Origin of the sequence: uncultured Shewanella sp. (genome assembly GCF_947491715.1) — a bacterium.
GTDB lineage: Bacteria > Pseudomonadota > Gammaproteobacteria > Enterobacterales > Shewanellaceae > Shewanella.
Genome location: NZ_CANLKR010000008.1, coordinates 57672 through 115342 on the forward strand (window position 1 = coordinate 57672; position 57671 = coordinate 115342).

General features: G+C 39.3%; 47 protein-coding genes and 1 pseudogene (1 of these 48 only partly in view). 21 read left to right on the forward strand and 27 right to left on the reverse strand.

The features are described from left to right. The first annotated feature begins 413 nt into the window (after positions 1–413). From Q0779_RS08315 to Q0779_RS08325, 3 genes are all read left to right on the forward strand, one after another. The gene (locus Q0779_RS08315) at positions 414–1232 is read left to right on the forward strand and encodes a bifunctional 2-polyprenyl-6-hydroxyphenol methylase/3-demethylubiquinol 3-O-methyltransferase UbiG (RefSeq protein WP_298771529.1); all 819 of its coding nucleotides are present in this window, start codon (positions 414–416) and stop codon (positions 1230–1232) included. 194 nt (positions 1233–1426) lie between these two features. Beyond that, positions 1427–1906 carry an excinuclease ABC subunit A gene (locus tag Q0779_RS08320; protein WP_298771531.1) on the forward strand — a complete coding sequence of 160 codons (480 nt, stop codon included), beginning with the start codon at positions 1427–1429 and terminating at the stop codon, positions 1904–1906. A gap of 230 nt (positions 1907–2136) precedes the next feature. Further along, positions 2137–3294, forward strand: a complete 1158-nt coding sequence (locus Q0779_RS08325) for an MFS transporter (RefSeq protein ID WP_298771533.1) — start codon at positions 2137–2139, stop codon at positions 3292–3294. A gap of 25 nt (positions 3295–3319) precedes the next feature. On the opposite strand, the gene Q0779_RS08330 is transcribed toward Q0779_RS08325, so the two are convergent. From Q0779_RS08330 to Q0779_RS08350, 5 genes are all read right to left on the reverse strand, one after another. After that, the gene (locus Q0779_RS08330; RefSeq protein WP_298771536.1) at positions 3320–4084 is read right to left on the reverse strand and encodes an ElyC/SanA/YdcF family protein; all 765 of its coding nucleotides are present in this window, start codon (positions 4082–4084) and stop codon (positions 3320–3322) included. A gap of 13 nt (positions 4085–4097) precedes the next feature. After that, positions 4098–6011 (reverse strand): RNase E specificity factor CsrD, encoded by a 1914-nt coding sequence (gene csrD, locus Q0779_RS08335; RefSeq protein ID WP_298771538.1) that lies wholly within the window; start codon positions 6009–6011, stop codon positions 4098–4100. Between the two features lie 80 nt (positions 6012–6091). Then, the gene (locus Q0779_RS08340) at positions 6092–7339 is read right to left on the reverse strand and encodes a malic enzyme-like NAD(P)-binding protein (protein WP_298771540.1); all 1248 of its coding nucleotides are present in this window, start codon (positions 7337–7339) and stop codon (positions 6092–6094) included. Between the two features lie 653 nt (positions 7340–7992). Then, positions 7993–8205 (reverse strand): 50S ribosomal protein L31, encoded by a 213-nt coding sequence (gene rpmE / locus Q0779_RS08345; protein ID WP_298771542.1) that lies wholly within the window; start codon positions 8203–8205, stop codon positions 7993–7995. Between the two features lie 424 nt (positions 8206–8629). Further along, complete coding sequence (locus Q0779_RS08350; RefSeq protein ID WP_298771544.1) at positions 8630–10033, reverse strand: hypothetical protein; 1404 nt, start codon at positions 10031–10033, stop codon at positions 8630–8632. A gap of 437 nt (positions 10034–10470) precedes the next feature. On the opposite strand from Q0779_RS08350, the gene priA reads away from it, so the two are divergent. The 3 genes from priA (at position 10471) to Q0779_RS08365 (ending at position 15129) form a co-directional block, all read left to right on the forward strand. Beyond that, positions 10471–12666, forward strand: coding sequence for a primosomal protein N' (gene priA, locus Q0779_RS08355; protein WP_298771546.1), 2196 nt, complete (start codon positions 10471–10473; stop codon positions 12664–12666). 125 nt (positions 12667–12791) lie between these two features. Further along, on the forward strand, positions 12792–14537 hold the full coding sequence (gene argS / locus Q0779_RS08360) for an arginine--tRNA ligase (RefSeq protein WP_298771548.1): 1746 nt from the start codon (positions 12792–12794) through the stop codon (positions 14535–14537). Positions 14538–14544: 7 nt separating this feature from the next. Further along, entirely contained in the window at positions 14545–15129 is a 585-nt protein-coding gene (locus Q0779_RS08365) for an SPOR domain-containing protein (RefSeq protein ID WP_298771550.1), read from the forward strand. Positions 15130–15154: 25 nt separating this feature from the next. On the opposite strand, the gene Q0779_RS08370 is transcribed toward Q0779_RS08365, so the two are convergent. Both Q0779_RS08370 and hldE read right to left on the reverse strand, forming a co-directional pair. Continuing rightward, entirely contained in the window at positions 15155–16009 is an 855-nt protein-coding gene (locus tag Q0779_RS08370; protein WP_298771552.1) for a hypothetical protein, read from the reverse strand. Next, the gene (gene hldE / locus Q0779_RS08375; protein ID WP_298771554.1) at positions 16006–17436 is read right to left on the reverse strand and encodes a bifunctional D-glycero-beta-D-manno-heptose-7-phosphate kinase/D-glycero-beta-D-manno-heptose 1-phosphate adenylyltransferase HldE; all 1431 of its coding nucleotides are present in this window, start codon (positions 17434–17436) and stop codon (positions 16006–16008) included. Before hldE ends, Q0779_RS08370 begins: the two co-directional genes overlap by 4 nt. A gap of 98 nt (positions 17437–17534) precedes the next feature. Here hldE and Q0779_RS08380 point away from each other — a divergent pair, with 98 nt between their 5' ends. Then, positions 17535–18461, forward strand: a complete 927-nt coding sequence (locus Q0779_RS08380) for an LpxL/LpxP family Kdo(2)-lipid IV(A) lauroyl/palmitoleoyl acyltransferase (protein ID WP_298771556.1) — start codon at positions 17535–17537, stop codon at positions 18459–18461. 100 nt (positions 18462–18561) lie between these two features. On the opposite strand, the gene Q0779_RS08385 is transcribed toward Q0779_RS08380, so the two are convergent. Continuing rightward, positions 18562–20286, reverse strand: a complete 1725-nt coding sequence (locus tag Q0779_RS08385) for a potassium/proton antiporter (protein ID WP_298771557.1) — start codon at positions 20284–20286, stop codon at positions 18562–18564. Between the two features lie 731 nt (positions 20287–21017). Here Q0779_RS08385 and zapE point away from each other — a divergent pair. Further along, positions 21018–22220 (forward strand): cell division protein ZapE, encoded by a 1203-nt coding sequence (gene zapE / locus Q0779_RS08390; RefSeq protein WP_298771559.1) that lies wholly within the window; start codon positions 21018–21020, stop codon positions 22218–22220. Here zapE and Q0779_RS08395 read toward each other — a convergent pair. The 3 genes from Q0779_RS08395 to Q0779_RS08405 form a co-directional block, all read right to left on the reverse strand. After that, entirely contained in the window at positions 22205–23578 is a 1374-nt protein-coding gene (locus Q0779_RS08395; protein WP_298771561.1) for a DUF1501 domain-containing protein, read from the reverse strand. The genes zapE and Q0779_RS08395 overlap by 16 nt on opposite strands. A gap of 12 nt (positions 23579–23590) precedes the next feature. Then, positions 23591–25228, reverse strand: coding sequence for a DUF1800 domain-containing protein (locus tag Q0779_RS08400; RefSeq protein ID WP_298771563.1), 1638 nt, complete (start codon positions 25226–25228; stop codon positions 23591–23593). Positions 25229–25428: 200 nt separating this feature from the next. Then, positions 25429–26325 carry an isocitrate lyase/PEP mutase family protein gene (locus Q0779_RS08405; protein ID WP_298771565.1) on the reverse strand — a complete coding sequence of 299 codons (897 nt, stop codon included), beginning with the start codon at positions 26323–26325 and terminating at the stop codon, positions 25429–25431. A gap of 148 nt (positions 26326–26473) precedes the next feature. Here Q0779_RS08405 and Q0779_RS08410 point away from each other — a divergent pair, with 148 nt between their 5' ends. The 3 genes from Q0779_RS08410 (at position 26474) to dbpA (ending at position 31270) form a co-directional block, all read left to right on the forward strand. Then, positions 26474–27652 (forward strand): hypothetical protein, encoded by a 1179-nt coding sequence (locus tag Q0779_RS08410; RefSeq protein WP_298771567.1) that lies wholly within the window; start codon positions 26474–26476, stop codon positions 27650–27652. After that, the gene (locus tag Q0779_RS08415) at positions 27649–29631 is read left to right on the forward strand and encodes a glycosyltransferase (protein WP_298771569.1); all 1983 of its coding nucleotides are present in this window, start codon (positions 27649–27651) and stop codon (positions 29629–29631) included. Before Q0779_RS08410 ends, Q0779_RS08415 begins: the two co-directional genes overlap by 4 nt. 229 nt (positions 29632–29860) lie before the next feature. Next, positions 29861–31270, forward strand: a complete 1410-nt coding sequence (gene dbpA / locus Q0779_RS08420; protein ID WP_298771571.1) for an ATP-dependent RNA helicase DbpA — start codon at positions 29861–29863, stop codon at positions 31268–31270. Positions 31271–31338: 68 nt separating this feature from the next. On the opposite strand, the gene Q0779_RS08425 is transcribed toward dbpA, so the two are convergent. Continuing rightward, positions 31339–32712: a DEAD/DEAH box helicase gene (locus Q0779_RS08425; RefSeq protein ID WP_298771573.1), complete on the reverse strand. Its 1374-nt coding sequence runs from the start codon at positions 32710–32712 to the stop codon at positions 31339–31341. Between the two features lie 497 nt (positions 32713–33209). Between Q0779_RS08425 and Q0779_RS08430 the strand changes: the two genes are divergently transcribed. The 3 genes from Q0779_RS08430 to Q0779_RS08440 all read left to right on the forward strand — a co-directional run bounded on the left by Q0779_RS08430 (position 33210) and on the right by Q0779_RS08440 (position 35706). Then, positions 33210–33413, forward strand: coding sequence for a DUF3565 domain-containing protein (locus Q0779_RS08430; protein WP_298771575.1), 204 nt, complete (start codon positions 33210–33212; stop codon positions 33411–33413). A 160-nt stretch (positions 33414–33573) separates the two neighbouring features. Then, complete coding sequence (locus Q0779_RS08435; protein ID WP_298771577.1) at positions 33574–33924, forward strand: DUF3622 domain-containing protein; 351 nt, start codon at positions 33574–33576, stop codon at positions 33922–33924. Between the two features lie 381 nt (positions 33925–34305). Then, positions 34306–35706, forward strand: coding sequence for a hypothetical protein (locus tag Q0779_RS08440; protein ID WP_298771579.1), 1401 nt, complete (start codon positions 34306–34308; stop codon positions 35704–35706). 200 nt (positions 35707–35906) lie between these two features. Here the strand turns inward: Q0779_RS08440 and Q0779_RS08445 are convergent, their stop codons facing one another. From Q0779_RS08445 to Q0779_RS08455, 3 genes are all read right to left on the reverse strand, one after another. After that, positions 35907–36482, reverse strand: coding sequence for an NAD(P)H-dependent oxidoreductase (locus Q0779_RS08445; RefSeq protein ID WP_298771581.1), 576 nt, complete (start codon positions 36480–36482; stop codon positions 35907–35909). Positions 36483–36535: 53 nt separating this feature from the next. Further along, positions 36536–36889: a MerR family transcriptional regulator gene (locus Q0779_RS08450; protein ID WP_298771583.1), complete on the reverse strand. Its 354-nt coding sequence runs from the start codon at positions 36887–36889 to the stop codon at positions 36536–36538. Positions 36890–36956: 67 nt separating this feature from the next. Beyond that, positions 36957–37844 (reverse strand): LysR family transcriptional regulator, encoded by an 888-nt coding sequence (locus Q0779_RS08455; protein WP_298771586.1) that lies wholly within the window; start codon positions 37842–37844, stop codon positions 36957–36959. Positions 37845–38016: 172 nt separating this feature from the next. Between Q0779_RS08455 and dkgB the strand changes: the two genes are divergently transcribed. Both dkgB and Q0779_RS08465 read left to right on the forward strand, forming a co-directional pair. Next, positions 38017–38823, forward strand: coding sequence for a 2,5-didehydrogluconate reductase DkgB (gene dkgB / locus Q0779_RS08460; protein ID WP_298771588.1), 807 nt, complete (start codon positions 38017–38019; stop codon positions 38821–38823). A 20-nt stretch (positions 38824–38843) separates the two neighbouring features. Continuing rightward, positions 38844–39452: an NAD(P)H-dependent oxidoreductase gene (locus Q0779_RS08465; protein WP_298771590.1), complete on the forward strand. Its 609-nt coding sequence runs from the start codon at positions 38844–38846 to the stop codon at positions 39450–39452. Between the two features lie 138 nt (positions 39453–39590). On the opposite strand, the gene Q0779_RS08470 is transcribed toward Q0779_RS08465, so the two are convergent. The 3 genes from Q0779_RS08470 to Q0779_RS08480 form a co-directional block, all read right to left on the reverse strand. Then, a complete protein-coding gene (locus Q0779_RS08470; RefSeq protein ID WP_298771592.1) occupies positions 39591–40241 on the reverse strand; it encodes a hypothetical protein in 651 nt (216 codons plus the stop codon). Positions 40242–40647: 406 nt separating this feature from the next. After that, positions 40648–41394 carry a ThiF family adenylyltransferase gene (locus Q0779_RS08475; protein ID WP_298771595.1) on the reverse strand — a complete coding sequence of 249 codons (747 nt, stop codon included), beginning with the start codon at positions 41392–41394 and terminating at the stop codon, positions 40648–40650. Positions 41395–41396: 2 nt separating this feature from the next. Next, entirely contained in the window at positions 41397–42287 is an 891-nt protein-coding gene (locus Q0779_RS08480) for a hypothetical protein (protein WP_298771597.1), read from the reverse strand. 619 nt (positions 42288–42906) lie between these two features. On the opposite strand from Q0779_RS08480, the gene Q0779_RS08485 reads away from it, so the two are divergent. Then, a complete protein-coding gene (locus tag Q0779_RS08485) occupies positions 42907–43815 on the forward strand; it encodes an alkaline phosphatase family protein (RefSeq protein WP_298771599.1) in 909 nt (302 codons plus the stop codon). Positions 43816–44111: 296 nt separating this feature from the next. Here the strand turns inward: Q0779_RS08485 and Q0779_RS08490 are convergent. Next, positions 44112–44370, reverse strand: a pseudogene (locus Q0779_RS08490) (Txe/YoeB family addiction module toxin). Continuing rightward, positions 44367–44621, reverse strand: coding sequence for a type II toxin-antitoxin system Phd/YefM family antitoxin (locus Q0779_RS08495; RefSeq protein WP_298771601.1), 255 nt, complete (start codon positions 44619–44621; stop codon positions 44367–44369). Before Q0779_RS08495 ends, Q0779_RS08490 begins: the two are co-directional and overlap by 4 nt. Before the next feature lie 925 nt (positions 44622–45546). On the opposite strand from Q0779_RS08495, the gene glf reads away from it, so the two are divergent. Next, the gene (glf, locus tag Q0779_RS08500; RefSeq protein ID WP_298771603.1) at positions 45547–46692 is read left to right on the forward strand and encodes a UDP-galactopyranose mutase; all 1146 of its coding nucleotides are present in this window, start codon (positions 45547–45549) and stop codon (positions 46690–46692) included. Positions 46693–46715: 23 nt separating this feature from the next. After that, a complete protein-coding gene (locus tag Q0779_RS08505; RefSeq protein WP_298771605.1) occupies positions 46716–47537 on the forward strand; it encodes a hypothetical protein in 822 nt (273 codons plus the stop codon). A gap of 1265 nt (positions 47538–48802) precedes the next feature. Here Q0779_RS08505 and Q0779_RS08510 read toward each other — a convergent pair. Then, positions 48803–49003 carry a YheV family putative zinc ribbon protein gene (locus Q0779_RS08510; protein WP_298771607.1) on the reverse strand — a complete coding sequence of 67 codons (201 nt, stop codon included), beginning with the start codon at positions 49001–49003 and terminating at the stop codon, positions 48803–48805. A 152-nt stretch (positions 49004–49155) separates the two neighbouring features. Between Q0779_RS08510 and Q0779_RS08515 the strand changes: the two genes are divergently transcribed. Together Q0779_RS08515 and Q0779_RS08520 are read left to right on the forward strand one after the other, a co-directional pair. Next, positions 49156–51066 (forward strand): ABC transporter ATP-binding protein, encoded by a 1911-nt coding sequence (locus tag Q0779_RS08515; RefSeq protein WP_298771609.1) that lies wholly within the window; start codon positions 49156–49158, stop codon positions 51064–51066. 333 nt (positions 51067–51399) lie between these two features. After that, on the forward strand, positions 51400–51903 hold the full coding sequence (locus Q0779_RS08520) for a DUF2390 domain-containing protein (protein ID WP_298771611.1): 504 nt from the start codon (positions 51400–51402) through the stop codon (positions 51901–51903). Positions 51904–51928: 25 nt separating this feature from the next. Here the strand turns inward: Q0779_RS08520 and Q0779_RS08525 are convergent, their stop codons facing one another. From Q0779_RS08525 to Q0779_RS08550, 6 genes are all read right to left on the reverse strand, one after another. Further along, a complete protein-coding gene (locus Q0779_RS08525; protein ID WP_298771613.1) occupies positions 51929–52504 on the reverse strand; it encodes a hypothetical protein in 576 nt (191 codons plus the stop codon). Positions 52505–52741: 237 nt separating this feature from the next. Next, a complete protein-coding gene (locus tag Q0779_RS08530; RefSeq protein WP_298771615.1) occupies positions 52742–55234 on the reverse strand; it encodes a prolyl oligopeptidase family serine peptidase in 2493 nt (830 codons plus the stop codon). A gap of 211 nt (positions 55235–55445) precedes the next feature. After that, on the reverse strand, positions 55446–56021 hold the full coding sequence (locus Q0779_RS08535; protein WP_298771617.1) for an aminodeoxychorismate/anthranilate synthase component II: 576 nt from the start codon (positions 56019–56021) through the stop codon (positions 55446–55448). A 127-nt stretch (positions 56022–56148) separates the two neighbouring features. Continuing rightward, positions 56149–56604, reverse strand: a complete 456-nt coding sequence (locus tag Q0779_RS08540) for a ClpXP protease specificity-enhancing factor (protein WP_298771621.1) — start codon at positions 56602–56604, stop codon at positions 56149–56151. Next, positions 56604–57233 carry a stringent starvation protein SspA gene (sspA, locus tag Q0779_RS08545; RefSeq protein WP_298771623.1) on the reverse strand — a complete coding sequence of 210 codons (630 nt, stop codon included), beginning with the start codon at positions 57231–57233 and terminating at the stop codon, positions 56604–56606. The genes Q0779_RS08540 and sspA overlap by 1 nt, the downstream gene beginning before the upstream one ends. Before the next feature lie 100 nt (positions 57234–57333). Next, positions 57334–57671 carry the final stretch of a cytochrome c1 gene (locus tag Q0779_RS08550; protein WP_298771625.1) on the reverse strand. It continues 358 nt past the right edge of the window, so the window shows 338 of its 696 coding nt (coding positions 359–696); its start codon lies off the right edge, out of view — the gene reads right to left on this strand; it ends in the stop codon at positions 57334–57336.

Consider the following 57671-nt stretch of genomic DNA (forward strand, 5'->3'; position numbering starts at 1 on the left):
ATATCGATTAACCTATTGACTTAACAATCCCATTGCTATTCCACTTAACGATTAAAAAACACTTTATTTTCAGTGGAAACACAGTTGATTTTTCAGCCAAATGGAAATACCATCTTAATCAATTATTTAATCAATATAAAAAGGAGGTTTTGTTATGTATACGTGCCAAAGAGATTTTGCTCGTCATTTTTTCGCCATCAAGCACTCTGAACAACGCACTATCGTGCTGCGATAATCAGAGCTAGAGCGAAACCTGACTAACCCATGCCCCATGTTCATAGTTCGAAAAAGGTTCGAAAAAAAACCATAAAGTATGCGTTAGCAAAATAATTAGAGTCACTTCACTCGGTTCACTGAATTGTCGTCAGCGTTTATTGATGAGGGTTTTTACACCCTAAATTCAGGAAAAAACTATGTATTCAAAATCAAATAAAAAGCCCCACACCGTCTCTTATTCTCAGCTTAACAAACACGCTTGGAATGAACGTACGCAGCGACATATCAAATCCAATTTTTATGATGTCACTGGTTTTCTTAACGGGAAATCTAGCTTAAATAACATAGAACTTAAAGCACTAGGTGATGTCAGTAATCAATCATTGTTGCATTTACAATGTCATTTTGGATTAGATACGCTTTCATGGGCAAGACTTGGCGCCCATGTTACTGGTGTTGATTTATCTCCAGTGGCCATTGAACACGCTAAGCAATTAGCGGTTCAGTCAGATCTAAAAGCGCACTTTATCACCCGTGATATTTATCAATACTTTGATGAAAAAAAGCTTGAAAAAAAACCTGAACTGTTTGACATCGTCTTTACCTCCTATGGCGTAGTGTGTTGGCTCAATGATCTTAATCGTTGGGCACAGGGTATTAGTGCACAGTTAAAACCAAACGGGATATTTTATCTTGCAGAGTTCCATCCGATTAATGATTTGTTATCCGGTGACGACTATTTTCATACCAAGCAAGCGCAAATCATCCAAGAACCCACATATACTGAAAATCATTGCAATGAAATCGACACCCTCGCCGTTTGGTCACACAGTTTAAGTGAAGTGATCACCGCTTTGCTTAATGCTGGGATTGTTATCGAATCCTTTAATGAGTATCCATTTTCTCCCTATGCCGTCTCTGAGGAATTAACACAAAACACTCAAGGACAATATGAATTAACACATCAAGGAAAAAAGGTGCCGTTGATTTATTCAATAAAAGGACGAAAGTGCTAACAACTGAAAAATAAAAACACAATAAACACATATAGCCAAAGGGGGTGTAACACTCCCTTTCGCTTTTTGGCAACGAAAATTAATTTTTGCCCTTCTTTTACTTACTGTTAAGACTACTCACAGCTAGATTCAGTTAAGATGAGTCTCTAAATATATCGCTAAAAAACGTTCATAACACTCAATGGGATCAATCAATGAAAAAATTATTCTTTATCTTTCTCTTGTACCCTCTCTTTTTACAGACTGCTGTTGCTAGAGATACCATAGAAAATTATTCAGTTAGTGATACCATGGCACTTGAACAATCTAAGAGTATTCTCGGTGACGATATCAGTTTCTATTTTGGTAACACAGAGCATCCGCCCATATTAAAAAGCTATGTTCAATTTAGAACCAATAACAAAACCAATGCATTCAATAAAACCGATAAAGAAGCCTGCCAATGGGTCTTTTTATCTGCCATGAAAGAGTTGCGTAATAAAGCCAGAAGTCTGGGTGCTAATGCCGTCATTAACATCAAATCTAACTACAGAGACAACTTAACAGTCAGTGATAACACCTTCCAATGCGGCGCTGGTGCGCTGATAGCAGGTGTCGCCTTAGTCGGTGATGTCGTCACACTCGATAAAACTGGCGCCGTAATTAATGATCCTAGTGATTATCAATATGAATAAATGACATTACTATGACCTAATGTTTAATGGTGAATTTATGCCCTGTTCACACGGAAGTGAAGAAACGATGATGAGGGTGAGCAATGTATCCTCTGCCTCATCGTATCATTGCTCACCCTTTGCTCCTGTATGAACAGAAACAATTTTTTATCCCTTCACCATAAATCAGACTCATTATTCTCAAATCAGATTACACTCAATACTATTCATGAATATCAGTTGATCTCATTATGCAGCGCATTTCTTTTAATTGGTTAGCTTATGCTTTGTGCTTTATTGGTTACATGACCTTAATGGTTTCTCCCCCATTGGTGTTAGCCATCTCTTCATCATTAAATTTAAGCCCCACAAAAATTCACTCAGGTATTGGACTCATTTTCTTACTCTTTTCTTTATCGGCCATATTCTTAAGCACCTTATCGGATATTTGGGGTGTCAAAAAAATCTTAACCATCGCACAAACAACCTCTATAAGTGGATTAATACTCACAGGCAGTGCAAACAGTGAAATGACGTTTTATTTAGGCTGTATTTTCATTGGCAGCGGAACGGGCAGTTATTCGGCGATAGCGCGTACCATTATCCTACGCCATAGCAGTGACAACATTGAAATGAAGAACACTTTTTCCCATTTCTCGATGTATATCATCATTGCCCCGGTGGTGGCGTCATACCTTGCAAGGTTCATGTTAAATTTTGACTGGCGTTTGGCCTATTACTTAATGGCCTGCATTGAAACAATGCTGTTTATTACTGCCTTATTGATCCTCTCTGGTGATAAAAAACCACAAACATTAATCCCTATCAACAAAATTGTTCAACATTTTCAATACTGTCTTTCTCAAAAACAATTTGTCTTAAACTGCCTCGCCATCGGCATTAGTTTTACCCTTTTTATGCAGGTCATTCTAACCAATATCCATGCTGCGTTATCAGACATTGCAAAAATCAGTAATTCCCATTACAACCTTTTCTTACTTGGCATCAGCGCTATCTATATCTGTGGGATTGTTACTTATCGGCATTACATCCATTTGAGCCATCAGCCTTATGTCAGAATAATAGTGCTATTGCTGTTGATCATGAGTATCGCAGGCTTAAGCTATTCACATCATAGGACTCTTTATATGATGCTCTCTATTTATGGTATGTGTTTTAGTTTAGGTTTCTTTATTCCTTTATCTACAGGAGCAGCTATGGTTCATATTCGACAAGCTCATGGTATAGCGTCTGCATTATTTACTTTTGCTTTCGCATCAACTTCCAGCCTATATGCCTTTATTGAAGCTCATACCCAACTTTCATCTCATCAATACATGGTCAATGCATCAATCACATCCAGTTTATTACTCTTAATTATCTCACTGTGTTTTTTCATCAAAAAATAACTCATCACGGTTATCACCAATGAGGTTATACGGATAATCTTATGGATTTTATTTTTTTCCACGCGATCCCTAACCACTCATGTATTGCCCATGTCGACAGTTGTAAGTTTTGGACTTCTGGATATAACTGAGTGACATTAAAGGGGCTCAAAATCTTTCGACTCATGTGCATTGTCGGCGCTGATACCACATTCATATTTTCTTGCTCATAAAACCCCATAGTGCGCCTCATATGATTCGCCGTCGTCACCACAGCCACTTTCTGCGAGCCCACAATCCTCTTTATGAGCAAGACTTCCTCCTCCGTATCTCTAGGTTGATCATTAATTTGTATATGACTTGCTGGTACTCCCAAAGATAAAGCTAATGCTCTGTGCATCTCGGCAGTAGAACGCCTAGCACTCACACCGGCATAACCTGTCAATAATAACTGCGCTTGTGGATTAAGATGCCATATACGCACTGCCTCAACCACCCGTAAACTTGATGTATAAGTAAGCTGGCTAGTGATAGGTAAAGTCTCATCCTCAATATGACCATTACCTAATACATGAATAAAATCGACTTTTTCATCATTATAGGCTGGATATTGATACTCTAATGGGCTCATCAAGGTAAAGGCGACAGGGGCTAAACTGAGTATGTACAACCCAGACAGTGAAAACAATAATAAACGCCCAGCGAGTGTCGTTTTCTGACGCAAAAATAAAATAAACGCGATGACACTCAGTAATAATGCCATGGGTAAAGGCATAAGCAAATTACCCAGTATCCATTTAATATAAAACATACTTATTATCTTCTTATACTTCTTCTTCAATGAGTTCACTAAAAAATGGGCCTTGTCCGATATTAATCCCTAAGATTAATAACGTTTGCCACTCTTCAAATGAAGTCACACCTTCTGCACCAAATACAATATCTTTACGAGGTAAGCCTCCCATTAAACTTCGAATGAAAAGTTGATTTTCTTCTCGAAGATGGATTTTTCGAATAATAGACTTATGTAATTTAACCAAATCGAAGTGACATTGTTTGATATACTGAGCACTCACCACTTGTTGGCCCACTCTATCAACGCACAACGCGGCTCCCATTTTACGGATCATGTTCAAGGTGTCGCGTATTTTATCGATATGATTTACAACAATAATTTCATTCACTTCGAAAATCAAATGCGAAGTTAAATGCCTGTATTCTAATAAAGTTCGCATCAACCAACGAATAAAAGCACGACTCATTAGGGTATCTAAACTCAAATTAATACTGTATTTGTGTTGCCCTCCTCTTTGACTGCGTAAAATATCAAAAAGCACCGTTTCAATCACTTGCCTTTCAATTTGAGGGGTTAAGCCACATTTAATCGCCATAGGTAAAAATAAAGTCGCACGGATCAGGTGATCTTGCGTATCTCTTAATCGACAAGTGATCTCTCTATGCTGCTCTAGCATTTCATTATCAAAAACCGTACGTGAAAATGCAAATATCCTCTTGTTTACTAATGCACTCTCTAAGAAACTCCGCCATTGTACCGAGCCTTTTGATAAATCACGATCTAATGCACCTTTATCATACATGAACCAACTGCTGGTACCTTGAAGTTGAGCTGCTCTTAGCGCCATATCTGCTTCTTCTAATAATATGTCTTTGTCTTCTCCAATGTTAAAATATGCTCCCCCCAAGTGTACAAAATCATTCGTTTCTCTAATCAAGCTGGACACTTGTCTCAGGCAAATTTTCAACAACTTAGCGGCAAGCCTATCCGCTTCAGCTTGAGAGATCTGTGACACTATGATGGCAAATTGATTAAAAGAACGACGAGCAAAAAAACTATTAACTTGTAGTGAAAGCACCTGATTAATGGGTAAAACAATCAAAGAAAGCATTTCGTCTACCTTTTCAAAACTACTGTCTTGCTGCAATAAATCTAAATCTTCTATCTCCAAGAAATACATCACCCCTGGCATGGTCATTTTCAAATCATCCGTTAATGCATCAAGCCGATTATCAAAAAAGACGCGATTACCTATGCCAGTTTCAGGATCTAAAAAAGTGTTAGAGCGAATAGACTGATCAAAACGGGCTCTTTGTTTTGATGCATCTTCTAGCTCTTGCAGTAAACGTGTCAATGCACGATTGATAACCCTAGGTTGTCCCGTCCCTTTCTCTAGTAGAGCCCTATCATACTCCCCTTTTAAAATACTTTGACTTCTCTGAGCTAAACCTTCAATACCCTCTAATTGCATCGAAAACCAATAAAAACCAAAACGAACAACAGCAGCAACAATCAACCCACCTATGACGATAATAAGCACTTCATACCAACCAACATGATTGACAGTAAAGGGCTCTGGCAAGGTCATTTTCATTACTATCCCTTGCTCTTTATTAATGACTTTTTCATAAGTCACAGTATTGGTATGCTCACTTTTGTCTTTATATTCAAAAGTTTTCTTCCCATTTTGGCTCAAAGAAAAGTGCTGTGCCTTAAACGCAATTAAAATTGGAGGTAACCAAGAATCAAACTTCCAGTCATTATCATGTTGATAATGACTCACAAGCATGCTTTCTATTTCACTTACTTTTTGCTGCTGAAACTCATAGGTCAGTTGAACAAAACTCAATACAGCCGTAAAAAACAAAATAAACGCCACTCCAGCGAGAGAAAACAACCAAAAGCTCGTCAATTTCTTGGTCAGCATTCGAGTGAGTTTCATGCTTATTATTTCCCTTTATTTCAATTATCGCCATCAAAAAAGGCGCCAATAGGCGCCCTTTTAGTATTACACATTTCCGCTTAAACCTTATAATCTTCAGGTAAGGCCTTTAATGCTGATACACCCGAATCAATCGCCGCTTGCGCGACCGCTTTAGCCACATGAGATAAAAGACGTGGATCCATAGGTTTTGGGATCACATAATCAGGCCCAAAGGACAACGCATCCACATCAGGATAAGCCGCTAACACAGATGCGGGGACAGCCTCTTTAGCCAAATCCGCAATGGCATGGACTGCAGCAATTTTCATTTCATCATTAATTTTTGATGCACGTACATCTAACGCACCACGGAAAATAAAAGGAAAACACAATACATTATTCACTTGGTTTGGATAATCACTTCTACCCGTTCCCATAATCAAATCTTGACGAATATCATGGGCCACTTCAGGCTTAATTTCAGGATCAGGATTGGAACAAGCAAAAATAACAGGTTTGTCAGCCATTAATGCTACATTTTCACCTGATAATACATTCGGTCCCGACAAACCGAGAAAAGCATCCGCACCCGCGATTGCATCTTCTAAGGTTCTTTTATCGGTATGATTAGCAAACAATGCCTTATATTCATTGATATCGGTGCGTTCACTATGAATAACACCTTTTCTATCTAACATATAAACATTCTCACGCTGAACACCGCATTTAATCAGCATCGTCATACAGGCTATCGCCGCAGCGCCCGCCCCCATACATACGATCACTGCATCTTCGATTTTTTTACCTTGAATTTCGAGCGCATTAATCATACCTGCAGCGGTAACAATCGCTGTACCGTGCTGATCATCATGAAACACAGGCACATTACAACGTTCAATTAATGCTTTTTCGATTTCAAAACACTCAGGTGCTTTAATATCTTCAAGGTTAATTCCACCAAACGTATCAGCAATCGCCTCGACAGTATTAATAAACTGTTCCGTGGTATCATGCTTCACTTCAATATCAGTCGCATCAATATTTGCAAAGTGTTTGAAAAGCAGTGCTTTACCTTCCATAACAGGCTTTGAAGCCAACGGACCTAAATTACCCAAGCCTAATATAGCAGTACCGTTTGAGATAACGGCAACAGTATTCCCTTTTCCCGTATAACGATAAGCTGTTTCTGGATCCTTCGCAATCTCACGCACAGGCTCTGCAACCCCAGGACTATACGCTAGAGAAAGGTCCATACTGGTTTCGGCGGGCTTAGTCAGACAAACTGCGGTTTTGCCTGGAACCGGAAATTCATGATAGTCGAGAGCTTGTTGACGAAAATCTGCCATTTATTTAATCCTGAGTGCAACGAATAGTATCTGTTATAGGTTAACAACCTAACACATAGCCACATTGTCCCCTTTTTATAAACAAAAAAGTGGAAATCAATGCAACATATAAATTAAGGCGCTAAAGATACGCGATTTTACCCGCTTTTCAAACTATAGATTTTCTTTTTCTAGCCCAATGATACATAAATGTTACTAAGGCTTCATTTCAATCAATTATCTAGACCACTTATCTTAAGATACAACATCCATTATGTAGGAATAATACATACAAACTCTATAAAAATAAGCAATTTAATATTTAAACTAGTATAAATGTTGTAAAACTTACCAATATAATTTAAAGCGGTAATAATAATCTTCTATTTAACGATAAATAAACAACAACTAAGATACTTAACATAAAATCAACCCAATAACAGGTTAGACCTCTGTCCACAAATTAATTGTATTATGACAAGAATAATAGAACCAGTATTAAGATCAATAAGACTAAAAGGTAAAGCCATCGCAAAAGAAAAGTGCTCTTTCACCAAGCTTACTATTAACAGGCTATATAGCGCTGAAATAATTCAATCAATGCATAATGAGAAGCCGAGATAGCAAAAAGGCGCCCTAAAGGCGCCTTTTTAAATTCAATGAAGAAGTAATATTTACTTCTTACCAAGTGCACCAAAGCGCTTGTTGAACTTATCGATACGTCCACCCGTATCCATAACTTTTTGTGTACCTGTGTAGAATGGGTGACAAGCACCACAAACGTCTAAATGTAAATCTTTACCTACAGTAGAGTTTACTTTGATGGTGTTACCACAAGTACAAGTTGCAGTGATTTCTGCATAATCAGGATGAATGCCTGCTTTCATTGGAATTACCTCAATTTAAGGCCATGTCGCTCTTCCAACCCGAAGTCGGACACCACATGCTGTGAATACAATATTTTAAGTCGCAAGATTTTACAGCAGATAGAGATGAGTTACAAGCCCATACCCGTGATACATCAAGATGCAAGATTCAGTTGGAATTAAAAGCCTTTTAGACAAGGCTTTGAATAGCAGGCCTAGTGATTCTAAGTCAATGGGAAGTCAACGCAGTATAAAAGACTTTTAAACCAACCCGTTGGGAGTGTGTAAAAGCACCTATTTCTATGTTGCATAACTTTAAAAGGCAATAAGCATTTCTGCAATCATGCGCCTTGAACTAGACTCTTTTACGCACTCTGAAAACATGCACCTTGATGCATCACGGGTATATAGACTCACGCAAATTACTTGCTCAAGTAAACAGAAATCACATCGCAAGAAAAAAGCGCTCTGCTAAGCTCTCATCCTGGTACTTTGCCAAAATCTCATGAGAAGGACAAGTTAAGCGAGCGCCCGCTTTCAACCCATGAATACTGCCCTTATTGAATGCGCTAGGGTTCGCTTCAAACAATGCTAAAGCCCCTCCAAATAAGCCAACTCCCCACTGCTTATGATAGCGGACATCAATCTTCCACAAAGTTTCATCCTTTGCCACTAAGATAGGGCATATTCCCTTTTCTTCTTCACCCTCTTCATGCACTGAACCCAAAGACGTGGACAGATCCGTTATTTCCTCACTCGATTCTTTAACATCGGTTTGAGCGATGGGCTCCCTATTATTAAGCGCTAACTTATTCTCCACATGAACATCATTGCTATCAATTGAATTCATATTATCATTCACACCAACTTGAATACCTTCTTGACTCTCCTCAAATTCCAATTCCTTCGTACTCAATTCTTTGACGCTATCTTCTTCACTATTGCTTACTAAGATAGTTTCATCTTTAAAAGCAGCTTGTTGTGATGCAATTTGGTTCGTATCAATATTATTGACACTAGATACAGAATTCGTTTGTGTAACAGATGATGATTGAAATGACTCCATCGCCAGGCTCTCTTCATTCTTAGTCATATTTGCCACGGATAATAATGACTCACTGCTTTTTTCGCTGACATTAGCACTTGTTATATTAGTTCCATTTAAGCTAGTCGTACCCACTACCCCCTCTATATCCGCTCCTGTCGCAGGTATACTCGCTGCATTAACCTCAGATAAGTTAACTGCATTATGTCCTTCTATGCTGCTCGCATTCAATGCATTAGCTTCAGATAAATTAACCGCGTTATTCCCTTCTACCCCCGCATTCGGTGTATTAGCCACTTCTACAGGTAGATTGTCATTAGCCATATCATCAACAGCAAAATTATCAGCAAGAGTGATTTCTGTATCAGCTTTCGTTAATGACGCTTTATCGTCTTTATCAGCTAACTGTTTTTCTATATTATTTTCAGAAACACTGTGTTGCGTCGTAGAAGTCGGAGGTGTTGACGTTAACGCTAGGGGGAACTGCTGTCTTTTTTGCCACTCACCATCGAGATATTCATGCACAACAAGCGATACATTTGAACTTAATACCGGCCTATCTCCAGTAACATTAAGCATAAAAGTATTTAAGGCTTCAACTGACAAACGCTCCTCATTGTCTCCATCATGAAGATAAAAACGGACATCATCAACATCGGCTGCAACGACATTCACACGAAAATCGGCCGATTCTCCAACCTCAAACAAGGTTTGATTAATACTCACATGGGAGACTTCAGCGAAGACTGAGCTGCTTACAAGTAACGTACTGATAGCGATCACTTTTCTTATTATATTTACCATTCGATCCTTCTTAGGTGCTGAAAATATCAATAATTTTTCGAGGGGCTATTGGGCTGTCGTGATGATTTCTGCAGCCGTTTGTGGGGTCTTTATACAAGGCAGAGCTTATGCTGTGTAGTTATTCTACATAAATAAGCAATAACGCTGTAAAAAGGCACCACAAACGCTGTCCATTGGATCCGTCTAAACGTGCTTTACTCTTTGTTGTAGAGAATTTGCTTAGAAGACTAGGCTACACTCACTAAGCCGCGATTAAAGCACGTTTAGTTCGGACATAATTTAACCACGAAAGCTCAACAGCCCCTAATCAAAACAGACAAAAACCGAAAACACTTAAATTTAACATTTGAAAGTCATTCCCGCAAATAAGAATAAAACTAGCGCTAAATTATCGAGATAGTTACACTTACTATTTATGCATTAATGATTACTTTACTATGGCTCTGTTTGTTGAAGTTGCACTTCCGGTTCCTCTGCGGAAAAATTTTACCTATCAAGTACCCGCTTCAATAACAACTTCGCTACAAAAGGGCTTAAGAGTAAAAGTGCCTTTTGGGCGCCAGCAAATGATTGGACTGATCATTGGCATAACAGAACACTGCGACCTGAAACCCCAACAAATAAAATCCATCATAACACTCATTGATACAGAACCATTATTACCCGATGCATTGTTCACACTCACTCAATGGGCGAGTCGATATTATTTTTGCAGCTTGGGACAAATGCTCTCCCAAGCCATCCCTGTCGCACTTCGCAAAGGTGCTCCTGTCACTGACAATATGCGCACATTCTGGCAATTAACTGAAGCAGGAAAAAATGCTGATCTCAGCACCTTAAAACGAGCTACAGCGCAAAAAAAAATCATGCTACATCTGCATGACTCAAAGCTTTATACTGATGAAGTCACACGTCATGCTTTTAGTCCCTCAGCATTAAAAGCGCTCAGCGAAAAACAGTGGATAATAAAAGAGACTCAAGTCATACAGGCCAATCTATCTTGGCGAGACACACTCGTCATGGGAGAGGAGCCCCATCAATTGAATGCAGAGCAAGCTATTGCCGTTGCCACCTTAACGCAACAAGAAACCTATCAATGCACCTTACTTGAAGGGGTGACAGGCTCAGGAAAAACAGAAGTCTACTTAAGCTTATTAGAGACAATATTATCTCATCAAAAACAAGCGCTCATTTTAGTACCAGAAATAGGCTTAACACCACAAACCATTAATCGGTTTAAACGTCGATTTAATGTCACTGTTGCCGTGATCCATTCAGGTCTGACCGACAACCAACGTTTACGTGCTTGGCAATTGGCAAAATCTGGCGAAGCGGCCATTATTATTGGCACTCGCTCAGCCTTATTTACCCCCATGCCCTACCCGGGCATAATCATTTTAGATGAAGAACATGATGCCAGCTTTAAGCAACAAGAAGGCGTGGGTTATCATGCTCGAGATCTTGCCGTCATGCGTGGACATTTAGAAAATATTCCTGTGCTATTAGGCACTGCCACGCCTTCACTTGAAACACTGCAAAACGCCCTGAACGGTCGCTATCAGCATTTAACCTTAGGGGTTCGAGCAGGCAATGCCGAGAAAGTACGACAAGGCATTATCGATATTCGTAATCAACCCTTACGAGCAGGCCTATCCGGCGCCCTTATCAATGAAATGCGCTTACATCTTGAAGCTGGTAATCAAGTCATTTTGTTTTTAAATCGCCGGGGTTTTGCACCAGCACTTTTATGTCACGAATGCGGGCATTTACATGAATGTGATCGCTGTGATGCCTTTTTTACGATCCATCAAAGTTTAGGTGAAATTCGCTGTCATCATTGCAGTAATCAATATGCTATTCCAAAACAATGCCACCAATGTGGGAGTACCCTTCTTGCAGCACAAGGCGTCGGCACAGAGCAGCTGGCCGATTTTTTAGAAAAAGAATTTCCTCACCATCCTGTTGTTCGTATTGATAGGGATACAACGCGAAAAAAAGGCGCATTAGAAAGTCACCTTAGTGCCATATTAAAGGGAGAATATAAAATTTTGGTTGGCACACAAATGCTGGCCAAAGGACATCACTTTCCTGATGTGACTCTTGTGGGTTTATTGGATGTCGATGGCGCACTCTTTAGTGCCGATTTTAGAGCGCCAGAGCGTTTTGGCCAACTGTATACTCAAGTATCTGGACGTGCGGGCCGCGCAGCGAAACCTGGTACAGTATTACTCCAAACCCATCAAAGTGAAAACATCATATTGAAAGAACTCATGCAAAAAGGCTATGGTGAATTTGCCCGTCATCAGCTCACCGAAAGACAACAAGCCTTACTGCCTCCAGCTTGGCATATGATTTTATTAAGAGCTGAATCGCACCAAGCACAAGATGCCGATAACTTCCTGAGTCAAATTGCACAGCTATTACCTCAAAACGATCAATGTGAGGTCATCGGCCCCATGCCTGCTCCACTTGATAAAAAAGCGGGGAAATTTAGACGGCAATTGATCTTCCAAACCAAAAATCGTCAGCAATTACAACAAGCATTTGAACAAACACTGCCTCAAATCGAGGCACTGCCGATGGCAAAACGCTGTCGCTGGAGTATTGACAGGGATCCTCAAGATCTCCTGTAATCAAATTAATTTCACTTTATGGCATAAAAATGACGTGAAAGGATAGCAATTCCCCCCGACAAACGGCTAAAATGTGCGGTTATTCTTTCCCATTTTTTACTTTAGTAAGTATCGATTAAACGCCAATGAAATCACATACTCAGTCTTTACTCGCAGATGCAATCACTTCCCTTAAGCAACAGGGGATCATCCCCGAAGATTTTGAAGCCCGCATTCAAGTGGACCGAACCAAAGATAAGAGCCATGGTGATTTTGCAACTAACTTGGCAATGATGCTCACCAAAGTCGCTAAAAAGAACCCGCGAGATATCGCCCAGCTCATCATCGACAATTTACCGCCATCAAGCCATGTCGCTAAAGTTGAAATAGCAGGCCCTGGTTTCATCAACTTTTTCATTGATGAAAATGCATTAGCCAATCAATTGATGTTTGCACTGAACGATCCCCTTCATGGGATCACTAAACCAGAATCACAGAGAGTCGTTGTCGATTATTCATCACCTAACCTTGCAAAAGAGATGCATGTCGGTCATTTACGTTCCACCATTATCGGTGACAGTGTGGTTCGCGCCCTTGAGTTTTTAGGTCACACGGTTATTCGACAAAATCATGTTGGAGATTGGGGAACACAATTTGGTATGTTGCTCGCCTATATGGAAGAGCTACGAGCCAACCAAGGTGAGCAAGCGCAAATGGCGCTAGCGGATCTTGAACATTTTTATCGTGCCGCTAAATTACGCTTTGATGAATCAGACACTTTTGCAACCCGTGCTCGTCAATTAGTGGTTGAGCTGCAATCTGGCGACGAATATTGTAATAAACTATGGCGTGAATTTAATGATATCTCATTAAGCCATTGTCATGATGTTTATCAACGTTTAGGCGTGAGTCTCACTCGCGAAGATGTGCAAGGTGAGAGTACTTATAATGCTGACTTAGCCAATGTCGTTGCCGAGCTAAATGAGCAAGGGCTGCTTTCTGAAAGTAATGGCGCTAAAGTTGTCTTTCAAAAAGAATTTAAAACTAAAGACGGCGATCCACTGCCCGTTATTATTCAAAAAGCCGATGGTGGCTATCTTTATGCCACGAGCGATTTAGCCGCAATGCGCTATCGCAGTCATACATTAAAGGCCGATCGCACCCTTTACTTTGTTGACTTACGTCAGGGACTCCATTTCCAACAAGTTTTCAAACTGGCTCGTGATGCTCACTTTGTCCGCCCAGATATGAGTTTAGAGCATATGGGATTTGGCACCATGAATGGCGAAGATGGCCGTCCTTTTAAAACCCGATCGGGTGGTGTTGTCAAACTTGTCGACTTATTGGATGAAGCCAATACGAGAGCATTAGAATTGGTACGCAGTAAAAATCCTGATATGGATGAAGCAGAGCTGATTAATATTGCCAACACAGTGGGGATTGCTTCTGTCAAATATGCGGATCTGTCTAAAAACCGCACCAGCGACTATATTTTTAGCTTTGAACAAATGCTCAGCTTTGAGGGCAATACAGCACCTTACTTACTTTATGCTTATACGCGTATTGCGGGCATTTTCAAACGTGCAGACGGCATTGACTTAAGCCAAGCCAACATAGTACTTGACCATGAAAGAGAGAAAACCTTAGGCAATAAATTAGCCCAATTTGGCGAGGTCATCACTCGCATGGTTGAGAAAGGTCAGCCCCATGCTCTGTGCCTATATTTATTTGAATTAGCTGGCGCTTTTTCAAGCTTTTATGAAGCTTGTCCAGTACTGGCTGCTGATAATGAGCAAGAAAAACTCAGTCGATTGCTGCTCGCGCAGCTGACGGCTAAAACATTAAAGCAAGGCTTAGATTTGCTTGGTATTAACACTTTAGAACGCATGTAATTTTATTATGACCAGTCGTGATTACGCTAACCGTAACCCTAAGAAGAGTAAAAAAGGGAAAAAAAATCGTGGGAATGGACAAGTCTCACGGCGCTTTCCATTGTTAATTTTATTAATTACTATCATTGGATTAAGTGCATTTGGGTATTTACTATGGAGTATAAGCGGCAGTTCAACAGCGCCTAAAAAAGCTGACAACACTGTGACAGAAACTCCCGTTAAAACTGTTGTTGCTAAACCCGATCCCAAAGCACTTCCCCCAGCACCTCAAGAAGAATGGACTTACCTTGAAGAGCTCGAAAATAAAAAGGTTGAAGTGGATGTCAGTGGCAAAAGGCCTGTAAAACCTAAACGCCCTTATCAAATTCAATGTGCTTCTTTTAGAAAAGAATCTCAAGCAGAATCGATGAAAGCCACTATTGCTTTTCAAGGCTTAGAAGCCATTATTAGAAAAGTTCAAGGTACGAGCGGCATCTGGTATAAGGTCGTTTTAGGCCCTTATGAAAGTAAGCGCTTAGCCGAGAAACAGCGCCATATACTGCAAAGAGGTGGACTCAACGGTTGTCAAATCTGGCTATGGGAAGGCAATTAAAGGCTGTTTAAATGAAAAAACCCGCTTATTTGCGGGTTTTTTCACCGTTTTTTAAATACAAATTCGAACTGTTTATCCAATCACTCGCCTTGTCTTCTCCCATTAAGGCTTCTAGTGTCGGACGCAAATATCTAGTTAACTCTGTCTTACGCCAATAAAGGTAATGCGGTAACGATGTTGAAGTTTTGACTGCAAAGGTCTGTTGTAATAAACCTGAAAGTTCAAATAAATCATTTTTCGAAGGCAATGCCCTCAAATCAAGGTAAGCCTGTAAAAAATCTTTGAAATGGATAAATGATCTCAAAGACTGCAGATCAAACTCCTTCAGTACTGTCCATAACACAGGCACTGTCCAATGAGACAATGAAGCCATATGAGACATCACATCAATATTTCGTCTATGGTATTGTTGCCAAGCTAGGGTAAAATTGGGCTTGTGATGAGCCACTTTCCAAATAACAAAGCAGTCTGCTATCCATTCGTGCTCAAAGGGAGTCAAAGGTCGCTCAAAAACACTATTGGCTAAGTCTTGTGCTTCTAAATGACCCATTTCATGCCAAAGACTCAACTCTTCTTGCTCATAAAGCGTAAATTCAAATATCTCTGTATTCAAATGCAAGACTTGTGTGTATAACTGATGTTCTGGTGCTGTCAATACAAGTCCAGCTACACGCTCATCCTTCAAGGGAAGCACCATGACTGAACGTCCAGACATGTCATGCACTAATTGTTCATGTATACCAGATAATTGCGCACGAGTATCGAGCGACAACTGTTGCAGGCAATCATCAAAATACTGAATCGGACAAACCAAGGCTTGTTTTGAAGTAAGTTCAACCCAAAACAAGCCAGAGATTAACGATAGCGCACTTAAACTCAACGATTATCCATAATGTTTTCGATAATGGCCGTGGTTGAAATACCTTCTTCAAAACCTAATACTTCAACTTTTCCACCTGCTGCAATTACCGCTTCACCGCCTGCTATTTCATCGACTTTATAATCGCCCCCTTTTACTAATAAATCAGGTAACAATTGGCTGATGATACGCTCAGGTGTATCTTCACTAAAAGGGACTACCCAATCAACAGAAGCAAGCTCAGCGAGCACGGTCATTCTTCGATCTTCAGGGTTTACTGGACGCCCCTCACCTTTAAGACGCCTCACAGAATCGTCACTGTTCACTGCAACAATAAGACGATCGCCTAATGATCTGGCCTGCTTCAAATAGCTCACATGACCTGCATGCAAAATATCAAAACAGCCATTTGTCATCACAATTTTTTCACCTCTGGCCTGAGCTTGCTCCATCGCCACCATGAGCTGATCTTCACTCACACTACCAAACCCCATTTCGCCATGGCTTGATGAAAGCGCTTCAATAAGCTCTAACCGGGTCACGGTTGACGTACCAAGCTTACCCACCACAATGCCCGCAGCCATATTGGCAATAGCACAAGCTTGCTCAAGTTCACTGCCTGCAGCCAAAGATGTCGCTAATGCCGAAATAACCGTATCTCCAGCTCCCGTAACATCAAACACTTCTTTAGCGACTGTTGGAATATGTAACTCCCCGCCCTCACGCTTAATCAGCGTCATGCCTTTTTCTGAACGTGTCACTAAAATAGCTTGGATATTATATTGCTTTAATAATGCCTGCGCCTTTTCAACGAGCTCAATCTCAGAAGTCACTTCTCCCACCACGTCTTCGAATTCACTCATATTCGGTGTCAATAAGTAAGCGCCTTGATAACGCGAAAAGTCTTTCCCTTTAGGATCAACCAAGACTTTAACACCCACTTCATTGGCATATTGAATAAAATCTTGCGGTGATACTAAAGCCCCTTTGGCATAATCAGACAAGATGATGACATCAACATCAGGGACGAATGATTTTGCCTTTAAGAGTAAGGTATCACTTTCAAATTGAGAATAAGCTTCTTCAAAATCTAATCGTAACAACTGTTGATTTCGAGACATGACCCTTAGCTTAGTAATAGTGGGCTTTGAATCAACACAATGCCATACTGGTTCAACACCGGATGTTTGGATACTTTGGGTCAGTGCTTTAGCCGTCTCATCTTCACCCACTATACCAGCCAATTGAGCCCTCCCTCCCATTGCCGCAATGTTAATAGCGACATTCGCGGCGCCGCCGGGTCTGTCTTCATGTTGATCGATTTTAACGACAGGTACAGGAGCCTCCGGAGAGATCCGCCCAGTAGGGCCAGCCCAATACCTATCTAACATGACATCACCAACAACCAGAACGTTTGCGTTTTCAAATGCGGGGAGAGTAATCTTCATGGCGCCTATTCATTTTAAAAAAATTAATACGATTGTACCTAATTTTGCATTCATTTGAGTTAGAATAATACGTAATTTTTCTAAAGTTTGGGTTATCAGTGGTCGAGAAAGCAGAATTTTCATTAAATCTATGTCACCCCAAGTATTGGTTAATCTGGCTAGGTGTTGGCATTATGAGACTAACTCAATGTTTACCTTTACCTATTCAGTTAAAATCGGGTGCCCTATTGGGACGATTAGCCATGAAACTCATTGGGAGTCGTGTATCAACAGCCAAGCGTAATATTGAGCTTTGTTTTCCTGATATGACAAAAAAAGAACAAAAAATACTACTACAACGTAACTTTGAAGAAACAGGTAAAGCGATTTTTGATACGATCAATGCATGGTGGTGGACTGATAAAAAAATCCAACAACATATGCAAATCAAAGGAAAGGAGCATATAGAAGAAACATTAAACAATGGACAAGGCGTCATTTTATTCGCTGTCCACTGTTTACCATTGGAAATGGGCGCTCGGATCTTTGGTCAATTTCAACCCGGAGTTGGCGTCTATCGCCCACATAATAATGCTGTCATCGAGTATTTACAGGTAAGAGGAAGACTCAGATCAAATAAAGCATTAGTCCCTAAACGCGATCTCAGACAAATGGTACGCTGTTTAAGGCATCCAGATGTGATTTGGTATACCTCAGATCAAGATTTTGGTCGCTCCAGTGCAACCTTTATCCCTTTTTTTGATGTACCGGAAGCGGCAACGATCACAGGTGCCACCAGCCTAGCACGATTAGGTAAAGCTGTAGTGATCCCGTTCTTCGTTGAGCGCGATGATGATGATAAAGGTTATACCTTGGAAATATTGCCTCCATTAGCCGATTTCCCAGGTGAGAATGAAATTGAAGATGCTAAACGAACCAACAAAATTGTTGAAACCTTAATTAGCCGAAATAAAGCCCAGTATATGTGGCTCCATCGACGTTTTAAAACACGACCTAACCCCAATGATCCTTCATTATATTCCTGATACCAATATATTATTGATAGTATAATAAAAAAGGCCCCTGAATTTCGGGCCTTTTTTAGGACTAGACAACAACACAGACAACAGCAATACCATAAAGCAATTATTCTGAAGCGGGTAACCTTATCCCCACTTTATATGGTGAACCGTCTTTAATTTCTGAAATCACCCAATACAATGACTGCCATTCAAATTGATCTCCTACAACAGGCTTCTCACCTAGCTTCATATTAATCAATTCACAAATGCTTAAATGTTCATATTCAGTGCTTAATTTAATGCCATACATAGGCGCAAAATCACTTAATAGCACATTTGCATCAATGAAGAAATCACCAAAAAACCGAGGTAATTCTTTATCAACTGGTGGCTCACTAAATAAGGTGCCTAACGCATCTAAATCATGTTCATGTGCTAACACACATAGCACATCCCCTGCTTTTAACTGAGTGCTTCCAGAAGGGTGAAGCATCACACGATCACGAAACAAGGCTGCAATTCTGGTTCCTTCTGGCATATCAAGCCTTCTTAATGGCTCGCCAATACACCACTTGTGTTCACTTAAGTGATATACAAACAGCTCCCAATCACTTTTGTGATACACCTCTAAACCAGAACGCGAAGCTGGCGTTGGCTTTAAAGGAAGTTCCACTTTTGCTAATTTCGCCGCTTTCGCTAAGGTTGTTCCTTGTACAAGCAAGGATACCAACACAACAAAAAAGGCAACATTAAAATAAAGTTGTGCGCCCGGCAGCCCTGCCATCATAGGAAATACTGCCAAAATAATAGGGACAGCTCCTCGCAAGCCTACCCATGAAATAAACCAACGATCACGGGTCTTAAAACTTTTAAAAGGCGATAAACTGAACCAAACGGCAACAGGTCTTGCAAAAAAAATCATTCCAAAAGCCAAGCCCAAAGCAGGTAAAGCTAAATCAACTAAATCTGAAGGCGTTAATAATAATCCCAATACCAAGAACATACCTATTTGGCTCATCCATGTCATACCATCAAGAATATTTAAAATAGTATGCTTCCCCCTTGTGGCGTTATTTCCTAAAAATAATCCCACTAAGTAAATAGAAAGAATACCACTGCCTCCTAACTTACTTGAAATGGCATAAATCATTAAACCACCACTGAGTACCAAAATAGCATACAGTCCATCAGCGAGATGACTTCGATTAACGAGTTGCCATAATACCCAGCCACCACCTATGCCTAAAATACCCCCAATTCCAAACTGTTTAACAAAGCTTGTTAGCATGAAACTAAAAGACATGTCGTTATTAGTATTGGCAATGACAGCAATTAAAGTCACAGTCAAAAAAACAGCCATAGGATCATTACTACCTGACTCTATTTCTAACGTTGCGCCAACACGTTCGTTAATACTTTTCCCTTTGAGTAAAGAGAACACCACAGCCGCATCAGTTGATCCCACTATCGCGCCAACCAACATGCCTTGCAGCAAGGTTAAATTAAATAACCAAGACGCTAATGCTCCCGTAATGATCGTCGTTAAAGCGACACCAAAGGTCGCAAGCGATAAAGCAGGCCAAAGTGCCACTCTGAAACTACTCACTCTAGTGCGCATACCACCATCAAGTAGAATAATTGCCAACGCAAGGTTACTCACTAAATAAGCAACAGAATAATTATCGAAAACAATTCCACCAGGGCCATCTTCACCCGCTAAAATACCGACACAAAGAAAAACCAATAAAATAGGGAGGCCGACACGCGAAGACACTGAACTTAAAAGCACACTCACAGCCGTTAGCAATGCGCCAATCAAAAAAAAGTTATTAATAGTTTCAGCGTTCAAACAACCTCCTTAAATATTTCCGTAATATTGAATATTCCACTATTCCTAAGCACTCATTTCCAGCGCCCAATACAATCTTAATTTACAATAAAAACATACAATCAAATAACATAACAAAAAACAAACAATATATAGAAAATCATAAAAATAGATTATACAACCTAAATATCAATAGCTTATAATTAAAATTAATTTATTGACGATTCATTTGTAATGTTTATAAATATTAACTTATCATAACTAAAGCAATAAAAAAGCACAAAGCAAACAAATAAATGACCAATTGAATTAAAGTGGTTTAATTTCAATAAATTAATCAAGAATAAATAAATTAGATAGCTATTTAAAATTGATAAAAACGTTAATAATTCCCTTTTTATCGGATCAATATCAACTTCTAACGATAAAGTTTCCCGTAAATGCTAAATAATCTCACTTTCTTCATCACGTATCATCTCATTCATCGAAGCAACATACAGTGTCAACATCGAGATCCATTGATAAAAAACCTATTATCCACAAATCATTATCCCAAAGTATATACCCAAACCATCCTAAATTGCAGGCCTCAATGAGGCCAGACACAGTCATACAGCAATAAGGAGCTAGCAATTGAAAAACAAAAATGTTGCTCTGCAGTTCATTTTTCCCTCCTTGAGGTTATACTTAACCCTAAAGGTGCTGTTGAACTCGCCAGCAGTTAAATTCAATCAGTATTAGTCTAATTCTTGATGAAACATTCATTTTTCCACAATAAAAACCTACACGAGCCCATTCCAGCAATCAGTCCGTTAAATGCCTATCAAGGCTTAATTGATCGCCATGTTTTGAATGAAGATCCCACTCAAATGGAAGCGGTAGTCACACTAGAGAGGCTTTACCAAGCAATAACTAATAAGCAGCCCCCTTCCTTAAATAATCCTCCAAAAGGGCTGTATCTCTGGGGGGATGTGGGTCGAGGAAAAACCTTTCTTATGGATATGTTTTACAACAGCCTTACTCAAACACCTAAAATGCGATTACACTTTCATCGCTTTATGGCACGAATACATAAAGAACTGGCACAAGAATCTGGGCAACGTGATCCTTTAAAAAGCATCGCTAGACGTATCGCAAAAGAGGCCCATGTATTATGTCTTGATGAACTGTTCGTATCCGATATTGGCGATGCCATGATACTTGCAGGCCTATTTGACGCTTTATTTCATCAAGGCATCGTATTAGTCGCGACATCCAACATTCAAATTCAAAATTTATATCGAAATGGCCTCCAAAGACAACGGTTTGTACCCACCATTGATTTACTGCTAAGCCATACTAAGCAAGTTCATCTTAATGGCAACCAAGATCATCGATTACGCTCCTTACAATTTCAGCAAACCTATTTTCTCCCCCATGAAATTGACTTTAATACTTTATTCAACACACTGAATCAAAACCATTTACAAAAAGAACCTCAACAAACATTATTTATTTCCCAAGGCTTACTGATCCATGGCCGAATAATCGACACGATAAAATATTCCGCATCTTGTTTATGGCTTAGCTTTGATGCTTTATGCGAAGGCCCAAGATCTCAACTCGATTATATTGAAATAGCCAGTCAGTTCACTCATGTTTTACTGAGTAACATTCCTGTTCTAGGCGGTCAGCCGCGCAGTTGGATCCGCGCAAGAGGCACAGAAGATGGACACATACATATTCCTACAGGTGAAAGGCAATTATCCTATGCTGTTAATGATGATCCCGCTAGGCGCTTTATTAGCCTCGTCGATGAACTCTATGATCAAGGAGTTCACCTCTATTTAAGTGCTGCAGTCCCATTAGAGGAATTGTACACTGAAGGTGCACTCAGCTTTGAGTTCAAACGCACATTAAGCCGACTTCAAGAAATGCAATCTGAAGAATACCTGAACACTCAAACTGCAAAATAGTCAATGTCGTTGTCAAAATACTGCAAATTAGGAAATAAATCCTCCAATTGCCCCTCTCCTACACCATACCATCGAGCCAAGGAAGCAAACATTTGCTCACTAGACGTGCTCGGGATCATTCTTCCCCCATTTAATACATGTTCATGAGTCAATGTTGATGGAGGTAATATGCCATATAAATTTCCTTGAACATTTCCTCCTAGGATAAATTGATGTCCGGCCCAACCATGATCAGTACCATCACCATTAGGCATTAATGTACGACCAAAATCAGACATAGTAAAACTCACTACCTCATTTTCAGCCCCTATGGCTAAGTGTGTCTGGTAAAAATAAAATAAAGCATCATTCAATAATGTGAGTAGTTTAGGATGATTAGCGATTTGGTTATTATGCGTATCCCAGCCACCTAAGCCCACAAAAAACACTTGCCTAGACAGTCCTTGCTGCTTCCCTAATCGAATCAAATCAGTCACTCGCGCTAATTGCGCTGCTAAAGCATTGTTACTTGGAATATCAATCTCAAGAGGGGCAAGAAGAGATAAATCTCCTGTTAAAATTTGCGCATTATCTTCTGCACTTTTTACCACATGATTATAAGATTGCGCCAGAGGATGTGAAAAAACCGTCCCATAAATATGCTGTTCTAACAGTGGCTTTCTAATAGATGCATACGCATGATGCTTATAAATTCTGAGTGAATCGACAGTATCTGCATTGACATGATATGCCGATGTATTCATACCTGACTGCCAAATATTATGCCCTGTTAGACTGACATTTTCGATAAAGGGTGCATTCAAATTGGATTGCAGTAAGTCTATTGCTCGTCCTGCCCAGCCAGTACTCCCCGTATTGTTTTGATTAAGTTCGGCTCCTCTTTGCCAAGTCAATTGCTGACTATTGTGCGCATATAAGTCTGCAGGTAGTAACGCTATTTTATTAATGATATCTGTTTTATTTGTCGGCCTTATTAACGTTCCTACATTAGCTTGAATAGCAAGGTTACCTTGTTCGAAAAGTGTTTTCACCCCCATCAATTCAGGCACTAACCCAATGCCTCCATCGACAACTTGTGATTCTGGAAAAATGGCAAGAGCCTGTTCACGGGCTAAATTTTGCCGCGTCATTTGATAATCAATCAAGGCCTGTCCTTCCAAAGGAATTAACATGTTATACGAATCATTACCGCCAAACAGAAACACGCACACCAATGCTTTGTAATCAGAAGCCGAACTTGATTGGGCAACAGCGGCATTGAGTAATGACATTTGCATTGAACTCAATGCCGCCACTCCCATCCCCCCGTAGAGGATCTGTTTTAAAAATGCACGACGCTCATTGACTGAGATACTCATAACAACACCTCATTATCTTTGCACCACAAACTCGGGCGATAACATGATCACCAATATAAGGTTTGCCATTGTAATATAAGGGTTATACGCATCACGACTTTCATCATAAGTACGAATATCGCTTATCAACTCCTTCAATATTATTTTAAAATCCGCACTCATATCACCTGCAATAAAAAGTAAATTTAATCGCTCAATGACTAAGTCATCACCATTTTCAGACTCATACAATTCAACCAGTGGGGTAAATTGGTTATAAAGCCAGAAATATCTCGCCTCTTCTGCTGATGTCCGTTCAGCAATACCATATCGAATAGGCGAAAATAAATAATTATAAAATTCGACTAATTGGGATTCATGGCTAATTTGCAATTCAGGTGACACTAAATCTAATGAGGCTAACATTGGCGTAGTAAAATCTGGCGAATAGAAGTTAAACACTGAAGGCGCATTTAACGGCTCTTGGCCTGTTTTGGAACCAATATTATAAATTCTAAAATTATCATGTAATGCTATCGCCTGTAATGCTCGCCACATTTGCGTCATCCGCAACAAAGGCTCTTTAATTTTGCCAAACCTATCTGGAAATAACTCATGACCATTACGTGCTTCATTATCGAGTAATATGGCTTTCGCCACTGCCGCTAAATCCCCTTTTATACCTTGGCCATTGTCATTAAACACATGAGCCACCCGAGCAATATACTCTGGACTCGGATTCGAAGTCGTTAATCGCTTTATTAATTGCTCACTGATAAAAGGCCCCACGTTTGGATGAGCCATCAGATTATCTAATGCCCCTTGTAAATCCACTTCAGCGGCTTGCATTGCGGGCAAGATCTGCCCTAATAAAAGCACCTTTTCTGTCTGATCGTGATAATCATTCCATGCTCGCATGGGCGTGACATAATCATTGCTAGAATTACAAAACCTATCATTTGTCGGCTCAGCGAAACACCATCCAGTAAAAACCTTTGCAAAGCTTTCAACTTGATTTTGAGTATACGCAGGAATAAGCATACCTAATTCATCTCGCTTTTTACTGCCATCGATATTCAGTTCATGTAATCCAATAGAAAATAATTGTAATAGCTCTCGAGCATAATTCTCATCAGGATGGGTCGTTGCCGTCGCCTTTGCATTGCCTAAATGAGTGAGATATTTCCCCATGACAGGACTCAAGCTCACGGCATACAATAGCGCTTTGTAATTGCCAAATGCATGCTGTACTAATAAGTCATAATAATGAATTAATCCCTCTTGACGTTCATAGAGCTTTGCTGCATTTTGAGACACCACTAATATTTGGCTCAACGCAAAAGCCATTCTCTGTCTTAATTGATCATCACTGCCAATGGCCGTTTTCCACCAAGCACTTAATCGAATTGCACTACTGTGAGTGTAATCTTGGGTAATGAGCGGCGCATGAAAGGAAGCGGGTAAGTTAATTTGATGATCGATCCAAGCTTCAATGCCCAATGCTTTTACATCGGTTATAGCCTCAATCGTTGGACCAAATGTGGCTTGTTGTAATAGTCGAGCAGCGGCATCATCAGAAACTGTATTTGAACTAACAAATGAATCGACAGAAACCAGAGGGTGAGAAATAAAATTGCTATTACCGCTGTTTGTTGCGAATGCATTAAACACATAACAAAATCCGAGGAGTAGAAAAAAGCTCGTTATTTTCTTGCGTAATACAATGTGAAATACAGCACACATAATCACAAGTCCTTTTGTCGTAATTGCCGTAAGCTTAGACTTTTACTTTTTGTATCCTTAACCACTAATTAAAGCAGTAAATGCACTTTTATGCCAATTGGTGACCCTCTTGAGATTCCCTTCAGTTATTATACATCAGGCTTTTTCTTCGTCGATAAACGCCTCAAGTTATTATCATAATCCTGAAAACCAATATGCTTTTGTAAATCCTCAAAACTGAGATTGGATTCAATTTTTTGGCCGAATTTAAGTTTGAATAACGTCTGTTGCATCGCTTCAACCGATGCAGTCAATAAACTCAGTGGATACGCAGCTAATTTAAATCCTATCTTTTCAAGTTCTTCTGAAGGTAAAACAGGCGTCACCCCCCCTGCAATCATATTCGCCATTTGTGGAGCCGATATTTCAGTACAAATCATTTCCATTTCTTCAACTGACTGTGGCGCCTCAATAAAAATAATATCAGCCCCTAATTGTTGAAACGCTTGTCCTCGAGCAATCGCCTCATCGAGCCCTAATGTCGCTCGAGCATCTGTTCTTGCAATGATAACAATATCATGACCCATTTTTCGGGCTTGTTCACGTGCATCAACGGCTGCGGCCAAACGCTCAGTTGCCTCCAATTGGCTGACCACCTGTTTACCTTTTGTATGGCCACAACGTTTTGGGCTCTGCTGATCTTCAAGCATAATGCCTGCAAATCCTGCATGAATATATCCATGTACGGTCCGTTGTACATTCATTACATTCCCATAACCCGTATCCGCATCACCAAACACCGGAATGCCCACTGCATGACAAATATTTCGGCCCTGCTCTAGCATTTCATGGTAACTAATTAAGCCCGTATCAGGCATGGCAAGCCGTGCTGAAGACACCCCAAAGCCGCTCATGAATGTCAAAGAAAAACCCGCTTGCTCAATCAATTTGGCACTCAAAGCATCGAAGGCACACGGCATCAATATGATATTAGGCGTCAATAACTGCCGTCTTAAGTCTTCAACTAAATGCACTTGATTTAACATAATGACCTTCTTGTTTCTATTTCGACAATTAAAATCTAGATCAAATATAGTCGATACCTACAACAAATATCGACGAGATCAATAACGAGATCAATAACGACTATACTGTCTAAGGGAAAAGTTCATTAAACAGTCAAGGTAAAATGATATGCTTAAAAGGCAATGGCTAAAAATTATTTTTATTTTACTGATAATTGCTACCTTAATTTTCTTCATCACTTTTAGAATGTTCATCCTATCGGATAAAGGCATTGTCTCAGCACCAATGATAAAATATTACTCCCCTATTGATGGGAATTTGACATTACATTACGACAATCCACAGATGCCTTTTGGGCTAATATTTCCAGTGAATACTCATATCTTTTCAGTGACCAATAATCAAATAACAAAAGATCACCTACATATTCAACAGCAAATTATTGATATGGAAAAACAGCATAAACTACTGTTAGAAGAAAAAAGTAACTTAGATGCAATTGCAAGTGACACCTTAAATAACTATCAAAAACACAAAAAATATTTCATTGCTTGGTTAGAACAAAAACAATCAATTACCAAATCAATTATCAGAGACGATGAAAAAATATTATTGCTCAACAAACAGGAAATGGATCGTTTACACACCCTTAAAAAGGGCAATCATGTCAGTATCAGTCAACATGAAGATCAACAACAACAAGTTCTCGATATTGAGAAAAAAATTGCAACAAATACACAAACACTCAAACTCTTAAACCAAGAAATCACTGCTGCCAAAAATGGCGTATTTATTGGTGATGCCTATAATAATGTACCCTATTCTCAACAATATTACGATAAGATTCAGATTGATATCATTAACATTAATAATAGAGCCAGTGAATTAGTCAATAAAATATCAACCTTAAAAAGTCAATTTAACACTCGTAAAGAACAATACGATAAAGCAAATAAAGTCGATTTTTTCACTAAAAGTGAAACTTATTTGTGGCAACTGGCGACAGGCGATCACAGTTATGTCAAAAAGGGGCAGCTTATCATGGTGTTAACTTCATGTAACCCTGACTATATCTCAGTATTAGTTTCTCACTCCGTTGCTGCAAAAGCTAAAGTTGGAGATAAGGTAAGCATAGAGATAGCCGGAGAAGACAATGCCCACACAGCGAGTATTTCTGCAATACAATCTTTTATACAAAATCAAGATTATGTGGCCGCTACAACATCATCTGATAATACAGATTCTATGCTAGTCATCAAAATCATCGACGAAGAAAAAAATACTTCAAATCATAATACAAGTTCCCATTGCCAAGTAGGTAAAATGGCTAGGATTTTTAGCCTATGACTTCATTATTATCGTCATCATTTATTATTATTTTATTCTTACTTTTCATATTATCTCTCATTATATCAACATCTTTTGAGAGTTTTTACTTAGATATTACTACCTTTGTTTTTATTTTTAGCATTAATCTCACCTACTGGATGTGGAGAACAACTGAAACATTACCTGAATTAAGCCTATTATTCGCTTGGGCTTGGATATTCTATTTATTTGAAACATTAATGATTTTAAATAGTGTCTTTACAAGTTTTTTAATTTCAATGAACAACATAAAAAAAGATAAAAATTACGCTCTTAATGTAAAAGAATGCCCTCCTAGCATTGATATTTTTATCACAACATATAATGAACCAGAAAATATCCTTGAAAAAACAATTGTGTGTACCCAAAACATCCATTACTCTAACTTTAACATTTGGGTGTTAGATGATGGAAATCGCCCAAGCATACAGACTCTTTGTACAAGGTATAAAGTTAATTATATTGGACGCGAAGACAGATCACATTTTAAAGCAGGTAATTTAAATAATGCACTCAATCATTCTTCATCAAGAACCAATGCCGATTTTATACTTGTATTAGATGCTGATTTTCTTTGTCATCGAGATATTTTAACAACACTTTTAAATTGTATCGATAAAGAAAATATTGCCCTTGTTCAAGCAGCACAATATTTCTACAACAATGATCCTATGCAACACAATTTTTTGGCTAGTCAAGCCATTGTTGATGATCAGCGCATATTTTTTGAAGCGATATTACCTGGATTAGATAAACTTGATACTGCATTATGTTGTGGATGTCCCTCTCTCATACAGCGAAAAGCTTTAGCAGAAGTCGGCGGATTTCCAACAAACACAGTAACAGAAGATATTAGCTTAACATACGCCCTATTCGAAAAAAAATATATTGTTAGGTACACTAAAGAAATTGTTGCCTATGGTATGTCTCCCGAGACATTAAAAGAATATATAAAACAAAGAAGCAGATGGTGTATTGGCACTTTACAACAGTTTTTCTCAAAAAATAGTTGCTTTGCCTTTAATAAACAAAATTTATTACAGCGAATTGAATTTTTATCCTGTGTGATCCATTGGCTATCATATCCATTTCGTATTATGTGTTTAATCGCCCCTATTCTTACACTTCTCTTTTCTATCACAACATTAAAGCTCATCAATGAACAAAATTATCTCATCTATATTCCAGTTATTATCATTTCAAATGTCATGTATTTAAGTTTAAAGCATAAGGGGAAAATGCTTGTTTTATTAAGTGATGCCATCAACTTCGTTATTTCTATGCCTCTTGTATGGTCAATTATCCAGTCTTTATCCCGACGAGGTAAAACCACTTTTTCTGTCACCAATAAAGATATCAAGGTAAAAGATAGCATTGTTAACTACCATGTCGCTTTACCTAGCATATTTATTATAATCTTATATTTATTGTCAATGCTTAACAGTCATTTTTATAATTATCAACTCTCTTTTGGAGATTATACTCACTTTGCTTTAATCTGGATCTCAATCAATACGATTCTCTTGATCGTCGGCATTTTTATGACTGTCGATTTACCTCGAATCTATCACAAGTGGTCTATCATCTCCCCAGAAATAACAATCAAACTGAAAAATGGACAAAGCCAACAAGGAAAAATTGATGGTATATCGATTAATGAATGCGATTTATTTATAGAAAAAAAAACGTTAAATAAAAATGATCCCATTGAACTGGACTTATTAGAGTATGGTTATGTTCAAGGTCTTGTTGAAAACATAACCCAAGTTCCGTTGAATAAAAAAGAAACACAAGATCCCATTAAAGCCTACAAGATTACAGTTAAATTATTAGGCTCTCAACATTACCTTCTTCGCACTGTACTTGGCTATGTTTTCTCTGCAGGTCGAATATCATTGATGACACATAACGACTATCGACACTTGTTAAAACGACTTTTAAAAAGATTATCTATTTAACCTTACCAAGTATCAATTGAGTTTTATGAAATACAGCAGTCGACTCTATCACTTTCCAATCAAACTTTATCCGATTGATATAAGCAAGACAGCCTAAACCTTGCTACAATAGCCGCCACTATTGCTTGGCATTTGATCACCAACATATGAAGCGGTTTTCCCTCGCTAAGCGGCCATATTCGCGCGACCATCAGAGCCATGCTGTCGCCAATGATTTAGGATATCGAACTTGAGTAATATCGACAAAAAATCTACTTCTCATCAAGCCTTTAGCAGCTTAACGTTAAAACCTGCCTTGCTCGATAATTTAGCTACCATGGGTTTTGAATCCATGACACCTATTCAAGCACAAAGTTTACCTGCTATTTTGAACGGGGAAGATGTGATAGGTCAGGGCAAAACCGGATCCGGTAAAACAGCCGCTTTTGGCCTAGGGTTACTCAATAAATTAGAAGTAAAACGTTTTTGTATTCAATCTGTCGTATTATGCCCTACTCGAGAGCTTGCCGATCAAGTCGCCAAAGAAATTCGTACGTTAGCACGAGGCATTCATAACATTAAAGTCTTAACCTTGTGTGGTGGTGTACCAATGGGCCCTCAGATCGGTTCGCTTGAACACGGCGCGCACATTATTGTCGGTACGCCTGGGCGTATTATCGATCACTTAGATCGCGGCCGTTTGACCTTAGACAATGTCACAACACTGATCTTAGATGAAGCAGACAGGATGCTAGAAATGGGCTTTCAGCCCTCACTCGATGCCATCATGGAACACATGCCAATAGAGCGTCAAACCTTGCTTTTTAGTGCGACATTTCCTAAGCAAATACAATCTATTGCAGAGCAAATCATGTTCAAACCCGTTATTTGTAAAGTGGAGTCCAATCACGATGGCGCGACCATTGAACAACATTTTTATGAAGTCAGTAATAACAATGCTAGGTTAAAAGCCGTTAAATTATTACTGCTTGAGCACAAGCCTGAAAGTGCTGTTATTTTTTGTAATACCAAACGTGATACTAAAGATGTGGCAGCAAACCTGATTAATGATGGCTTTAGTGTTGTCGCCTTACACGGTGATTTAGAGCAAAGAGATAGAGATCAAGCCTTATTACGATTTGCAAATAAAAGTATCTCTGTCATGGTCGCCACCGATGTCGCTGCTCGTGGTTTGGATATCGAAGCCTTAGATGCTGTAATTAACTATCACCTTGCCTTTGATACCGAAGTCCATATTCACCGTATTGGCCGTACAGGACGTGCGGGCAGTAAAGGCGCTGCCTTTAGCTTTTATAATAACGACGATGGCTATAAGGTTGCATTACTCGAAGATTACCTTGGCAGAGATATTGTCAATGAAGCGCTACCCAGCGAGAATTTACTGGATACTTTTCCTACTCAACCTATCATGACAACCTTGCAAATTGATGGCGGTAAGAAACAAAAATTGCGCCCAGGTGATATTTTAGGGGCATTAACAGGTGAAAATGGCATTGAAGGCAATGAAGTGGGTAAGATCAAAATTACCGATTATCGCGCTTACGTGGCCGTTAATCGTAAGGTCGCCAAAAAAGCCTTAAATAAAATCGTTAATGGTAAACTAAAAGGCAGAACGTATCGTGCATGGGAAATGCGTTAACGCCTGTTCCGTCCTGAGGTAAGTTGACATTAAAAAGCAGGTTTAGCACCTGCTTTTTAATCAACCCTTTATTTCTGATCTGCTGTCATATGTCGAGAGTTCTTGCTTTTAGGCTTATGCCCTCTTGCAACGTCCCCACTGCGCTGACCATCTTTATGTTCCGCTTTTCCACCTTGCTGATTAACCTTTCTTCGCGGTGAACCATTACTAGGTTTATGGCCTGAGTGAGAACGAGAGCGTGATTGACCCGGTTTATTTGGTTTTTTTCTGCCCTGCTCTGCTTTTTTTAATTGTGTTTCAGGTAATGAATGCGTCGGTACATAACCCTCAATCTCTTTGCGCGGTAAATGTTGCTGAATAAGTCGCTCAATATCTCTCAGCTGTTTGACTTCATCATCGCTCACTAAAGATACTGCTTGTCCGTTAGCCCCCGCTCGACCGGTACGCCCAATACGATGAACATAATCTTCAGGCACATTGGGTAAATCAAAATTGACCACTTGCGGTAACTGATCAATATCTAACCCTCTTGCCGCAATATCTGTCGCCACCAGCACTCGAATGTCACCCTTTTTAAAGTCAGCTAATGCTTTAGTACGCGCATTTTGACTCTTATTACCATGGATAGCAGCAGCGGTGATCCCTTTGGCTTCCAAATTTTTCGCTAACCGATTCGCACCGTGCTTTGTTCGACTAAAAACCAGCACTTGCTGCCAATTATCTTGTTTAATCAGCTTAACTAATACCGCTGCTTTTTGACCTTTATCAACGGGACAAATCCATTGCGTCACCGTATTCGCCGTAGCATTACGAGGTGTCACTGAAATCTCAACCGGATTATTCACTAATCCTTTGGCTAATTTCCTGATGTCATCGCTAAACGTCGCTGAAAACATCAAGTTTTGACGTTTTTTAGGTAACAGTGCTAATACCTTTTTAATATCGTGAATAAAGCCCATGTCTAACATTCTGTCAGCTTCATCGAGCACAAGTACTTCTAATTGATTAAAATTCATGGCATTTTGATTATACAAATCCAGTAAGCGCCCTGGTGTCGCCACCAAAATATCGACACCTCGAGCCAATTTACTTATCTGAGGGTTGATCCCTACACCACCAAAAACTATTGCACTTTTTATCGGTAAAAATTTTCCATAAGTTTCCACACTCTCGCCCACTTGAGCAGCCAACTCTCGTGTCGGCGTGAGCACTAATGATCTAACTTGTTTCGCTCCCGCTCGCGGTCCCTGACTTAACCTTTCTAATAGAGGTAAGGTAAACCCTGCTGTTTTGCCTGTGCCTGTTTGAGCTGCCGCCATGACATCTTTGCCCTCTATGACCGCTGGAATAGCTTGGGCTTGAATAGCAGAAGGGGTTTCATAGCCTTTTTGGGTTACCGCTTTTAATATAGCAGCAGATAAACCGAGGGAGGTAAAGCTCATATAATGCTCTCTTTTCGGCTGTTCATCAAAACTCAACATCGAACAAACAGCAATTTTCAAGGGGCCTGCACATGCGGGCGGCCGTGCAGCTTACAGCATTCCCTTTAAAAGCGCTAATATTAACAGGTTTGCTGGATGTTAAGTGCATCGCATATCAAAAATTCCAGCATCGACTTTATTTAAAGTTCTGTTCAAGTAAAACATTTTAACCATTGTTATATAAGGAAAATTACTAAGTGGGTTGCATGGATAATGATTATATGATTTATTCAATTTAAATTGTTTGATTTTTATTCATTAAAAAGATGTTGTTTCCGCTCTGTACGTGGTAACCTCGCGCTCCTCAATTTTAATGGCTATGGTATAAGCGCTTCTCGACTCATTTCATTGTTATCAATAAGGTCAGCTCTATAAACCTGATGATACACAATCAAGATAAGAGAACATAAACACGATATAATCGTTATCCAGCATAATTCATTCATGGATATAGCGAAATGAAACAAGCGATTATAGCTTATCATCTAGACGATGAAAGGCATTGGGTTGCCGAACTTGAATGCGGACATTTCCAGCACGTTAGGCACAATCCCCCTTGGATAAGCCGCCCTTGGGTTACCTCATCTCAAGGACGCGCGCAAATGCTAGGGTATCAATTAAATTGTAAGAAATGTGATATCAACGCGCCTAAAGATATATAATACTCAATAATGATGGTTTTCAAGACAAATGATTCATTAAAAATCATTTAGCAATAAGATTGAAAATAATAGTGCTCTGTAACTCTGAGCAATCTCTAAATTGTTTTTTATCAACATATTTTTAATGAAGTAATCAGTTTATTTGTAGGAAAGATGTAACATGACACAAAACAAAAAGTTTGATTTTCGCCTTATTCAAGAAAATGATACTTGGACAGCACAGATCACCAGACGCATGACTGCAAGAAAGACCGTTGTTTCTAAGAAAAAACAAGGTTTTGAAAGCGAAGCTGAAGCACAAAAATGGGCTGAAACACAATTACAAGCTTATTTAGACAATCTCGTTAAGCGTAATGATCGCCGCGCTAAACAACGTGAAGAACGTACACAAGCCCAAGAAGAAAAAGATTTAGCCGCAGCAAAATGGCGTGAATCAAAAGATGCCAGTGATTTTGGCGAAGGTGATCACGACTTCGATGAAGACAATGATGATTACGCTGATGATGAATAATCAGTAGATATTAAAATAGCGCCAAATGATGAAAGCATTTTTGTCATTTGGTTTTTTATTGATTTACTCCACTCTTTTGATCCTCTCCTAACATTCACGTTTCCTCTATTTGTAAACTCCCCTGCTCAAGTCAACTTAGTCATCACTAATCTACACTACAAAAAATCTATATATTAAACACAAAAAAAACACAGTATTCACGGATTTAGTTTAATCCATCTAAATTAATTCAACTCTATCGATAAACCCTATCATTGAAATGTAAAGGCAGATGGATAAGTAGACAATCAACAGAGAAATCCTTTATCTTTTTTGCAAGATTAACTTTATTTAACCTTATATTTCCTCGTTAAAGCTGCAGTTCAAAAAGGCTCAAATATCATGAAACCTCTACTCCCCTTATTCATTTCAAGTATGATTTTTCCTCTTTCAAGTATCGCCGCAGGATTCGGAGCAGGGTTAGGAGTCGGAGTCGGAGCAGGCACCGGGATCGGAGTCGGTTTAGGTGCTGGAGTCGGGGTGGGAATTGGCACCGTTTCAGCTTGTGCCTCAGTAGCAGGTGCGGGATCGGGAGCAATGTCAGGCGCAATAGCCGGTGCATTAGCTGCGGCAGGGGCATTTTCTCCAATACGAAACCCTATTAATAAAGCCAGTGCGGGAGATTTTTCAGCCGAGATCAGTGCAGCCTTTAGTGGCAGTATTGACTATTCCGCCAATATTTCCGTTTCAACATCAATTTTACCTTCAATCTCTATTTGCACATCAACTGCATCAGCCTATTCCATAGCCAGTTCGACAGCTTCAGCTACAGCCATTGTGACTGCCAGTGCTCTCGCCGTCCATCAACCTGGACAACAGGCTGATGGTAATATCGATACCTTATATCAATTCAGTTATGACTCTCAAGGCAATGTCATCCAAGCCAGTGCTGATTATGATACTCATGGCGAAGCAGATGCGATGACGACATACACCTACAATAATAATAACCAACGCCTCAGTGAAAGTAGAGATACTAACGCTTGTGGCGCTCAAGAAGCTTTATACACTTATACTTATAATGCTCAATCCCTGTTAACCTCTGCTACATTAGATACTGATGCCGATGGCGCTGCAAATGTGACTTATCAATATCGTTATGATGACAGTAATAATTTGATACAAGTCGATCAATATATCGACGCCAGTAATGCGCCTAAAAATGCATTTACTTATACCTATGACAACAGAGGAAACCGTCTTAGCGCAAGTTTAACTAAGAATGGAAATAGTGACATTGCGAGTGTAGAAACCTATCGTTACGATCAACAAAATAATTTACTCAGTGCGGCACTCGACAGTAACAATGACGGCATCAATGAACGTATTTACCGCTATCGCTACAATGCTGATAATCAACGTCTTAGCAGTAGTATTGAAAAAGTATTGAACAATCAATTAAAAACAACATTTAACGCAACCTATGTTTTTTCATATGATGAGAATAAAAGACTCATTGGCGCTGAGCTCACCACCAGTACCTCCTCACTCAATAATAAAAAAATAGCCAATATTCCCATCCAAGTTTGGACTTTTGAGTATGATACTAATAGCAATTTACTCTCTGCTAGCCTACAAAGTACTATCGCAAAAAAGGCACTGACACTATATTCTTTTACTTATGATAGTAATAACAACCCCCTTAGCTTAACCATAAGCCAAGGCACCACACCTATCAGCATTTATCAATATCGTTATAATGCCAATAACCAACTGATCACCGCCAGTGTCGATGATCAATAGCCACCATAACAATTGTCCTCACTCATTATCAACCTGGGTCATTTAGCAGATCCGTATAACCGTGATTTGACACCAATGAAACCTGAACGATTATCAGAAATAGCTATCATGCCAATAATCAACTGATAACGGGTAGTATCATTGAACAATAGCCAACATGGCCATCGTTCATGGCTATATTGGGGAGATACCCATGAGAATTAGCTACCTTTACGACCAAGAGCCTGTACTTCATTTTCCCATGCTGCTTCATTGTTTGGCTCTGCCAATATAATCGATCCCAATAACGTCAGCGCTGCTTTTTCAATTCCGCTAAACTGAAGTGTATAACGATCGAGCTGGGCAATAACGGGAGCCGCCTGTTCTTCTATGCCATCACTGGGTGTATCCATCGTCATGATTATTCTCGCCGTTTTCCCTTGTAATAATCGTACGGGGAACGGATTATCATCAATATAATTGAACGCAAAACCGGGCAAGAAGGTACGATCAAAAAGACCCTTTAATTTTGCAGGTATTCCTCCCCACCAAATAGGCGTCACAATGACAATATGCTCTGCCCATTGTATGGCTTGTTGAAAGTCACTTAAGCATGGCTCCAGTACTTGAATCGCATCATAACCAAAATCAAGACTGGGATTAAACACCATATTCGACAAGTTAAATTGCCTGATATCAAAATATTCGTTGGCCTGTATCGCATAGAGTTCGGCTAAATGTTGGCAATAGCTTCTGCTCTTAGGATTGCCATTTAACACTAATATTTTCTTCGTCATTTTACTCATTACCTGATTACTGTGAGTGAAATAACGATTTTAATCTCTCCTCTTTAGGGGAGAGTCAATGGGCAAGAGTCAATTTCTGCTAAACATTGCTCAACTCTTTTCACTTTTGCATTAAGCGCTTCCCTTTGTATCGCCAATTGCTGGTTAAGTTCTAACAAAAATGATCTCATCTTTGACCAATCTGGTAGGTCATTTTTATACACAATGACATTTTTCAACTGAGATAAGCTCGTACCCAATAATTTCGCTTCTTTAATGAGATTTAATACTTCGATATGAGATCCATTATACACTCGGTACTGGCCTTTTCTGGGCGGCATAATCAAGCCTTTTTCTTCATAAAAACGTATGGCTTTAATAGATAAGCCTGTTTTTCTCGCAACTTCACCAATGTACATATTTATCCTTTATAAGGGCTTTGAAGACGAATTCATCATGCCTGCAAATTTTAACCTTGAAACAAGCCTAAATAACAATGTTCTTTTTTAAAAAAGTAATCAATGAACTGACACGGTTCGACAAAGCTCTATTGCGATAATAAACAATATTAATCGGTTGCTCGACTTTAACTGTGCTAGCTGCAAACAATTGAACTAATCGCCCTGCTTGAATATCTTTATAGGTCATAAAATGTGACAAGCACACGATACCCGCACCATTTAACGCAAGTTGCCTGAGTGTTTCGCCGCTATCTGATGTGATATTGGCTTTAATATGAAAGAATTGATTTGAAGCATCGTAAATCGGCCATTTATTTAACTTCTCTAAGGAGCTAAAGCCCAATAACTGATGATCGGCTAAATCATCAATACTCTCAGGGGTGCCGTATTGCGCTAAATACTCAGGGCTGGCCAAAATCCGGACTTGACTTAACCCTAACGGGGTTGCCGTTAACGTTGAATCTGTTAACTCACCAATTCTCACGGCCACATCGGTACGTTGCTCTAATAAATCAATTAAATTGTCATTATTGACTAATTCTATTTCAACTTGCGGATAAGCGTTACTGTACTGGCCGATAATCGGCGCAATCACATGCAACATAAAAGGACTAGCGGCATCAATACGCAACTTACCCGACGGGATCCCTTTGCGTTGCAGCAACATTTCTTCAGCCGCTTCGAGATCATATAAAATGTCTCGCACTCTCGATAAATACTTCTCCCCTTCTACAGTGAGCTCTAATCGCCTTGTATTACGTCTAAATAGAGCAGTATCAAGCTTTTTTTCTAATCTTGATAGTGCACGACTAGCCGCAGACACGGTAATATTCAACTGCTCTGACGCCTGACTAATGGTGCCTTTATCCACAATACTCATGAAAGTATAAAGTTCATTGATCGTGACTTTCATTGTTGACCCTTACATGTTAATGACTTTTATCTTATTGAGTCTTTCAATTATTCAGTGTTGTCATTGTTGATTTTTTTGCAAATATATTTTGATCTTTAGTGAGTTTTTGTCAATCATAGCTTTATTTATAATCCTGTCCAATCAGCAATACAGTAAAGTACGGAGCAGGATAATGCATTTACCCACATTCGGTTTAGGAACCTTCAGACTACAAGATGACACTGTTATTCAATCTGTCACTCAAGCTCTCAAACTAGGCTATCGCGCCATTGATACAGCACAAATATATGATAATGAAAAAGCAATCGGCCTTGCTATAGAAAATAGTCAGGTTCATTCATCAAACATTCATTTAACCACGAAAATTTGGGTAGACAATTTATCCCAAAAGAAATTAATTCCGAGCCTAAAAAACAGCTTAAACAACTTGAAAGTTGATGCCGTGGATTTAACGTTAATTCATTGGCCTGCACCTCAAAACCCTATCCAAGTTGAGGAGTATATGTCGGCGTTATTAGAAGCAAAAACCTTAGGCCTGACGCGAAGAATAGGTGTTTCTAATTTCAATATCGATTTATTAAAGCAGGCTATCGCCATTGTGGGGGCGGAAAATATTAACACCAACCAAATTGAACTCAGTCCTTATTTACAAAATCGCCAATTAGTTGCCTTCATGCAAAGCCAAGGCATTACTGTCACCTCTTATATGACACTGGCCTATGGAAAAGTATTGCAAGATCCAATTATTCAAGACATCGCGCAAAAAAGGCAATACACACCAGCCCAAGTCGTATTGGCATGGGCAGTAACGAAAGGCTATAACGTCATTCCCTCCTCCACTAAAAAAGAGCATTTAGCCAGTAATTTTGAGGCTCAGCACATCACATTAAGCCTCGAAGACATATTACGCATTGATCAATTAGAGGCCAATAGTCGTGAAATTAATCCAGAATCACTCGCGCCCCTTTGGGATCAATAAACAGTAATAGGTCATTGATAATGAAAAAGATATTAATTTTAAATGGTGGAAAAAGTTTTGCTCATTCAAAGGGCGAACTCAATCACTGTATGGTCAATTTTGCGAAGCAGCACTTAATTGGCTTAAACCACCAAGTCAAAGTCACTAACATTGATCAAGGTTATGATATCGAGCCGGAAATCGAAAAATGGTTATGGGCAGATATCATTATTCAACAAACCCCCGCTTGGTGGATGGGCGTTCCCTGGACAGTCAAAAAGTATATCGATGATGTATTTACGCTTGGGCATGGTCGCCTCTATCAAAGTGATGGACGCTCACGCCACAATGCACAAAGCCAATACGGCTCAGGGGGCTTATTGCAAGGAAAGAAATATATGCTATCGGTCACTTGGAATGCACCAAAAGAGGCATTTACCGACACACAACAATTTTTTGAAGGTGCAGGGGTTGATGGAGTGTATTTAGCCATGCACAAAGCCCATCAATTTTTAGGCATGACGCCACTGGATACCTTCATGAGCAACGACGTCATTAAAAATCCAAATATTCATGCCGATCTCAAACGCTATAAACAGCACTTAGATCGAATATTTGTTGCATCAAATACATTAACTGCAACACATTAATATCGCCTAAGCACCGCCAAGCCCAGTCTACTTTTCACCGTTAAAATTTCATTTTGTATACAGATAGCTTCAATCTACTCCCCCCTCACCCCATACTATGGGGCTAGAGGGGGAAAGAAATGAGCTCTTATCCGTTATTCAATGTTTAGCTACTGACTGTAAAGCCGCATGAAAGTACAAAACAACCGCAATCGCTACGACATTAATACCCAATGCCCAAGGTTGCTCTAACTGGAAAAAACTAAAATTGAAAACGCTTCCTATCAGCGCCGCAAATTGAAACCCATCACTACTGGAAATCCAAAAATTGGCAAAAAATCCATTGGATAATTGATAGCCTAACACTGGTGACATAAAAATCGGCACTTGTGCTAACCAAAACAGTAAATTTGCTTTGATCGCGCCCACAGTCGTTTTTTCAAATAACCGAACCGCAACCACAATGCCTGCCACATAAAGGACTAAAAATACGACATAAATGAGATAACTGAACGCGCCACTAATACTCGCAAAACTCGCTGAAATGGAGGTGATCCCTAAAAAAGATCCACCTATGGTCGACACGGATAAAAAACGAACCATCCATTGATTTAACTCGACGACCTCATCATTTTCACTATTGAGTTCCTGCCTTGACGCTTCCACATCATGACACCTATTTTTTAATGCAGATTCTTTGGCCTGAATCATCTGACAGAGTGCTTGATACCTCTCAGGAAAAGCGTCTTTATTAATATCCATTTTCACTTGATACAGCTCATCCAATGAGCATGTTGAATAATCAAACATGTAACACTCTACCGACAACGTACAGAAAAAAGAGAGCTATATTACAATAAGTTAGGCTAAGATGTAATCACTCAATGTCATTTAATATCCGCCTATTATTGAACAATTAGAACCAGTTGAACTTTGATGATGATTTCTGCAGCGGTTTGGGGGTTATGTATACGAGGCAGAGCTTGTGTGGTGTAGTTGTTCTCGGCTTTGGTTCAAACATCGCTCTAGCTCCCCCATTCATGGAGTCGTACATAAACAAGCGATAACGTCGCAGAAAGGAGCCAAAAATGCTGACCGGAGGATCCGGCTAAACGTGTTTTACTCTGTGTTGTAGAGCCACTTTTCATAAACAAGAGAGCTTAGCCCACTCTTTTTGACTAGCAAAAAAGTGGAGCTTTACGGATTAAATGATCTCTTAAATAATCTTTGGTGCCATCACATCAACATATTGAAAGTGTGGAAACTTAGGCACTGACTCACCTTTTATCATTGATATCATCGCGCCAACGACCATTGACGCTGAGATGGAAGAAGAAATCGATAGTTGTGAGTCATAATCTACTTGGCTTTGATAATATTGGCTCGCACTGTTGACCAAGTAATCTTTCATCTTTCCTGAATGCAAAAGATGCTGCAAAATAGCCTCTTTAACGGCAGTATGCTCATCAACTTGGTAATGTTCCAGCCAACCAGGCGTTGTGTTATCCAAAATTGTCATGCCAGAACCAAAACCCAAATTAATGGGAAAGATCTCTGTTTTACCATGCTTTTCACAAATTTTATGCACTAATGGAAATTCTGGCGCATCAAAATCAATCGTATTAACGACAAAATCATGACTTGGAATAAGTTCATTTAACTCATTTCCTCTCAGGTACATAGGAATGACGTTCACATTAACAGTATCATCAATATTAGTCAGCCTTTGCCCAATGGCCTGCGCCTTATTCGTCCCCAAGTCTTTAGTAGTAAAATTTTGACGATTTAAATTACTCGCCTCAATGGTATCCCCGTCAGCAATCGTGATATGACGAATACCTGTTCTCAGCGCCACCTCAGCGACCACACCACCTATACCACATCCCACAATAAGAAGTTTAATGTCAGCAAGTTTTTGCTGCTCAATGTCTGAAATAAATAACCAATTACGTGAATAATCCATCACTATGCTCTCTCTATACTATTGCTGTCTTGATCGGCTTCGATTGAATGTAAATCCGCTTTCTGTTGAGTTCGGTAGGCGGGACCTGAATTAAACATGAGAAAAAACCGATACAAAGACACTTGAGCCCAAGTTTTAAAGGCCACCCAGGTATTAAACACCCCGACCTGAAGAATATCCTCTCCCTTTTCGGTATCAATCCAAGTGAGCACAAAACTGTTCACTGAATGACTAGCAGCCCGAGGAAGCTTATGAAAATTTTTCTCAAAGCCCATCTCATCTGTGTCTGAAGAAAGCACAAATCGCTTCTCGTCAAATACCACAGACTCTGGATTATGAAAGTATTTTTTCACATAGCCGTTCACTAAAGCATGAGCAACCTTTGTATAAGTGCGAATAGGAGGTTTAATTTGATTAGCCTGCTGAGTTGGCCAACCTTTCACAGTAAAACGACTAAAATTCTCAATTATTCGAGGCGTCGCGGAGATGTTTGTCGTATAAACACGGCGAAATTTACGAAAAATAATCTTAGCCAATCCCGCTGTTGCCAAGGCAATTAAATTGGTCCCGTTGTTTTCAAATATCACCACCAATCCTGCATGCACCACAGTCAGTCCATCTTGCTTGATGATCGGGCTGATCAAAAAGCCAATGGGCGTATTATTGTCCTTATAAAGGATCCCCACCACCATGCTTTTAAACTTAGTGCGGATCTGCTCAAGAGTATCATCACTCTCTAGTAATTTATGCTCAACAGAGTTTTTTGCCTGCCCATTAACGAGCAGCAATTCATGATGAATTTGTTGCAAGGTCATATCATCAAGATAGGCCCCTGGATTAAAATAATGACGCGTTGTTGTCGGTCCAAACCTGTCGATATACGTATGTTTCATTGCCGTTTCTCCCAAATATTCGGCGTAATATCCATTTGATAAAAATACTCTTTAGATGTATTTAAATATTGCCATTCACTATTTGACGGCTTCAATAAGCGATTGAACGACCGATAGAAATACATGACTCCTATAATAATCGCATCAATAATACCGCTGCATTTTTTCGGTTTTATGACTCATGGGTGAGCGAAAATTGACAGAAAAATGTCATTTGAATAATCAAGCTGTTAGACTAAACAATCCAATAGCAAAGCCTATTTTTTCACACATTCATGACTGCTAAACTCGCCTTCAAGATTCAGGTGAAACAATATATTGAAAATTGTAACAAGATGTAAATACTTATTTATCCATTTGTGATTGAGATCAAAAAATACTCGATGAGAATATAAACAGCATCACCTTTTTATCAATCATCACTGACAAGCCCTTGCATTTGAGTTTTCAGATTAAGAGGGCTTGAGATAATTAAGGGTTGAAATAGTTCAGAAAGTTAAGAACTTAGATAGCTAAGCAAAATAGTGGGCCAGACTCTAAGGTAGAGGCCAAAATTAGTTGACCACTTCAGAAAAATATCTATATCCTAATGTTTTATGTCTCACATAAGGTTGAAAAGATGAAAATCGAAAATAAAGCTAAAATGCTCATGATTTTTGCAAGTGTTGCTTTTTCCTCCGTAGCTAATGTGGCACCTCAACATAAAGTATCAAAAAAGGTCTTATTGATTGGTGTTGACGGAATTCAATATGAAAAAATGCTTGAAGTGCCAACACCTAATTTGGATAGTCTCAATATTATCAAAGCATATACAGGCGGAAAGCTTAATACAGCTACTCAGCAGGCAACCTTTTCAGGCCCGAGTTGGTCAACAATTTTAACCGGCGTCTGGGCTAACAAGCACAAAGTAACGGATAATAATACTCCTACAGCAGATCACAATTACCCATCTGTTTTCAAAGTACTCTTCCAGAATGGAAAGAGTTCAAGTGCATTAATTGCATGGCCAGAACCACTCCGTAATTATTTTACTTACGATCAACCTCTGCTTGATTACACATATTATCCGGATTATGACCGCAAAGATCTTAACCAATATAAGATAACCGATCAGAAAATTTCCTATATGTTTGAAAATTTAAAATTGAAATATAATTCAGATTTTGTTTTTGTTCATTTTGATCAGGCCGACGATATTGCTCACGAACTAGGTTTCTCAAATAAGTACCGTGAAGCAATAGAAAATTTAGATACATATATTGGTCGATTAATTAATACTGTTAAAAAATCCCCAAATGAAGATTGGCTGGTTCTGGTCGTTACAGACCATGGTCGTTCTCTTGAAAGTGGCGGCAAAACTCATGGGGGACAAACTTCAAACGAGCGTACTGTATGGATTGCGTCAAACAAAAAACTTTATACTACGAACGGGGAAGCTTCATTAGCTGATATAACTCCTACTATTTATGACTACTTGAATATCAAAGATAAGCCTATTCTTGATGGATCATCACTATTGTCGAAGTAACTATAGTGGATCTATGTAAGTACCTAAATTGAAGTTACCTTGTATCTAATTTTATTTTTGACCTTTCTCGATTACCTGACAGCCCAGTTCTTGCGCTGTCTAAATGGCTAAAATCAATCTTTGAAAGCTTTTAATTAAGCACTTAACTAATAATTGCTTTAATTTGATTTAAGAAATAAATCCCCTACAGTGATAAGGTTCATTATCACAGGTTTATTGGTGCTTAATTCCGCTTCCGTGATTAACAGTGAAATCCCTTCACCCGCTAATAACTATAAGCTTGCGGCAAAAAGACCTTACTGGTAATGAAAACGCAGTGCAACGATCGTTAATTTATCTTGAGTGGCCTTATACACTAAACGAAGCTCATCTGTGATCCGCCTAAACCAGTAAACCCGATAGGTTCTCTTTTAACCTTTCTGGCTTACCTATTCCTTCAAAGGTCATTCTTTTACAATCTTTAATGAGTAAGTTTATTCGTTTCAATATTTTCTTATCTTGTTGTTGCCAATAAAAGTAGTCATTCCAAGCATTATCTGAAAAAAGTAAATTCATTCGTCCAATAACTCTCGCTCTTGAGCCTGACCCTTTTCAACTTGTTGCACCGATCCTAGCAAGCGTTTTGCATTGACTGGATTTGACAGTAAGTATAAAGTTTCTTTCCAACTATTAAATTCAGACTCAGAAAACAGTACGACATTCTCAGCATCTCTACGATGTATCACCACATGCTCACAATCATCAACCACACTGTCACAAACAGATTTAAAATTACTTCTTACCTCTATAAAACTATAAACAGCCATAAATACCTCCACATGTACTATTTATTGTACGATTTAATATGAACACCCTCACTTGTACAGTTATAAGTACATCATTATTAGATTATTGATATCAGAGATATTGCTGCCACTAGGGTATGCTCAAATTGCATAAGCAGAAATATAATCCCTTTCATTTACCTCTACAACAATGCATGATGAAATGAAAATGTTCACTATCATTCAAAATGTAAGTGATGCTGAAATTATTAACACATTCAGATTCTTATCGTTAAAAGCAATCCAGAGATAATCTTCAAGTTCATCGCTAAAATAGTCATTGTTTGTGCTCGCTTTAAACACTTGCCAGTCGCTATCTAATCCACCAATAAAAACAAGCTTGATAACGTGTTCAAACACATCATTTTTAAAGCCATCAGGGATCACATCATTAGTACATCTAAATAATATATCATTGATTTTATTGCTAAAATTAGCAACTTTTCAGCCTGTGGCGTATTTATCATTAAGCTCACACACTTCAATACTGCCATCCCAATTCCCATAAAAATCGTCATGCTATGTTAATAGCTCTACTGATGCCTCAATTTTATTAGCCACTTTTTTATCTACTGTATAACGGCAAAAATTGAATAGTAAGTAAAACACCAATAAAACAAATCCTATTTCTCGAATTTAAATAATTAAGACTTGATTCAACCTAACTTGGGTTGATTCAGGTGTTGAACCATCAAAAATGAAACCTTTCCTTATTGGACAACATTAGTAAATCATAAAAAAACAAAAAAATAACCACTTAAAGCCAAAAAAACACACAAATATAAATTAATAAACACCAAGATAACTTTAACACAAACAAATAATTAACTATTATCTTTTTAGCTGCAATTCAGTAATCTACAAGTTAATATTTAATGATTCTACATTAAATTATATAACACTATTTATGACACTGAATATCGCTATTGCTGGCGCAGGTTTCACGGGAGCAATTATTGCTAACGAATTGGCTAAAGCAGGCCATCTAATTACAGTTTATGAGCCTCGTCCGCATATTGCTGGTAACTGCTATTCCTCCAGAGATGCAGATAGTAATATTATGCAGCATCATTTTGGACCTCATATCTTCCACACAGATAAAGAACATATTTGGGAGTATGTTACAAAACTGGGCGAATTCATGCCATTTACTAATAGAGTAAAGGCAATGAGCCAAGGTCAGGTTTACTCTTTGCCTATAAATTTACATACAATCAATCAGTTTTTTAATGAACAAATGTCACCGAATGAAGCTAAAGATTTCATCGAAGCACAAACGGATATTAATATTAATGAGCCTAAGAACTTTGAACAACAAGCGCAAAAAATGATTGGTGAGCCACTTTATGAGGCCTTTTTTAAACACTACACTATTAAGCAATGGGGTCGTTCACCTGATACTTTACCTGCGAGTATTTTAAAAAGATTACCCGTTAGATTTAATTACAATGATAACTATTTCAACCACCCTTTTCAGGGCATGCCTAAAGATGGTTATACTCCATTAATAGAAAAATTATTAGATCACCCCAATATAACTCTCAAGCTTAATGCGAAATTCAGCACCACAATGAAAAGCGACTTTAATCATACATTTTTTTCAGGGCCTTTAGATTCTTATTTTGAATACCGACTTGGAAGGTTACCTTATCGAACCCTAGATTTTTGTAAAGAACTTCATAAGGGCGACTATCAAGGTAATGCCGTCGTTAATTATTGTGATAATAGTCAATCTTTTACCCGAATCAGCGAGCATAAACATTTTGCTCCTTGGGAGGAGCATACCCATACAATAATATTCAAAGAATATAGTCGAGAGGCTACTCCAAATGACACCCCTTACTATCCTGTTAGGTTAAGCGAAAATAACTGCTTGTTAGAACGATACATCTCACTTGCCAAACAACAACACAATATAACCTTCGTGGGTCGATTAGGCACATATCGTTATTTAGATATGGATACCACGATTGATGAAGCATTGATTACCAGCAAAATTTTCTTAGACAATCTAGCCATTAAGCAAAAAATGCCCGTTTTCACCGCTCAGTAATAATACTTTAGGATTTAATAAATATGAAAAGATTTTTAGTCATTGCCCGAGTAGGCGATAACTCATTGCATCCGTATTGGCTGGAAAATGCAGAGCCACATTTTGACTTGTTTTTAAGTTACTTCGGTGATAAACCTGAATATTATCGGGTTCAAGCAGATTATTACGAACAGGTAAAAGGTGGTAAATGGCCAATGATACATCAACTTATTGAGAAAAACTGGGAGCTTATTTCTCAATATGAAGCCGTTTGGCTTCCTGATGATGACATAATGACCGATGCTTGTAATATCAATAAAATGTTCACTTTGTTTGATAGTTTTCATTTAGCTCTCGCACAACCAGCGCTAACAATGAACTCATACTTTTCCCATTCAAGCTTATTGCAGCAACCAAACTCAATACTACGCTTTTGTAATTTTGTTGAAGTGATGATGCCAATGTTCTCCGCTGATACGCTACGCTCCTTAAAAGCCACATTTGGTCAAAGTAGTTCTGGCTGGGGATTAGATTCCCTTTGGCCTTACCTTATTGATAATAAAAATTATAAAAAAATTGCTATTATCGATACTATCTCGGTAACTCACACTCGTCCTGTGGGTGGTGAACTATATAAGCTTAACCCAGAACTATCACCAAAAAAAGATGCGCAACAACTACAAACTTTATATCCGCAGTTCAATATTAGTCGTCGCTATTCACCAAATAAATTTAAAGTTTTCTGTCAAATTTCAATATCACGCCTTAACACCTCTTTGATTGCCAGCATTAAAGGCAAGTTACAACGTATTTTTTCAAAATATAAGGCTAAAACTCATCCAAAGTATCCTCAGGTTAGATCATAATGCCAAAATGCTTATTATCAATCATAATTAATTTTAAAATACTAAATACAACTAATAAGGCATGATCTCTTTCTCTGTCAACGCGATGTAATTACAATAAAAGTCACACCTGCGAATATGTGTAATTCGCAGGTCAATTATAGCACTATGAACATTTCGGCTAACGGAAAGGCTGACAATTATAGATAAAAGAATAAAAATCAACTTTAATAATACCTATGATAATCCATCTCATCACTGATAGAAAACACTCTAATTTTATCTTTTTCTTTTTGCTCTTAACACCTAGTTTGAATATAACAATAACCATCAAAGGCAGGGCGAAGGTTACAATAGTCACCGCTTTGAGCGCGAAAGATGGACGTCGAGCTGGCAGTTAAACATGAAGGTTGTTGGTTTTCATTTGAGCCTATAGGGCCAAAAATATTCCCGACATTTTAAGGCATTCCCTGCTATCCAGGCAGGTCAGATATTCACAGAGCATTACTTTTGTATTTACACAAAAGCCTGTGGCAGGCAATTGATACCCATTAAGGTTAAATTATCTACAGCCCGACCAAACACATCAACAACCTACAATGAAAGCATACTACCTTGGGCTATCAATACCGATTACAATCACTTCTAATAAATGACCTGATAGCTTCAATTACCTCAAATCGAAGCAGCGCATTGCTTTTTGCTTTTAAAATCCAGTGTAAACACGGTTGTGACCGTCCGTGACAAGGACGTCACGGCCGAAGCTATAGGGCCGAAAATGTTCCCGACATTTTCAGGCATTTCCTGCTATCCATGCTGGTCAGATACTTGCGCTGTGTCACAAACGAGTTTGCACATCAACCTGCGGCGGCAATTGATTCAACTTAAGTATTATCATTCGAATACACAGGCCCAATACCTAAAGAGTCAAAATCTCACTTATCTTCAATTAAGCGCAGCTTAATCCATCAAAATGTCGCCAGCCTTCATTCAAAGGCAGCACTCACTATCAAAGCATAAACAATCGAACCTGATCACAAGTAAATACCAATTTCGAAAAAAAAGCATCAATTTTTCTTTTAGATCAGTGTAGATACAATTTTTAGCTTCCAAAACAGGGATGTTTTGGCAGAGTCCACAAGGAAGTGCTTGTGACGTCTCAAAAATGGATCTGCACAAAAACCTGCGGCAGCAATTAATACCTATTAAGGTAAAATTATCCAAACCCAATCAAAAATAGATAGATCAACAACCCACGCATGCAACTTTGGGTTATCAAGGTAAGCCTAATCAGGTTTAAACACCCCAATCACATCACCTGTGGCTTTTTTCTCGATTTTTTCATCAGTTTGCTGCTCACGGTAATCGCACTCAACGCACTCTACGGTTTCAATGCCGTTCTCTTTAAATAAAACAATACTCTCTTTTGCTTTACATTTTGGGCATTTAGCACCGGCGACAAACCGCTTTTTAATTTTGGTATTCACGCTAAGCTAACTCAGTGATGTTTAATATCCACTATTTTGCCATAAAAACTTACCGAATATGCACTATTTATACTCTGTTGGTAGAAGTTAGGCCCATTTCTGAGCTATTATCTCTGTCCCATTTATTTCAGATCTCATTCAAGTCATCATCCATGATAAGTATCAATCAAGCACAACTTATTCGAGGTTCAAAAACCTTATTAAATGAGACTTCGCTCACCATTTATCCCGGCCATAAAGTCGGATTAGTGGGCGCGAACGGTACGGGTAAGTCTTCTTTATTAGCGCTTATTTTAGGACAGGTTCACTTAGATAAAGGCGACATTAACGTCCCCAGTGGCTGGGAAATTGCCACTGTGGCTCAAGAAACCCCCGCTCTTGATGTCTCTGCTATCAATTATGTCATTGATGGTGATTTGGAATATCGACAACTTGAGGCTGAATTAGACAAAGCACAAAGAGAGGATAATGGCCATAATATTGCCGTTATTCATGGCAAAATTGATGCTATTGGTGGTTATGCCATTCACTCTCGCGCCGCAAGTTTGTTAGCGGGGCTAGGATTTAGCGAAGCCAAACAAAATGATCCTGTAAAGAGTTTTTCTGGGGGCTGGCGCATGCGCTTGAACCTCGCACAAGCACTGCTGTGTCGCTCGGATTTATTATTACTCGATGAGCCCACTAACCACCTTGATTTAGATACCATGTATTGGTTAGAAGGTTGGATTAAAGCCTACCAAGGCACGCTAATATTAATCAGCCATGACAGAGATTTTATCGACGGTATTGTGGATGAAATTGTGCATGTTGAAAACCAAAAACTCAATTATTACAAAGGCAATTATACCGCTTTTGAACGCATTCGCGCCGAACGCATGGCTCAGCAACAAGTGGCTTTTGAACGCCAACAGAAAGAGCGGGCTCATATGCAATCTTTTGTGGACCGCTTTCGCTATAAAGCCAGCAAAGCCAAACAAGCCCAAAGTCGCTTAAAAGCGTTAGAACGTATGGCTGAGTTACTGCCTTCTCATGCTGATAGCCAATTTTCGATGGCTTTTAGAAAGCCCGACGCCTTGCCTAATCCATTGGTAACCATGGAGCAAGTGTCAGTAGGCTATGGCGATACGGAGATTTTAAAGCGGGTACACCTTAACTTAGTACCTGGCGCCAGAATTGGTTTGCTCGGCCGAAATGGTGCAGGTAAATCAACCCTGATTAAGCTGTTATCTGAAGAGCTTAAGCCCATGACAGGAAAGTATGAAACCAACCCTGGACTCAACATAGGTTACTTTGCTCAACACCAATTGGAGTTTTTACGCTTAGATGACTCGCCATTACAACATCTGATGCGCCTCGCGCCCACAAAACGTGAACAAGAACTTAGGGATTTCTTAGGCGGCTATGGTTTTAATGGTGAAATGGCGCTGGCGCCAGTTAGACCGTTTTCCGGTGGTGAAAAAGCCCGCTTGGTATTGGCTTTATTAGTATGGCAGCGCCCTAACTTATTATTACTCGATGAGCCGACCAACCACTTAGATTTAGAGATGCGCCATGCCCTCACCTTGGCATTGCAAACCTTTGAAGGAGCAATGATCATTGTCTCGCACGATAGGCATTTACTTCGCCTGAGCTGCAGTGATTATTATTTAGTGGACCAAGGTGAAGTGCGCAGCTTTAATGGGGATTTAGATGATTATCACCAATGGCTACTGGATGCCGCCAAAGAAGAAAATAAAAAGCTAGCCAGTATGGATGCCACACCTGCTCAAGATAAAAAACAACAAAAAAGAATAGAAGCAGAGTTACGTAAACAACTTTCGCCCATTAAGAAACAGCAAACTAAATTGGAAAAGCAGCAGCAAAAAGCCAGCGATAGACTGATCGCTCTTGAAGCGCAACTGGCAGAAACCAGCCTTTATGATGCGGATAACAAAGCGCAATTAACACAGGTACTCACAGAGCGCACCCAGTTAACTCAAGACTTAGAGGCCAGTGAAATGGAGTGGCTGACGTTGCAAGAGCAAATAGAAGACATAGAGCAAGCGGCGAGCATAAACGGCTAATCTATACCCGTGATACTTGAAGATGCATGTTTTCAGAGCCTGTAAAAGTGCCTAATTCAAGGCGTATTATTGCAAGAATGCTTATTGCCTTTTAAGGTGATGCAACGCAGAAGTAGGTGATTTTACAGGCTCCCAAAGGGCTGGTTTAAAAGCCTTTTACACTGCGTTATTGAACATCAGCTTAGAATGACTAGGCACGCTGTTCAAAGCCTTGCCTAAAAGGCTTTTAATTTCAGCTGAATCCTGCATCTTCAAGTATCACGGGTATAGCTAGTTAAAATAGACAGTGAATTGAGCAAGAGAAACGATTAATTCAAAGGTAAAGGATCCCTCATGCAACAAGCGCATACACTCAAGCAGTTCAAACATAAAGTTGTGCAGTCTTTATGGCATGAGTGCGACGCCCTTTATGCGCGGGATCCTAAGGGCTATATTGCCCTTCAAGATTCTTATCAACTCAACATCAATTTACTGTTACTGGCCCAATGGCTAGATAATTTATGTATTGATCATCAATATCTTAATTTAAATAGCGTCATTTGGTCTGAGCTCAACAATAAAGTGCAAGCGCATGATCAAGACACGCTCATCCCCTTTAGGCAACACAGGCGAGCGAGTAAAAAGACGCTATCAAGCGGTGACTATCAGCACATGCTAAAAAAAGAGCTGCAATTAGAGCGACAAACACAGCAATTTATCCTCACTTTACTTGAACACATCCTCTTTCAATCTCAAAATATTGATGCGCTTTTAAGCCACAGTATAGAAAGCAATCTTGATAATTACTTAAGTGTGTTTAAGTTACATCGTCGAGATTGTCCAGTATTAAATCGCTAATATATACCAAAAGAATACCGACATCTTATGGCTGCGACACAGGCGTTAACGCTTGTTGGCTGTTTTCATCAATAATACACTGTGATAATTTTGCACTCAGACTGTCTAAAAAACTGTCTGCCACATCAAAGGTTTTATGAGTGGTTACGGTAAATGGACGCGTAATTTTCTGCCCGTCATTCACTATTGTGAGCTGGCCCGTTAACGTTAATTGGTTCCATAACCAACTCCGCTCAATATCGTTAAACTGAAAGTCAAAGACAGGAGATGATAAAGTTTGATTGCTTACCGTGCTGGCATCTCCTTGACTCTGACTGGATAACAAGCGAAATTGAATGGCTTTATCGGTAAAATCTTTTTCTAGTTGCTCAAGTAGAACAGACCCTTCCCCCGTTAATTTATCCGCGTCAGGTGCAATATTTAGCCGTACAGCATACTGGGTATTGTCAAATGGAATAGCAATGGGGCAAGTATTGATTTCGGTTTCGGTCCCTCTAAGCTGACCAATGCCTTTTCGAGCCACCATAATGCAGCCCGATAAACTCAATAAACAAAAAGCGAAAAAAAGTGATTTTATGACAGAAAAAAATAGAAATTTCATCTTGGGCGACATTGAAAATCCAGTAACAAAACAGACTGACAGACTAAGTTAATGAAAATTAATGTTCAACAAAGATGATGATATTGAGATACTGATGACGATACTTATTACAACAAGTTGATTAAATAACAACCTTTCAGCAATAAAGAGCATGGTTATCAATTTCATTTGAAAACATAACATTCACCTCGGTCATGACCGAGGTGAATGTTAGCAACACGCTGACGCTCGATGATATTACTTCAACTGAGTTTCAAACAATTTGAAGATACGACGATATTCATCTAACCAACTGGACGGTTGGCGAAAGCCATGGGGCTCAACCGGGTAAATGGCCGTTTCAAACATCGGCTTTTCAAGCTCAATTAACCGCTGCACTAAACGGACACTGTCTTGAAAAAAGACATTATCATCCACCATGCCTGTCATGATCAGCAGAGGTTTTTCTAGCCCTTGAGCCCACTCAATCGGTGAGCTGCGTTCAAAGGCAATAGGATCGATTTGAGGCGTATTGAGGATATTGGATACGTATGGTTGATTATAATAAGCCCAATCGGTCACAGGACGCAGGGCAGCTCCCGCTTGAAATAAATCAGGCTCAGTAAATAGTGCCATGAAAGTTAAAAAACCACCGTATGAACCGCCATATGTGCCTGCTTTATTCACATCCACATTGGCATTTTTCACCATCCAATTAACACCATCTTGTAAATCTTCCACTTCTGGATGGCCCATTTGGCGGTACACCGCGGTGCGCCAGTCACGTCCGTAGCCTGCTGATCCCCGATAATCCATATCCATGACGACATAGCCTTGTTGCGCTAATAAGTTATGGAACATAAATTCACGAAAATAAACAGAAAAACCTAAGTGAGCATTTTGCAGGTAGCCTGCACCATGATTAAATATGACCGCAGGATACTGGCTCGGATTATTGTTATTGAAGCCTTTTGGTAAATACACTCGAGCGTAAATATCATCCGCGCCATGACTGGATGGTACTTTAACCACCTTAGGCGCTTGCCATGGATAATCACTGAAAGCCTTGCTAGTATAGTGGGTTAATTGTTTCAGCTCGCCACCTATTTTTTGAATATACAGCTCAGCGGGTTCAATGGTTTTTGACGCTGTGAGTAATAATTGTTGTCCCTGTGGGCCTAGCTTATAAGTCAGCCTTCCTTGCCAATCGGTCAATTGCTCCGTCATCCCTGTACTGACATTCACACGATAGACGTTCTCAATACCGGGATGATCTTTATTGGCTTTATAATAGATATATTCCGCTTTTGGGCCCAGTGTAATATCAGACACCACAAATTGACCTTGGGTTAAAGCTTGTTCGCTGCCACCTAAGGGTTTGAGATAAAGTTGCGAATAACCTGATTGCTCAGATAAATAATACAAGGTTGATGTATTGGGTAACCAGCCAAACTGATTATGTAAATAATTAATCCATGCATCATCATGGACTCTATTTTGCGTTTTCAATTCACCCGATGAAAAATCTAACGTTGCAATCCAACGATCTTTATTATCAATAGCCTCAATCATCAGCGCGACTTGATTGCTTTCCATCTGCCATTGGATCGGACTTTGTTTACGACTCCAATCTTTGATGAGTTCAAATTTACGCGGCGTTTTTGTGGCTTTATACTGCTTGCCTTTTAGTTTGGCATTCTCAGCACGAATATCTTCATATACATCATCATCATATCCAATGAGGCCTTCTATGTTAATGGTCTTTTGAGTATGAGCATCAAGATCAAGTAACACAAAACGCTCACCTGCTGGCTTATCTTCACTGATCAAAGCACGAACAGGTGTCGACTCCATGGGACCTTTTTGGGTAATGAACTTCGCCATGATCCCCGTTGTATCATCACCACCAAAGTCATAGTTATAATTCTTATCTATCAAAGATAAAATAATGTACCGCCCGTTTGGCGATACACTCAAGGTTTGCATCTTTTCACTATCACCCAGATACCAAGTCTTAGGCGCTAAAGTCGGGTCCACTTTCTCTAATTGTTGCTGATGTTCGCGGCGCTCTTTTGCTTGTTGATTTTTAAGTGACACAAACTCAATCAACCGATCTTGCTGTTTCGCAATATAAGTGTCCACTTTGAAAGATTCAGGTTTTATCGCCATTTTAATGTTAGCAATTTCTTCTAATAAACCGGTATTAGTATGGATTTTAACCACTTTACCTGCTTGCCAGAAAGCCAAATTGCCATCATCAAGAAAGCGGATCCCTTGAATAGGAAGGTTTTGCTTGGTCAGCTGTCTCACTTTTTGTGTTGAAACCTGCTTAATAAAAACATTACCCTGATAGATATACGCTTTATGGGTTCTCGAAACGTCAAATACCCCTTTGGCTTGACTGGCGGAATGCAGTTTATCCAGTGTCAGCTCTACCGCTTCCCCCTCTGTGGTACTCTGTTGATAATATTGTTTTATGCTGGATTCATGAGCCTGCCGAGTAAAATACACACTTTGGCCATCATCGTTCCAATAGGCATTCTTTGCTAATATTCCCATCCAGTCAGGATTAGCCATGATCTGTTTTAATGTGAGTGCTGAAGACGCCTGTGGAGGAGCCTCTAATCTGATAGGCGCATCATCAATGGCCGGTAAATTGGCGATGTTTTCACTTGATGGCACAGAAATACAACTGGCAAGTACGGATAAGGTCAACAGACTCAATCCTGTTTGGCGAAGTAAATGCTTCATCCTCTTTCCTTATGATATTAGCCTAAGTTCAAAAGCACTTTGCATCATCAAGCCACTCATCGACGCTCGCTTCTTTTCAAGAAACTTGAGCAAATAAAGTCATTTTATGCAGAGGTGTAAACTTAGCGCAATGGAAAATAATTTGCCCATTTATATCACAAATACGTAAGAATTAAGTGCTAAACAACAAAATAAAACAACATAATAGAGATTAACTTTTTACATTTAAAAAATTTTGCAGCAAGTCTAGACCTTGCTCGGTTAAAATAGACTCAGGATGGAATTGTACGCCATATAAAGGTAATGTTTGATGGCGCATTGCCATGATCTCGCGACCATGAAGAGGATCGTCAAACCACGCTTCTAATACAAAGTCGTTTGGTAATTCATTTACCAGTAGAGAATGATAGCGAGTCACTGTGAGGGGCTGATTTAAATGACCAAACAAATGGGTTTGAGTATGCTCAATGATGCTCGTTTTCCCATGCATTACTCGCTGTGCCCGCTCCACTTTTACGCCATAGACTTGTGCAATAGCTTGATGCCCTAAACATACCCCTAATATTGGTAACTTACCTGAAAAATATTTAATCGCAGCTAATGATATTCCCGCTTCATTAGGCGTTTTAGGACCTGGCGAAATCACTAAGTGAGAAGGCGCTAAGCTCTCGATTTCACGAAGAGAGGTTTCATCATTACGCTTAACAACGACCGTTTGCCCTAGTTGTTGAAAATACTGCACTAGGTTATAAGTAAATGAGTCGTAATTATCAATAATTAAAAGCATAACGAGTTATTTTTTGAAAGTGGATTCAGCTACTAACGAACGAGTAGCATCACGATAAAAACAAAAAAGCCAATCTGTTGATTGGCTTTTCAACATAAGTCAATGTCATACTAATTCAAATGGGCCACTACTTAACTAACGTTAAATGGCTGCGACGTTTTGAACTATCGGCTTTCTCGCTTTTAGTATCACTTTTCGTAACTTCTAATGACTCTTCTACAACCGCTAAACCTTGCTCTTCAGGCTCTTGAGGCGTCTGGTAGGCATCTTCCAAATCAAATACCGTACCCGCTCCATTTTCTCGAGCATAAATGGCAATCACAGATGCCATCGGTAAATACAATTGTTGTAATACACCACCAAAACGTGCGCTAAACTCGATACTCTCATTAGAAATGACAAGATCAGACACGGCACTGGATGAAATATTCAGTACAATTTGTCCATCTTTGACATATTGCTGAGGTACCATAGTATCAGGCACATAAGCATCAATCACGACATGCGGTGTGAGCTCATTATCCATTAACCACTCATAATAAGCTCGAAGCAGATAGGGACGATTCGGTGATAATTCTTTCATTACATACCCATGCGCATTTCGCGTTCGGTCTCAGTTAAAGACGCTTTAAATGACTCACGATCAAATAGACGTGTCATGTAAGCTTTAATCTCTTTTGCGACGCGATTGTCAAGCTCAATACCTAATTCAGGTAAACGCCACAATAACGGCCCTAAATAGCAGTCAGCCAAACCAAATTCTTCACTCATGAAGAAAGGCATTTCAGTGAAAATAGGTGCGATTGCCGTTAAGCTTTCTTGTAACTCTTTACGGGCAGCATCAACACGATCACCTTTTCTGATCCGATCGACTAATGTGTACCAGTCAGACTCGATACGGTGCATCATCAAACGTGTTTGACCACGAGAAACCGGATATACTGGCATTAATGGTGGATGTGGAAAACGCTCATCCAAGTACTCCATAATGATCCGTGAGTTATACAACACAAGCTCACGATCAACCAAAGTAGGTACACTGTTGTAAGGATTAATTTCAATTAAATCCTCAGGCATGTCATTAGGGTCGACCTGAAGTACATCGACAGTAACCCCTTTTTCAGCCAAAACAATACGAACTTGATGACTATAAAGGTCGTCAGCGCCTGAGTACAGGGTCATGATTGAGCGTTTATTGGCAGCAACAGCCATTGATACCCTCCGGGATCTGTAAAAAAAACAAAAATGCAAACGAGGGGCATAGCCCCCCGTTTACAACATATGAATACGCTATTCTAACTCTTATTGGGGCTTAGTGCACATCTTTCCAATATTCTTTCTTCAATAGGTAAGACACAATGAAGAAAATAAACAGAAATCCAAGCACCCACCAACCTAAACTTTCACGTTCAAGTTTAACGGGATCACCTGAGTATACTAAAAATCCAGTAATATCTCGAACAACTTGATCATACTCTTCAGGCGTTAGAGTGCCACCCGTTGATACAATAGTCCCATCTTCCTGCTTAACAGGTAGGCCTTGCAAGGTTTGCAGTACATGCGGCATGCCGACCGATGGAAACACCGTATTATTGACACCAAATGGGCGACTTTCATCTTTATAAAAACCTTTAAGGTAAGTATAAATCC

Bases quoted from the DNA above. Each gene is read 5' to 3' on its own strand.
- Q0779_RS08515 (WP_298771609.1), top strand. From the start codon at position 49,156: ATGATAAGTATCAATCAAGCACAACTTATTCGAGGTTCAAAAACCTTA.
- Q0779_RS08440 (WP_298771579.1), top strand. From the start codon at position 34,306: ATGAAACCTCTACTCCCCTTATTCATTTCAAGTATGATTTTTCCTCTT.
- Q0779_RS08445 (WP_298771581.1), bottom strand. From the start codon at position 36,482: ATGACGAAGAAAATATTAGTGTTAAATGGCAATCCTAAGAGCAGAAGC.
- Q0779_RS08395 (WP_298771561.1), bottom strand. From the start codon at position 23,578: ATGAGTATCTCAGTCAATGAGCGTCGTGCATTTTTAAAACAGATCCTC.
- glf (WP_298771603.1), top strand. From the start codon at position 45,547: ATGACACTGAATATCGCTATTGCTGGCGCAGGTTTCACGGGAGCAATT.
- Q0779_RS08315 (WP_298771529.1), top strand. From the start codon at position 414: ATGTATTCAAAATCAAATAAAAAGCCCCACACCGTCTCTTATTCTCAG.
- priA (WP_298771546.1), top strand. From the start codon at position 10,471: ATGGCTCTGTTTGTTGAAGTTGCACTTCCGGTTCCTCTGCGGAAAAAT.
- Q0779_RS08465 (WP_298771590.1), top strand. From the start codon at position 38,844: ATGAAAAAGATATTAATTTTAAATGGTGGAAAAAGTTTTGCTCATTCA.
- Q0779_RS08530 (WP_298771615.1), bottom strand. From the start codon at position 55,234: ATGAAGCATTTACTTCGCCAAACAGGATTGAGTCTGTTGACCTTATCC.
- Q0779_RS08330 (WP_298771536.1), bottom strand. From the start codon at position 4,084: ATGTTTTATATTAAATGGATACTGGGTAATTTGCTTATGCCTTTACCC.
- Q0779_RS08475 (WP_298771595.1), bottom strand. From the start codon at position 41,394: ATGGATTATTCACGTAATTGGTTATTTATTTCAGACATTGAGCAGCAA.
- Q0779_RS08340 (WP_298771540.1), bottom strand. From the start codon at position 7,339: ATGGCAGATTTTCGTCAACAAGCTCTCGACTATCATGAATTTCCGGTT.
- Q0779_RS08485 (WP_298771599.1), top strand. From the start codon at position 42,907: ATGAAAATCGAAAATAAAGCTAAAATGCTCATGATTTTTGCAAGTGTT.
- Q0779_RS08520 (WP_298771611.1), top strand. From the start codon at position 51,400: ATGCAACAAGCGCATACACTCAAGCAGTTCAAACATAAAGTTGTGCAG.
- Q0779_RS08425 (WP_298771573.1), bottom strand. From the start codon at position 32,712: ATGAGCTTTACCTCCCTCGGTTTATCTGCTGCTATATTAAAAGCGGTA.
- Q0779_RS08350 (WP_298771544.1), bottom strand. From the start codon at position 10,033: ATGGTAAATATAATAAGAAAAGTGATCGCTATCAGTACGTTACTTGTA.
- zapE (WP_298771559.1), top strand. From the start codon at position 21,018: ATGAAACATTCATTTTTCCACAATAAAAACCTACACGAGCCCATTCCA.
- csrD (WP_298771538.1), bottom strand. From the start codon at position 6,011: ATGAAACTCACTCGAATGCTGACCAAGAAATTGACGAGCTTTTGGTTG.
- Q0779_RS08405 (WP_298771565.1), bottom strand. From the start codon at position 26,325: ATGTTAAATCAAGTGCATTTAGTTGAAGACTTAAGACGGCAGTTATTG.
- Q0779_RS08535 (WP_298771617.1), bottom strand. From the start codon at position 56,021: ATGCTTTTAATTATTGATAATTACGACTCATTTACTTATAACCTAGTG.
- rpmE (WP_298771542.1), bottom strand. From the start codon at position 8,205: ATGAAAGCAGGCATTCATCCTGATTATGCAGAAATCACTGCAACTTGT.
- Q0779_RS08365 (WP_298771550.1), top strand. From the start codon at position 14,545: ATGACCAGTCGTGATTACGCTAACCGTAACCCTAAGAAGAGTAAAAAA.
- argS (WP_298771548.1), top strand. From the start codon at position 12,792: ATGAAATCACATACTCAGTCTTTACTCGCAGATGCAATCACTTCCCTT.
- Q0779_RS08455 (WP_298771586.1), bottom strand. From the start codon at position 37,844: ATGAAAGTCACGATCAATGAACTTTATACTTTCATGAGTATTGTGGAT.
- Q0779_RS08480 (WP_298771597.1), bottom strand. From the start codon at position 42,287: ATGAAACATACGTATATCGACAGGTTTGGACCGACAACAACGCGTCAT.
- Q0779_RS08430 (WP_298771575.1), top strand. From the start codon at position 33,210: ATGAAACAAGCGATTATAGCTTATCATCTAGACGATGAAAGGCATTGG.
- Q0779_RS08525 (WP_298771613.1), bottom strand. From the start codon at position 52,504: ATGAAATTTCTATTTTTTTCTGTCATAAAATCACTTTTTTTCGCTTTT.
- Q0779_RS08325 (WP_298771533.1), top strand. From the start codon at position 2,137: ATGCAGCGCATTTCTTTTAATTGGTTAGCTTATGCTTTGTGCTTTATT.
- Q0779_RS08450 (WP_298771583.1), bottom strand. From the start codon at position 36,889: ATGTACATTGGTGAAGTTGCGAGAAAAACAGGCTTATCTATTAAAGCC.
- Q0779_RS08470 (WP_298771592.1), bottom strand. From the start codon at position 40,241: ATGTTTGATTATTCAACATGCTCATTGGATGAGCTGTATCAAGTGAAA.
- Q0779_RS08505 (WP_298771605.1), top strand. From the start codon at position 46,716: ATGAAAAGATTTTTAGTCATTGCCCGAGTAGGCGATAACTCATTGCAT.
- sspA (WP_298771623.1), bottom strand. From the start codon at position 57,233: ATGGCTGTTGCTGCCAATAAACGCTCAATCATGACCCTGTACTCAGGC.
- Q0779_RS08435 (WP_298771577.1), top strand. From the start codon at position 33,574: ATGACACAAAACAAAAAGTTTGATTTTCGCCTTATTCAAGAAAATGAT.
- Q0779_RS08320 (WP_298771531.1), top strand. From the start codon at position 1,427: ATGAAAAAATTATTCTTTATCTTTCTCTTGTACCCTCTCTTTTTACAG.
- dkgB (WP_298771588.1), top strand. From the start codon at position 38,017: ATGCATTTACCCACATTCGGTTTAGGAACCTTCAGACTACAAGATGAC.
- Q0779_RS08540 (WP_298771621.1), bottom strand. From the start codon at position 56,604: ATGAAAGAATTATCACCGAATCGTCCCTATCTGCTTCGAGCTTATTAT.
- Q0779_RS08495 (WP_298771601.1), bottom strand. From the start codon at position 44,621: ATGGCTGTTTATAGTTTTATAGAGGTAAGAAGTAATTTTAAATCTGTT.
- hldE (WP_298771554.1), bottom strand. From the start codon at position 17,436: ATGAAGATTACTCTCCCCGCATTTGAAAACGCAAACGTTCTGGTTGTT.
- Q0779_RS08415 (WP_298771569.1), top strand. From the start codon at position 27,649: ATGACTTCATTATTATCGTCATCATTTATTATTATTTTATTCTTACTT.
- Q0779_RS08410 (WP_298771567.1), top strand. From the start codon at position 26,474: ATGCTTAAAAGGCAATGGCTAAAAATTATTTTTATTTTACTGATAATT.